The following is a 54,915-nucleotide window of genomic DNA, read 5'->3' on the forward strand; positions in this document are numbered from 1 at the left end:
CATCACCTCTTCACAAACCAAAACGACAACGCCGCGCTGATACCCTCAGCGCGGCGTTGGCGTTTGTGGTGGTCGTTGGCCGCCCTCGTTTGTCACGATCATTCGTTCGCCTTGCGACCGCGGCCGCACAACCGTGTGATCGTGCTGCGCGGAACCGATTCAGGCGCGGTTCATTCCCCAGAACGTACGCAATGCTGCGCTGTCTATCGTTGCAGTCTATTGTCCCACAGGAGATCCTCATGCGCATGTTCGTCCGGACCACTTTCGTCGCGCTGGCCCTTGCGGGCTCAGGCGCCGCGATGACGGCCCTCGCAACGCTTCCGGCCCTTGCGCAGGCCGCCAAGGATTCGCCGGCTGCGCCGGCGGGCCCTACGATCAGCCAGCCGCCGCAACTCAAGCAGATCGCGCTGACCGACAAGCAGATCGAGAACGTGCTCGCATCGCAGAAGGACATGGACGCCCTCACCGACAAGCTGCCGGAGAACGCGCCGCCGGACCAGAAGGTGGTCACGCAGCTCGACGGCATCGCCAAGAAATACGGCTTCGCGAGCTATGACGACTTCAACGTCGTCGTCGACAATATCAGCCTGGTGATGGGCGGCATCGATCCCAAGACCAAGAAATATGTCGGTCCGGAAGCCGTGATCAAAGACCAGATCGAGCAGGTCCAGGCCGACAAGAAGATGAAGCCCGATGACAAGAAGAATGTGCTCAACGACCTCAACGCCGCGCTGAAGGCCAAGCCGCCGGAGGTCGAGAACAAGGGCAATATCGATCTCGTCGTCAAATATTACGACAAGCTCGCCGCGGCGTTCGGCGAGGATGACAACTGAGGACTGAGCCGGAGTCTTGCCCTCGAGCTAAAAAGCCCCGACCGCCGGTCGGGGCTTTTTTTATTGCGGCTCCTGGCGCAGGGCGCATGCGTCCTCAGTGGGCGAACGTCATCTCCATTTGCTTGCGCACCTTCACGATCTCGTCCGCGGCGTCGATCGCGACATCGCCCCAACGCACGACGGCGCCGCGCGCGACGTTGTTCACGAGCTTCACGCGGTGAGCCAATCCGATCGGCAGCGCGCCGTGTTGTAGGCTGGTGCTCGCCGGCAGCACCTTGCCCCACACCGTGTAGCCGCCTTCGCCGTCGAGCATCTCGCCGGCGCGCAGATCCCTCTTCGCAACCGACACGACATCGCCGCGGAAGCCGTGCGGCTGGCCGGTCGGCTCCTTGCGCAGCGCCGCTGACAGCACCGAGACGTTCAACTCCAGCCCGATCAGATGATAGGGCTTGTACATCGCGGCGTAGCGGCCGCTGGCGTCGGTCTTCAGACCGTACTGGCGGAAGCAGTCGGCGGCGTAGTCGTTCGGCGCTTCCAGCACGACATAGACGCCCCAGCGCAGATCACGAAATACCGGACGCCCGTCGCGCTCCAGCGATGACACCACCTCGACCATGCCCGATCGCTCCAGTACGCCGCCGCGCTCGCGCGGTCGCAGCACATGCGGCAGATCGTCGACGCCGCAGGGCGGAAACGAGAGGCCGTCCGACGGCACGTCGAGCCCGGTCGCGTTGGCGATCGCGGCCATCTCGATCGCCGACTTGGTGCCGTCGAGGAAGGAGTTGAACATCTGCGGGTTCATGCCGGCGGACTGAGCTTCGCCCCCGGTCAGCCCGTAATGCTGCCAGACGCCGTCGGGCGTCACATCGTGATAGGCCGGCAGATACTTCGTGCCCTTGCCGGCCGCCACAACGTGAAAGCCGGTCGCACGCGCCCAGTCGACCAGCTCCGCCGTCAGCGCCGGCTGGTCGCCATAGGCGAGCGAATAGACCACGCCGGCCTCGCGCGCCTCGTCGGCCAGCAACGGTCCCGCCAGCACGTCGGCTTCGACATTGACCATCACGATGTGCTTGCCGGCCTTGATCGCGGCCCGCGCGTGGCGGATGCCGGCGGCCGGACTGCCGGTGGCTTCGACGACGACATCGATGGTGTCAGCGAGCGCTTTTGCGCCGTCGGCGCTGAAGGTCGTGCGTTCGATCAACTCGGCGGTCCAGCCAACGGTGCGGCAGGCGTCGCGAGCTCGCTCGGGATCGAGATCGATGATGACGGGCACTTCCAGGCCCGAAACATGCGGCACCTGCGACAGGAACATCGAGCCGAACTTGCCGGCACCGATGAGTGCGACGCGCACAGGTTTGCCGGCGGCGGCGCGGGCTTGGAGGAGTGCGTGGAGGTTCATTCTGTTATCCCGGTTCAAAGGCTATCGCGTGATGCGCAACTCCCCACCAAGTCGTCATGGCCGGGCTTGACCCGGCCATCCATCTCTATGCGAGAGAGTCGTCCTGTTGATGGATGCCCGGGTCAAGCCCGGGCATGACGACCTTTCTTGTTGTGGGCTCCGCGTTTCACTCCGCCGCCTCGCGATGCGCGCGAGCCAGCTGCAGCAACGCATCGTCCGGCAGCGTCTCGATCGGCGTGAAGTCGCGATGCGCGATGTACTCCGGCCGTGTCGGAGTGCGGATGTAATTTGAGACCGCATTCAGCGTCAGGTACACGATCTTGCGCGGATAGGGTGTGATGTTGCCGGCCGAGCCGTGCACGAGATTGCCGTGGAACATCAGCATGCCGCCGGGCTTGCCGGTCGGCGCGACGATGCCGCCCTCGGCAACCAGCCGCGTCACCGTCGCCTCGTCGAGCGTCCACAGCGGGTACGATGTCGTAGCAAGATCGTGCGACGCTTCGAGGTCGCCGGCGTGCTGGCTCCGCGGCACCAGCATCAAGGGGCCGTTGATCGGCATGACTTCGTCGAGGAAGATCGCGATGTTCATCGCGCGCGGCTCGGGCATACCGTCGTCGCGCTTCCAGGTGCCGTAGTCCTGGTGCCATTGCCAGACGTCGCCAGTGAAGGCCGATTTGGCGTTGATCTTGAACTGATGCATGTAGAGCTTCTCGCCGAAGATCTGCTCGATCGGCTCGATCATGCGCGGATGCGCCGCCAGCATGCGGAACGCGTCGTTGTAGAGATGCGCCGCAAACGCCGTGCGCGGCGCGCCGCTCTTCTCGCGCCAGACCTCCGGCCTGTTCGCGGCATAGATCGACTCGGCCTCGCGGGCGAGGAAGGCGGTCTCCTCCGGGTTGAACAATTCGGGCAGGAACAACCAGCCCTCACGGTTGAAGAATGCGATCTGCTCCGGCGTCAGATTCATGGCGTTCTCCTGGCTTGTTTCCTCGACGGAGGCGCCCGGTCTTCGCCGGGCTGCCTCTGCTCTGCGCGCCACCTGTCGACCTGCCGATCAGGCGTCGCGCAGCTTCCGCTGTCGACATTGGCAGAATCCGGGTGGATCGCAACATTCTCCAAGCCTAATCTGACCTGCAGATGATACGGGGCAGATCGAGGATGGAGCCTGCCATGTCAGACCACAGCTTTACCCTGTTCGAGACCGCGATCGGCACCTGTGCGATCGCATGGGGCCCGCGCGGCATCAACGCGGTGCAGCTGCCGATGGGCGGTGCGCCGCAGATCCGCACCCGGATGCGGCAGCGCTGTCCTGATCTCGCCGAGGCCGAGCCGCCGCAGCATGTGCGCCGCGTCATCGACCGCATCAAGGCGTTGCTTGCCGGACAGTGCGATGATCTCGCGGATATCGAGCTCGATCTCGACGGCGTCAGCGCGTTTCAGCGCGGCGTCTACGACATCGCGCGCCGGATCCCGCCGGGACAGACCCTGACCTATGGCGATATCGCCAAGCAGCTCGGCGGGGTCGAATTGTCGCGCGAGGTCGGCCAGGCGCTGGGGCGCAATCCGTGTCCGGTCGTGGTGCCGTGCCATCGCGTGCTCGCCGCCGGCAACAAACCGGGCGGGTTCTCCGCCAATGGCGGTGTCGACACCAAGCTGAAGATGCTGGCGATCGAGGGCGCGGCGGTGAACTACACGCCGAGCCTGTTCGATTGACGGGGCGCCGCGGCAGGGGCGGATTGATCTCCGGCGCGCGGCGCTCTATGCCATGGCGCAGCTTCGATTCCGCCCCATGTTCCGCACAGAGCCCGCGATGAAGATTCCGACGCTGCCCTTCACCGTGACCGACTGGTCCGCCGTGCCGGCGACCGAGCATCCGGGCGAGCAGGGCAAGGCGTATTGGCGGACGCTGATGATCGGCGACATCCGTGTAAGGCAGGTCGAATATACGCCCGGCTATCTCGCCGATCATTGGTGCGACCGCGGCCACATCCTGCTGGTGCTGGAAGGCGAGCTCGAAAGCGAGCTGAAGGACGGCCGCAAGTTCACGCTGTCGGCGGGAATGAGCTACCAGGTCTCGGATTTCGGCGATGCCGCACACCGGTCGTTCACCGCGACCGGCGCAAAGCTGTTCATCGTCGACTGAGGCTAGACCGCCTCGCAGGCAAAGCCGGTGCCCTTGCGCTTGATGCGGCCGACCGAGGGCGACGGGAAATGTGCCGTGCAGCACAGCGTCGGCGTGTCGCAATAGCGATCGAGGAACTCGCGCCGCGTCACGGCGGCCTGCGCCGCATCGACGTCGAATTTCGGCGACAGTTCGGGATAGCAAAGCTGCAGCGGCGAGTGGATCAGATCGCCCGAGAACACCGCATCGTCCCTGCCTCTGCCGATGGCGACCGCAACATGGCCGGGCGTGTGGCCAGGTGTCGGCAGCAGCCGGACGTGATCGCCGATCGCGAACTGGTCGCTGACGATGTCGGCGCGATTGGCATCGACCACCGGCAGCACGCTGTCGGCGAAGGCGGGCACCTCGGCCTTGGCGTTCTGCGCGACCCAATAGTCATACTCGTGCTGCGCGATGACGTAGCGCGCATTGGGGAAGGTCGGCACCCAGCGGTCATTGTCGAGCCGCGTGTTCCAGCCGACATGATCGGTGTGCAGATGCGTGCACATCACGACGTCGATGTCGTCGACCGACAGGCCCGCGGCCGCGAGCGCCCGCATGTAGCTGTCGTCGGTCTTCATGTTCCAGACCGGCCGCGCGCGTGGCTTGTCGTTGCCGATGCAGCTGTCGATCAGGATGGTGTGGTGAGGCGTCTTCACGACATAGGACTGGAAGCACAGGATCAGCGTGTCCTGTGCGTCGAGCGCCTGGGCGGCACGCAACGCGCTCCGCTCGGCCGCCAGCACCTCCGGCGGCAGCTCTGGAAACATCTCGAGCGCCGGCAGGAAGGTGGTTTCCTGCTCGATGATGCGATGGATCGTGAGATCGGCAACCGAAAACGTCAGCGTCACGGCAATCCTCTCGAATTGTCAGGCCGCCGGCGGCACCGAGATCTTCACGGACTCGCGCTCCAGCATCTTCTGATGGAAGGCGTCGAGCGCCGGATAGGCCTTGCGCCAGCCGCAATCGGCGAAGCGGAAGTCGGCATAGCCGAGCACGCAGACGAGGCCGATGGAGACGATGTCGAACGGGCGCGTCATCAGGTCGCTCTGCGCATTGAAGCGCGCCATGCCCATCCAGGCCCTGTTCCAATGGTCGTCGGACCAGGCCTGCCAGCGCATGCCCTCGGGTCGCACCATCGCCTCGTAGCGGCACAGCAGCATGGAATCGAGCATGCCCTGCAGCATCGAATGCTCGCTCTTCACCTTCCAGCGCGACGGGCCGGAGGCGGGGATCAGCTTGTTGCCGCCGGCGAGCTCGTCGAGATATTCGACGATGACGTAGGAATCCAGGATGACGTCGCCATTGTCGAGGATCAGCACCGGCAGCTTCTTGAGCGGCGTGATCTTCATGTACTCGTCGTTGGCCTGGCCCGGCATGACAGCGGCGGGCGTGAACTCGATCTTGTCGATCAGGCCGAGCTCGATGGCGGCGATGCGCACCTTGCGGGCGAACGGCGAGGCGGGCGAGAAGGTGAGTTTCATCGAGGCATTCCTGTTGGCTCGCTGTAGATGGTTTGTCCGTCATTGCGAGGAGCGTAGCGACGAAGCAATCCAGAGTCGCACGTGACGCCCTGGATTGCTTCGCTGCGCTCGCAATGACGGAGAGTGACGTTTAAGCCTCGATGATCTCCTGGCGCTGCTCGCCGAGGCGCTCGATGCCCAGCGTCACGACATCACCGACGTTGAGGAAGGTCGGCGGCTTCATGCCCATGCCGACGCCGGGAGGAGTGCCGGTGGTGACGATGTCGCCCGGCAGCAAGGTCATGAACTGCGAGACGTAGGAGATGCACTTGGCCATCGAGAAGATCATCGTCGCGGTGGTGCCGGTCTGGCGGCGCTGGCCGTTGACGTCGAGCCACATCGACAGGTTCTGCACGTCCGGAATCTCGTCCTTGGTGACGAGCCACGGACCCACGGGCCCGAACGTGTCGTGCGACTTGCCCTTGGTCCACTGGCCGAGGCGCTCGATCTGGAAATTGCGCTCGGAGACGTCGTTGCAGATCGCGTAGCCGGCGACGTGGTTCAGCGCATCCGCCTCGGACACATACTTGGCGCGGGTGCCGATGATGGCGGCGATCTCGACCTCCCAGTCGAGCTTGGTCGAGCCGCGCGGCTTCTCGACCTGGTCATAGGGCCCGCACAGCGCAGTATTGGCCTTGAGGAAGAAGATCGGCTCGGCCGGAATCGGGTTGCCGGTTTCCTTGGCATGATCGGAGTAGTTGAGGCCGATGGCCACGAACTTGGAAATGCCGGTGACGGGTGCGCCGAAGCGCGGCTTGCCGGAGACGGCGGGCAGGGAGGCCGGGTCGAGCGCGGCGAGCTTCTTTAGCGACTCCGGCGCATAGGCGGCGCCATCGAGGTCCTTCACATGGGCCGACAGGTCGCGCAGCTGGCCGGATGCATCGATCAGGCCCGGCTTTTCCGCGCCTTTGTCGCCGTAGCGAACGAGCTTCATTTGTTTCTCTCCCTTAAAGCCTTGGTATTCCAGAGCCCTGTCATGAAGCATGGCGGGACGAAATTCAACCTCGCGGGCTATGCGCTGCCGCCGCCCGGCACTGCTTCGAAGCGAAAGGCGGCCCCGTCGCGGCGGATGTGGCCGGCGTCGAAATGGCCGCCGATCACCAGCGTGCCGGTGTCGGCGAAACGGGAGAACAGCGCCCCGCGCGTAGCCGCCGCCTGCGCCGGATCGGAATCGACGGTCGAGCTCCAATCCAGGTGCGCCATCTGGCAGGGATGATGCGCGACGTCGCCGCTCAGGAGTGCCTGCGCACCATCGGAACGGATGTGCAGGCTGACGTGACCGGGGCTGTGGCCGGGCGTCGCGATCAGCGTGATCTCGTCTGTGATCGCGGCATCGCTGGCCACGAGTTCGGCCCTGTCGGCGTCCATGATCGGCTGCACGGAATCGGCGAAGGTCGCGGTCTCGTCGGCGGCCTCGCTGTGGTCGCGCCAGTGCTCATACTCGGTGCGGCCGAAGACGTAGCGCGCGTTCGGAAAGGTGGGGACCCAGCGGCCGTCGACGAGCCGCGTATTCCAGCCGACATGATCGACGTGGAGATGCGTGCAGATCACCATGTCGATGCTGTCAGGCGGGAAGCCGCCGGCGCTCATCGTCTCCAGGAAGGGCGTCGAGCGGGCATTCCACACCGGCACGCTGCGCCCCTGCTTGTCGTTGCCGAGGCCGGTGTCGACGACGATGCGCCTGGTCGGGGTCTCCAGCACCAGGGAATGGATCGACATTTTCAGCTTGCCCTCGCCGGTGGCGAAATCGGGGGCCGGCCAGGACAGCGCGCGGATGGCTTCCGGCGTTGCCTGCGGCAGGATGAAGCGGGTGCCGCCGATCGTTTCCAGCTCGGTGAATCTGGTGATCCTGACCCGGCCGACCGTCCATTGCATGCGCGCTTCCTCGCTTGTTCTTGCTGAGCGTGACGATGCCGCGTCATGCGTTCCAGCGCAATGGATCGACTCCCGGGAACAGGCGTTGTCGTGGCCAGTCCAACAGGAGAGTGTCATGCCAGAGCTGACGATTTCACCCGAGAAGGTCACCTTCCTGATCGAGAAGGCCCGCGAGTTCGACGTCAAGGAGCAGGCGACGGATGATGATTCCGGCTCGAATGCCGTCGATGACGACATGATCGATGTGCTGCAGGACAGCGGTGACGATCCGGTCGTGCGCGAGATCACCGGCTTCATCAACGCCATGACCGAAGACGAGCAGACCGATCTGGTCGCCCTGATGCGGCTCGGCCGCGGCGACGGCGACATCGACGAATGGGACGATCTGCGCCGCGAGGCCGCCGGCCAGCGCGACCGCCACACCGCGCGCTATCTGCTGGGCGAGCCGATGCTCGGGGATTTGCTTGCCGAGGGGCTGGATGCGTTCGGGATCGATTGGACGGAGGGCCGGACCACGGCGGACTCATCAAGCCCGAGCCAGCGCGACGAGGACGAGATCACGAAGCAGTAGTTGTCAGTTCGAGCCCGGCCGATTTCCGCGCGGTCGGTGTGCTCCCTCTCCCCGTTATTCACGGGGAGAGGGTCGGGGTGAGGGGCAGCCGCACGGGAAGTGTGAGAAGGGCATACGCGCCGGGAGTGTTTGCCGTTGGACCTGTACCCCCTCACCCGGATTGCATCTTCGATGCAATCCGACCTCTCCCCGCAAGCGGGGCGAGGTAGACTCGCAGCGATCGCCGCGCCCAAAAGCCTCGACAGCAGGAGCTGCGCTCACAGCGTGCCGGGGAACGCACCACCATCCAGCAGGATGTTCTGTCCCGTGATGTAGCCGGACTTGGCGGCGCAGAGGAAGGCGCAGGCCACGCCGAACTCTTCGGGATCGCCGAAGCGACCGGCAGGGTTGGTCTTGGCGCGGTCGGCCAGAATCTGCTCCGGCGTAACACCGCGCTTCTCGGCTTCGCCCTTGGCCGTGGAGCGCAGCCGGTCGGTCTCGAACGGGCCCGGCAGCAGCGCGTTGATGGTCACGTTGTTGATCACCGTCTTGCGCGAGAGGCCGGCGACGAAGCCGGTGAGGCCGGCGCGGGCGCCGTTGGACAGGCCGAGAATGTCGATCGGCGCCTTCACGGCGGCCGAGGTGATGTTGACGATGCGGCCGAACTTGCGCGCCATCATGCCGTCGACGGTCGCCTTGATCAGTTCGATCGGCGTCAGCATGTTGGCGTCGATCGCCTTGATCCAGTCGTCGCGGGTCCAGTTGCGGAAATCGCCGGGCGGCGGGCCGCCGGCATTGTTGATCAGGATGTCCGGATCCGGGCAGGCCTGGAGCACGGCGGCGCGGCCTTCCGGCGTGGTGATGTCGCCGGCCACTTCGGTGACGGTGATGCCGGGATTGGCGGCGCGGATCTCGGCTGCGGTCTTGGCCAGCGCCTCGGCGCCGCGCGCGGCAATCGTGACATGCACGCCCTCATTGGCCAGCGCGATCGCGCAGGCGCGGCCCAATCCCTTGCTGGAGGCGCAGACGATGGCGCGGCGGCCCTTGATCCCGAGATCCACGATTGATCACTCCGATATGTCAGTGAGGCTGGAACATTGATGCGGCATTCTAGCCAAGGCCGCCGCCGCTGATAAGGGCAGCCGGCCTGTGCGCAATTGCATGGCTCGCAATCAGATGCGGCGCTCTTGCTTGAGACGATCGATCAGGCTCGCCACCTCCGGCGGGAGCGAGCGAAAGCCTTTTGCGCCTGCGAGCGAGAGAATGGGCCGCAGGCGCGAGCCGTCGAGGAAGCGCGGCTGGCGCTCGGGCGGGACGATCTTGTCGAACACCAGCACCAGCGTGGTCGCGACCATGCCGACGCGGACAGCTCCCAGCAGGGCGCCGCCGAGCCTGTCGCCAAAACCAGCTTCGGGACCGACCGCCTCGTCGAGCAGCATCCGGCCGATCTTGCCCAGGGCGACGCCGATGACGACGAAGGCCGCGAAGAACTGCAGCCAGTTCTGCGCCAGGGGGGTGCCGTGCACGTCCTGCAGCTGCGGGCTCATGGCCGCCACCGCGCCCATCGCCAACGGCATCGCCAGAAGATAGGCCAGAATGGTGATGGCGCTGCGCAGCAGCCCGGTCGCAAAGCCGCTGTAGACGGCGACCATCAGGGCGGCACAAGCGGCGAGGTCGAAAGTATTCATGACTGATATGCTGCGGTTGTAGGCCTGTCCGGTAAACAAATCCGGTTTGCGCTGCTTCAAATCGTCTGTATCAATGCGCCGCAACAAACCGGGGAAACGCAAGGTGGTGCCATGTCGGGCCTGTTCGATGTCAGCCGCGAGGTGATTCTGATCACGGGCGCGAGCCAAGGGTTGGGCCGCCAATTCGCGCGCGTGCTGTCCGCGCATGGTGCTGCCGTCGCGCTCGCTGCCCGCCAGACCGGCAAGCTCAAGGCTCTGGAGGACGAGATCAAGGCCAAGGGCGGCCGCGCCGTCGCCGTCGAAATGGACGTGACCAGCAATGCCTCAATTGCGAGAGGTCTCGATGCCGCGGAGGTCGCCCTCGGTCCGGTCACGGTGCTGATCAACAACGCCGGCATCGCGGTCGAGAAGCTCGCGGTGGAACAGAGCGAGGCCGATTGGGACGCCGTGATCGGCGCCAACCTGAAGGGCGCCTATTTCGCCGCGACTGAAGTCGCGCGCCGCATGATCGCGCGGAAAGCGCCTGGCAACATCATCAACATCGCCTCGGTGCTCGGCTTCAGCGTCGTGAAGTTCATATCGCCCTATGCGATCTCGAAGGCCGGCGTCGTGCAGACCACCAAGGCGCTGGCCCTGGAGCTTGCCGCCAACAACATTCGTGTCAATGCGCTGGCGCCAGGCTATATCGACACCGACATCAATCACGACGTCTGGCAGACGCCGGCCGGCGAGAAGCTCATCAAGCGCATCCCGCAGCGGCGCGTCGGCCATGAGAGCGATCTCGACGGCGCCATCATGCTGCTGGCCTCGAATGCTTCGCGCTACATGACGGGCAGCGTGGTCACGGTCGACGGCGGTTTCCTGCTGACGTAGTTCTTTCGCGTCAGCCGGACATTGCGCGCCCGAGACGTCGGATGAGTTCGGCTTCGATCACTGCGGCTGTCATTCCGGGACAAGGCTGCTGGCCTTGACCCCCGGAAATGTCGTGCGCTCATTCCGAACGATCTCGAGATTTCGCGGGCATCGTCATTGCTCGTCGCTCCGTGAGTTCGCCTGACGGCTGCCCGCAGCAAGATCAGTTGGCTCGCAGCTCCGCTCTGATCATGTCGGCGGCCTTCTCGCCGATCATGATGGTCGGCGCATTGGTGTTGCCGCCGATCAGGGTCGGCATGATCGAGGCATCGACCACGCGCAGACCGGACAGCCCATGCACCTTCAGCGTGGGATCGACCACCGCGAGCGGATCGTCCGTGCCCATCTTGCAGGTGCCGACGGGGTGATAGACCGTGTCGACGCGGGCGCGCAGGATGGCGCGAATATCGTCGTCGGTCCTGACGTCCGAGGTGAACAGGTCGCGTTTGCCGAGGTCGCGCATGGCCGGTGTCTCCATCAGCCGCCGCGTGGTCTTGTAGCCCGCGACCATGGTCTCGAGATCGTCGTCCTCGCCGAGGAAGTTCGGATCGATCAGCGGCGGCGCCAGCGGATCGGCGCTCCTCAGCGCCACCGTGCCGCGGCTCTTGGGCCGCAGCAGGCAGAAATGGCATGAGAAGCCGTTGCCGTGCCGCTTGCGGCCGTGATCATCGGTCACGGCCATGCCGAAATGCAGCTGGATGTCGGGGACGTCGAGGTTGGGATCCGTCTTCAGGAAGCCGCCGCATTCGGCGAAGTTCGAGGTCAGGACGCCGCGACGCTCGCGGCGATACTGGCCGATGCCGGCCAGCAGCCGGCGCAGGCCTTTCGGTGACAGCGATGAGAAGTTCGGATTATCGGAGGTATAGGCAAAGATGAAGTCGGGATGGTCCTGCAGGTTCCGGCCGACTCCCGGCAGGTGGTGAACGCCGGCGATGCCGAGCCTTGCCAGCGCGGCTGCATCGCCGATGCCGGAGAGCATCAGCAGCTGCGGTGTCTGAAATGCGCCGGAAGCCAGGATCACCTCGCGCCGGCAGCGGATCTCCTTGACCTCCTTGCCCTGGCGATACTTCACGCCGACGGCGCGATTGCCGTCGAACAGGATCAGCGAGGCGTGGGCCGAGGTCTCGACGCGCAGATTGCGGCGGCTGCCGAGATGCGGCTGGATGTAGGCGCGCGCAGCGCTCCAGCGCTCGCCATTGCTCTGCGTGACCTGGTAGAGCCCCAGGCCCTCCTGCGTCTCGGCATTGAAATCGTCGCGGATCGGAAACTGCGCCTCGCGCGCCGCTTGCAGGAAGATCTCGTGCACGGGATTGCCGGTCCGCAGCCGGTTGACCGGCAGCGGACCCGACTGGCCGTGATAGTCGCCGTCAAACTCGGCATTGTTCTCGGCGCGCTTGAAATAGGGCAGGACGTCCTCATACGACCAGCCGGAGTTGCCCAGCGCAGCCCAATGGTCGTAGTCGGCGCGGTGGCCGCGGATGTAGACCATCGCGTTGATCGCCGAGGAGCCGCCGAGCCCGCGTCCGCGCGGCTGATAGCCGGTGCGGCCGTTGAGGCCGCGCTGCGGCACCGTCGTGAACGACCAGTTGTTGACCGGACCCGCCACCATCAGGAACAGCATGTAGGGCGTGGTCACGATCCAGTTGTCGTTGCGCCCGCCGGCATCCAGCAGCATCACCGACGTGGCCGGATCCTCCGACAGCCGCCCCGCGACCGTCGCTCCACCGCTGCCGCCACCCACGACAATGAAATCGACCTCGTCCGCCACGCACGTCTCCCTGATGTGTTTGTTATTTGTCTGCGGTCATTCCGGGGTTCGCGCTCTGCGCGCCGCGCAATGACGATGTCTCTGGCGCTAGCTCAAAAACCGCAGCAGCTTCTCGATCCTGGCAATGCTCGCGCCATAGGGCGGATAGAGATCCTTCATGCGGTTGAACGGCGAGCGATAGAACACCGGCTTCAACTTGCTGAAGCTGTTGAAGCCCCATTCACCGTGATAGTGGCCGATGCCCGAGGCGCCGACGCCGCCCATTGGCTGATTGATCTGCGCGAAATGCAGCAGGCAGTCGTTGATCGTGACGCCGCCGGAGACGGTCCGCGCCAGCACCGCCTCGCGCGCGGCCTCGTCGCTGCCGAACCAGTACAGCGCCAGCGGCCGGTCGTGAGCGTTGACGTAGCGTATCGCCTCGTCGGCATGTCGATAGGTCATGACCGGCAGCAGCGGGCCGAAAATCTCCTCCTGCATGATCGCCATGTCGGGCGTCGCGCCGACCACGACGGTCGGCGGGAATTTTCGCAGCTTCTTCCACGCCGGATCCTCCGGGCTTGTCGTGCTCAGCGGCTTGGCACCGCGCGCGATTGCGTCCCGCAGCAGTCCTTCCAGCCGGGCATAGTGCCGGTCGGAAATGATCGACGTGTAGTCGCCATTGGTGGGATTGGTGCCGAACATCTCCTGCATGCTGCGATGGAGCTTGCCGGCGAACGCGTCACGCTGCGGCTCGGGCACGAACACATAGTCGGGCGCGATGCAGGTCTGACCGGCATTGAGCAGCTTGGCATAGGCGATGCGCTCGGCAGCTTGGTCGGCGTCGGCGGAGATATCGACGATGGTCGGCGACTTGCCTCCGAGCTCGAGCGTTACCGGCGTCAGATTTCGCCCCGCGGCCTCGGCGACGATGCGACCGACCCGGGTCGAGCCGGTGAAGACGAGATGATCGAAGGGCAGTCCTGCGAAGGCCTGGGCGATGCCGTCCTCGATGCCGGTGACGGACAGCTCGGTCGGATCGAATTGCGCGGCGATCAGCTCCTTGAGCAGCGCGGAGAAGCGCGGCGTCAGCTCGCTCGGCTTGATAAGCACGCGATTGCCGGCCGCGATGGCGCCGATCGCGGGGGCGAGCGTCAGCTGCAACGGATAGTTCCAGGGCGCGATGATGCCGACGACGCCCAGCGGCTGCGGGATCAGCCGGTTGCGGGCGGGCCAAAATTGCAGCGAGGTTGCAATGCGCCGTGCCGCCATCCACCGCGGCAACATCTTCAGCGTATGCTTGATCTCGGTCTGCAGAAACAGCGTCTCGGCGATCGTGGTCTCGACGGCGCAGCGATACCCGAAATCTGCCGAGATCGCCTGCTCCAGGCGTTTCTCATTAGCGGCGAGCAACGTCCGCAGCCGCGTCAGACGATCCAGCCGCGTCGCGAGCGGCGGCGGCAGTGCGCTGCGCGACGCCTCGATCATGGCGTGAAAGGCGTCGTCGAGCGCCGCTATCGGGGGGCTCTTCAGGGAGTGGTCCATGGACGTCTCCTCACGTATGCTGCGGCCGCGTGTCGGGCCGTCGTTCTGGTTTGCCCGAAGCTGCCGCGTTGCGGAACCATTGGCAAGCGTGTGCGGCCGCTGTTTCACACGGGGATCGCGGAGGTGCTGCGGAGCCTGCTTGGCCAAAGCAGGGCAGTGGCACCATCCGCGCCTTCGAGGACGTCCGCGCGGGCGCCGGGCCGCTTCGGGGTTCGCGCTGGGTGAAACGGAACACAATCTACAAGCGTATGATTCTTAATGATAATTTTAGATGCGCCGGGCGCCATTGCCGGTGTCACAATCCGGCAAAAAAACTTCCGAAAAGCTCTTTCCAAACCGGCCCTGCATTGGTACATACCGCCCGCACCCGATGGCCGGCCCGGCCGACGGGCTCAAGCCTTCTCAGGAAGCCTTTGGGATGTGATCGGCGGCGCTGGTGAGCGTCAGCCAGGAGCATCCGGCAATTCTCTGAAGGCCGTGCACAGATTAACGCGGGGTGGAGCAGCCCGGTAGCTCGTCAGGCTCATAACCTGAAGGTCATAGGTTCAAATCCTATCCCCGCAACCATCTCAACTTGCGAAACCCCGGTCCTCGTGGCCGGGGTTTTCGTTTTGAGGGAAATCGCTAGGATTCCGGCGAGGTCGCCCCGGACATCAATCTTCAGTTCACCGGCGTCCGGCGTCAGGATGATTTCCTTCACGAGGGAGCGCAGGAACTCGCCGGCCTTTAGGCGCGTTGCCTCGCTGTCGTCCCGTAACGCCTCGTGGAGAGCGTTGACCTGTTCGCGGTAGAACGTCGCCATTTCGGGATGGAGCAGGGGCGGAGGGCTTTCGGCATCGGCCAGCTCCCGCTCAAGTTCTGCCTTTCGACTCTCTAGCTGAACCATTTTAGCGTTGATCGTATCCGCCGCGCCGCCCTTGAGGATCAGATTGAGCAGCGTACCGAGTTCGCGCTCGATTCTCTTCACCTCCGCGCGCGCCGTTGCAAGCAATGCTGAACCTTCCATCCGAAGACGGTTCATTTCGCGCGTGAACTCATCGCAGAATTCCTTGAAGAGCGCCGGGTCCATTAAATGATGACGCAGAGCGTTCAGCACGCGGCCTTCCACCCGTTCGCGTTGGATACTCTTTCGGTTCTCGCACGTGCCCTTGTTCCTGGCTGTCGAGCAACCGATCAGATCCGCCGAGATCATGGCGTAGCCGCCGCCGCACCATGCGCACTTTATCAAACCCGAGAATATGTACCTTGGGCGCCGACGGTCTCTGAAGCTGTTCGGTTCATCTCGGCCATCTTCTCCGCGCTTCAAATTGATGGCAACTTGCCGCGCTTTTGCGGCGTTCCAGAGTTCATCATTGACAATGCGCAATTCCGGCACTTCTTGCACGATCCACTCAGCTGCCGGATTTGGTCGCGCCTGTCGTTTGCCCGTTTCTGGGTCCTTGATAAATCGTTGCCGATTCCAGACGATTCGACCGACATACAATTCGTTGTTCAAGATGCCATTGCCGCGCTTGGCATTGCCATTGATTGTACTGAAACCCCAATCGCCGCCATTAGGCGCCGAAATGCCGTCCCTATTTAGCTCTGCAGCAATCCGCTTTGCGGATTTCCCAACGACATAGTCGCGAAAGATGCGACGCACCACCGCGGCCTCCGTCGCGTTGATCGTGCGATCTCCGCGGATCTGCTCGCCATCAGACTTGAATTGTTTGACGACGTCGTAGCCATAGGAGTTGCCGCCTCCCGATTTGCCAAGCTCGACACGGCCTCGCAGCCCACGGCGCGTCTTGTCGGCAAGATCTTTAAGGAAAAGCGCGTTCATTGTCCCCTTGAGGCCGACATGTAGATGTGTGACCTCGCCTTCAGAGAGTGTAACGATCTTCACGTTGGCGTAAGCCATTCGCTTGAATAGGCCGGCTATGTCTTCTTGATCGCGCGAAAGCCGATCCATGGCTTCGGCGAGCACGACCTGGAATCGACCACGCAGGGCATCGGCAATAAGCGACTGAACGCCTGAGCGCAGCAGCGACGCGCCTGAGATCGCATGATCCGAATACTCCTCGACGATCTGCCAGCCATGCTTTTCAGCATGGGCCCGGCAGACGCGAAATTGATCCGCGATCGAAGCGTCACGCTGATTGTCAGTGGAGTAGCGAGCATAGAGCGCGACTTTCATGCCACGATCTCCTGCAAGATCAGGAGCGCTTTGCGCGACTCTCCTCGGCGATTTTTTGGTACCATTCCAGCGCCGCCCGGCGAGCCAGTAGGCGCACGAACTCCATCAAGTACGGATTGAGAGTATTGGCGTTCTGTGGCGCCAGCACCAACTCCGGCTCGCTGATGCGCGCGGCATCTTTGCTCTCCTGAGCAACGGTCTCCTTCATCGTAGTGCCACGTAGTGCCTCTTGACCGACAATGGTCTGAGGCAACATCGGCGCTACGATCGAGGGCGGCAATGGTGATCGTGCCCGTGGATTTGGATAAAGGCGGGACCTTTCTTCGCATGGCATTTCGTCCTGGCGTGCCAAATCGCATTCGATCGTCGTGGAAAAACTTGCGGACGTCGGTCGCCGTGGAAGCGGATGGAAATCCTGTCATCTTCCGTCCTTTCCAAGAGCGCCGATTTTGGTTTGGCAGCCCATCCCTGCGTTGGGTCCCGGTACTCGACCTTTGCCGTCGCATTCTGTACAGCGCGGAGGGTAAATTCTATAGCCAGGCCTTGCAGGCTGCTTCATCTTCGCAAAGCCCGTGCCATCACAATCAGGACATTTTCGCTCCCAAGGAGACGTCTTTCTCATCTGCATGCTTCAGCTTTTCAGTACAGAGCGAGGTCCTAGGAGCTGTCACGTTGCGGCGCGGACTGTTTGGCACGTCGACTTAGGTCTTCTGTCTCGGAATGAAGCGGGCCGCCCAAGTGTGTATGGCACCTGAGCGACGATATCCGTCGGCTCTTACGTCCGAAAGGGCAAGCGCATACCCGTGAAACTGCAGATTGCCTCGATCAGGAGGCGGATGGTCCGTGCATCCCAATCGAGTTGCTCGACAGGCGCTTCCCAGTACTCAGACACTACGTAGGCCGCGTGACGTGCTTTTACACCGAGATCGGCTGTTGTGCTCGCGGGCGTTGCCAAGATCGATAGCTCAACAGGATAGAGCCGCGCCAGGACAGCCTCCGTTTTACTGATACCGGCCTCGGTATTCTCTCCCGGCTCGGTCGTCGGTTGCGAGCCGCGTTGGAGTGCATTGATTGACCCGTCGGTTGGGTCTTGAACGGCGGATAGTTCCGCAACAAGCGTATCAAATTGCTCGGCTAGCGCTAGCAATGCGCTCTCATTTCCGTGGAGTTCATCTCTCCGACTTGCATCGGTGGGAGTTCGGGCCTGTTCAAGCTGCCGACCCCCTACCTCCCTGCGTTCGGACACCGCAACCTCCCTACCTGCAATGACCCGTCCAGTAGCGACCCCTTCGGTCATCTGCCGGCGAGTGACGCTTATGGAATTTATTCTATAGCAATTTCGCGCTCGCGGCCATCGCTTTTATGGAAAAGATTCCATGGTACGATTTTGAATCCGATGGCCTACCGTGCGGATGGCACGGAAGGACATTCAGGCGGCACGCCGCATCCTGGCGCATCACGTACGTCGGCTGCGAGTTGCGCGGCAAATGAGCCAGGAGGACTTGGCGGACGCCGCGGAGCTTTCCCAAGACCAGATCAGCGAAATCGAGAATGCAAAGCACAGCACCACGCTAGACAATATTCAACGGCTAGCATTTGCTCTCGGCGTCGCTGTAGCCGACCTTCTCCGTGAAGAGCGCAGTTGATCGAAGCGTTCACAGGGCGAGGCTGTCGCCATTCTCAAACAGGAAGATTATTGGTCGGCCTTCCTGCGGGGTCTGCATCATCCCACCGCGTACCAACTAACGTATTGGAATGATTGTGCATGAGCGCAGCGCCGCAGATATCTAATTGATATACCTTCGATTTTTGAAATCGTAGATTTGGTGGGGACGGGGAGTGGGAGCGGTAGCGGGTGACGAAACGTGATCATCATCCTTGATCAGACTCGGTCACGATCAGTCGTCTAGACGCTCGACACGCCACCATGTTTCGCTTGTCCCAGGCGTCGAGTTGATCAATCGGATAGAGGACCGCTTTGCCGATTTTGACGAAGGCCGGACCGACACGCATCGCTCGCCAATTCCGCAGCGTCCCTACGCTCACTGCTCCGCGATAGCGTTCCGAGACTTCCTCCGCAGTCAGATACTTTCGATCTCCCATGCTGTCACTCCAGATCAGAATGGGCCCGATCGAGCATTTATGATTCCGGTCAGACATAGAACCTGGATGGATCATGGGTAGTGCGAGGGACGGTAAACGGCGGCAAATAGGCGTCCAGAAGGTCGGCGCCGCTGACGTCGGTTATGCATCCGACAGTGATACTCGGTCTGACGAGTCTTGTTGTCAGGGCGGGCCGTAAGCTGCCGTCGATGCACCCGACCGAGAAGGTCCGATACGGGCGAATTCCGGACATGGCCCGGGGCGGTCAGATTGAGTCGTGAATGCGGTAGACCGACTCTGCCGTCATTCTGCCGGCCACGGCTGCGCCTGTCCAAAACAGACCACTGTTTCATTGAATCAAAATGCAGCTCTTGGTCGTGCGCTCAGGGCTCGCGTTTTCCACGGAGAGCTTTGTTCCGCTCTCTGGCTAGAGCGATGCGGCTCGGCCCGCGTGGAAGACTACAGGAGTCCTCGAAGAAATCGGGAGAGTAGGCACACATTCGAGCGAACAAGAGCTTGTTCCTGCATTGAGCGAGTGAGAACAGGATACTGAACAGCAATCCAAGAGTGCTCGCTATTGTTTCGCCATTCCAGAATGAAACGTGTCCGCTGATGAGCCACCACAGACCGAATGTCAGTGCCGCGAAGACAATCGACTGCACAAACGCTACGGTAGCGCCGATGACGTTGTTTGATTTTTTCACATGCGAAAAGGATAAGCCGCTGGCATACGTAAGTGAGATGGCGAGGGAGAGGGCGACCTGGATAAGAAATTGGCCCACGAGCAGTCCGCAAAATAGACCAGCAACAATGTTCATGAGTTCCCCCTCCGACGTACAGCGAGTGGCTTCTCGAAGCCAAGCGTCTCTCCGCTCATTTCCCATTTGCCAAAGAATCCATGCGGCCCCTTCCACCCCTTGCCAAAAAGTTCAGTAAGTCGTCTTCCGTATGCGTGCATTAAGCGTTCGTACCCTCCCCACAAGGAGAGATGTAGCTCTCGCTCTTGTTCCGTGTCTTCGATCGTCAACCCGCACGGATATCGAAACCACGAGTCCAGGCCGGTCTCGAAGGAGCGCAGCACCCATAGATATTGCTTCTTGTACGGGATTAGGCTCGACTGGGCTTGCAGCTTGATCAAGCTATGAGATTTTAAATTTGCCGACAATCGGCCGTTGGAAATCCAATGTGGGTGCTCATAGACAAGAAATGCCTTTATCGTATTTTCCAATGCGAAGCCGCCTAGCAGAAAGACTACCTTATCAAGGCCCCTTGTCTGTTGAAGTACCGCGTTGTTCGGATCCACCTTGAACACAATGCTTGACCGGTCTCGAGTCCGGTAGAGCGCGGTAGCCTGCTCGTGCAGCGACTCAGCCATCAAGAGCCAGGAATGGGGGTTGGCAAAGTCGTCGACAAATCTTCTATTTTCGTCGGCCATTTCAATCCCCTACAACACGTCTCCAGAATCGGGTATCGCTAAACTCAATTAACGATCGTAGCTTTTATATACACCGGCTATGCCACACCTGACCGGCTGAAGCTCCCTTGACCCGCAGTCCATGTCCGAAATGGGCTGACAGCGTACGGGACCCGCGTGCTCTGACCACGTCCGTTCGAGGCGATTTCCGGACATGACGAGGCGGTCGGAATAAGTCGTGAATGAATTGCAACGGACAGCGATTGCTGGGCTCTTTGGGATTTTCAAGTTGTACGCTGCAAACGAATTGGTTGACAAAGGCGATGGCATCGCCGCCAGGATGGCGCCACACAGCTCGCATTCCGCCTTGCCCCGCCGCTGGGCCAGTCTTCGGTGGCGCTCTTTCGATCTCGACGAGGTCGCCCGCCGTGCTCGGTGCGCCGGCAGCTGGCGGCGAAGCGTATATCATGATTTGAGCGCACGACGGCCGACTGACTCCTCGGCCGAGAAAGGGACGTTGATCGTGGTTCGCACTGTAAAGGCAATCGCCCTTTTCACAGTCATCGTTCTCCTCCCATTTGTGGTCGCGGGCACGCTCATCAAGTTTGGAATCTTGAGCCCATTCCAGCCTGGAACGGCTCGCACACTGTTGTTTGGAGCTATTACAATCGCCTTTACGATCGCTGCGAGTATCGTTGCGGACGGGATCTCCCCCTCGAAGCCCATACAGCCCTTCGAGGCTACCAAGGGGCTTGTCGATCGATTTCTTTTGCCATCTGAAGACATATACCTTCCCGCTGTCACTCTGAGCCGTTCTATTTCGAAGGGATTCTTCGACCTAATCAGAAATCTTGCGGTTATCGGCGCCCTCAAATATTTCGCTGATAAGACCGGTAACGCCTACTTGGAATTGGCCGTTCAGCTTTGCTTTTGCGTGATGATTGTTTGGGTCTATAGCTATCTAATTATTTGGAAGGTTCGTTTGTTCGGACACTTGACGTGGGGAGGATTTGGAGACCTCATCGATGCGCTTCTTACGTGGGCACTTTCGACAGCGGCAGCCCTGTTCATTTTTCGGACGATCGGTTCGATCGTCGATGCCATTGTCAAGGGCCAGATCAAGGTATGAGGTGCCAGTGGTGGCTTCCAACATCAGAGGGCAATCATCGCGTCGACTCCATCGGCACGCTTGAGACATGTGCTCGAACTTTTCTTTTCCCAGAAGCAGGAGAGTTGGGTGAGCAACGGATCCAGACCTTGGACCACCGAAGACGAAAAAATGCTCCGCTTATTGGCGTCGACCAAATTGCCGTCCGAGATCGCTCGCAAACTGAACCGGAGTGAAGCAGCAGTTCTTCATCGGAGCCAAAAGCTTGGTCTAAAGTTGAAGCAGCTACCGCAATCGGGGGGGCAGGACTCACCTTCAAAACAGGGAGCGTCGATTGGCAAGATATGCGCCGCCATCGCCACAGCTCTGGGGCTTGCTCTGAGCTATTTCGGAGTAACAGGCCGGCCGCCGTGGCCAACAGAGCCGATTTTTTCGGTCAATTCACCTTCCTTCGGTTCGCCATTCGACGTGTCCTTCAACGCGACGAATAAAAGCGCGTTCTTCGACCATTCAAACTTGAAAGTAGGATGCTCGGTCCTTTGCTCCGAGACCAAAACTCCGGCGGGCGGTCGAATTACAACAAATGGAACATTCATCGTTCCGGCTACGGGCCCCGCCGCACTAGAAGCCGGCCAGACTCAGCAGTTTATGTGCAATTTGCGAGGCACCTTTATGCTCGGAGATCGAGATATCGTCGACCGCCTTCCTGATTCCGCAATCGCTTTCGTTACCGAATACGATCAGCTCTGGGGCTGGTGGCACAAAAAAGTTCGTAGCGATCCTTTTAGCCTGAACAAGAGGGCTGTTCCCCCGCAGTGGGTTCAAGGCCGTCTTCCAGGAAGCTGTAAATTCTGACTGGCGCAGCGAACTAGCGTCCGTAATGGGCTGACAACGTACGTCACCTGACTGACCCCGGGGCGTCGGTTCGGGGCGACTTCCGGACATGACCGGGCGGTCAGATTGAGTCGTGAATGGTGTGAGACCGGCTGTGGCATCAACCTACCGGCCACGGCTCCCCCGACCCAAACCAGACGATCTGCTGTCCATCATTGCTTATTGCGCACTGTCAATTGCCGGTTCCGTGCACCACGCAGCCCAGAGGCTAGATCACATCTGAACGATTTTCGCGGACGCCGACCATAGGATGAAATGGGCTGGCACGGATTGAAGGCAGCCCAGCCGCACAACCGTCGTATGCTAGGCTGACCCAGCGATCATGGATGTTCCGGGTGTAACGACTTCGCAGTTGAAGCGAAGGTTGCAGCTAAGGCAAGATACCCTTGAACGGGGGGGCACGTCACGTGGTTCAGGATCGAGGCGGCTGTTTGGGTGCTTTGCTGGGCGTGCTGGCTATCATGGGCCTAGCTTGGCTATTCGCTCCAAAGACGGAAAGAGAACTAATGGACCACGCGCGCAGAACCTGTGAGAGCCGTGGCGGCATCTTCTACGACAAGGATTTAGGTAACGGCGTACACCAGCTGTGCCATGATATTCGATGAATCCGTTTTTAGGGGATTGTGCTGACTCGCGTTCGGGTTGAAATTCAAAAATAAACGGGGGGTCTCTCATGCTTTGGGAAGCAGCTATCCATCAGGTGCGTCCGCACGTCGTCCGCATTCAAACGCCTAACGCCCAGGGCACGGGCTTTCTTGCTCTCTACAACTATGACTCATCTTGGTGCGGAATAGCAACGGCAGCCCACGTAGTTGAATATGCTGACACCTGGCAACTGCCAATCAAGATCGATACCGAGAACGACTCACGATTTTTGAATTCTAATGAACGCGTGGTCTTTCTAGACCACCAAACTGATTCTGCAGTTGTTCTGTTTTTGAAAGGCAACCTTCGACTTCCCGAGACGCCGATAACACTCATTCCAATGGACGATACAGTCAGCATCGGTTCAGAGGCGGGATGGCTGGGATATCCGAACACTTATTCCGACATGATGTGCTTCTTCGCCGGTACGGTTAGCGGTCGGAATGTTGCTCAGAGGTTTTACCTCATTGACGGTGTTGCTATCCACGGAGTGAGTGGAGGACCTGTCTTTCGTTGGTCAAGCCAAGGAGAAGTTCAGATCATCGGAGTGATGGTTGCCTATCATGCCAACTTGGCGACAGGTGCGCCACTTCCTGGCATGTCGCGCGCCCAAGATGTTTCACATTTTCACGGGGTCATCAATCACATCAAATCGATTGACGATGCCAACGTGCGGAAGAAGGAATTTGAGGAGCAGTCCCGAGGCCAGGCGGGAACAGCTATTGCCACAATGGGAGGCCAGCCAGCGGCCTCACCACGCCCAGACGATAATCCATTTACCAGGGACTCGGCAGCGGTGGATATTCCTGCCGCTGATTGAGCCAGCCATCACCATTCACGCGCTGCCCGTAGCTGGCTCGGCGCCATGAGCCGTTATGCGTTTCGAGGGGCGCCGATCTGCCGACGTTCTGCCCCTATCCCCAACCACTAACAGAGTCAGGGCGCCGTTCATTTTGCTCGAGCTCCATGGGGCGCCCGGTTACCGTTGCGTCCGGTGTATGACGACAAGAGGGTTTGGCACGGAACACCACAGCCGCCCGTCGTTTGGGCCTTTCAATAAGCCCGACATGCGGGCAAAGGCTTGTGTCCGTAATGGGCTGATTGCGGACGTCGGTCACCTGATCGCGACGGTTCGCAATGGGGCACTCGCGTTACGTTCGGTGCCTCGGATCATTTCCGGTCATCAACTAGAAAGCTGACTCCAAGGGGGCTCCGCCTCTTCAGTCGAGTGCCTGTGCTCACAAGAATCAATAAGCGTATGGAGGCCAAGAGCCGGGCCACAGAAGCCCAGTCAAGGCCGTGAGCCGGCTCCGAGGGCCGCGCGCAGCGCGAGCCTGGACGGAGCTCCGTTGGTTGGTCCGGCAGCGGCCTTCCGAGCGCTCATGGCTAGGACTGTCCCAATCTGCGAACCAGTTCGCCAGGCTGCGAATGGTGCCGTTCGGGACGTTGATTGTCCTCGCCTTTCATCTTCGAGCAACTCTACGAGGTCTGCTTTAGTGCCATGCTCCTCTGAGTGAACGCAAAGACATGCGACCGCCGATTCTACGCCGCGGAGAGGCGCTTTTATCTTGCCGTTGAACCCGCTCTACGCTCGCTCCTCTCGAATCCCAGGCTGAACTGCGCTCAGACACCGCGCGGTGGCTACACGAGTGGTGAGTCTCAGGCTGCATCTTTGCTGCGGCTCCGGTCGGACCATTGGCATCCGAGCGCAGGGTCTTAGCGATCTATCGAGACAAACCAGAGTGATCGAACTGCATCGGCGATGCTGTTCGTCCGCAGATCCGAGATGGGCAGTCGGACTGCCCTCCAGCATCAATTCAACACGCATCGGTGCAGCATCGAGGAAAGCTGGTGTTAAAATCGCCGATATGGCCGGCTCAGATCGAGTGTCGATCGGCGGCAGGTCGGCAGCAACAGCGCATCGTGGCCGTTAAGGGGAGGGCTGTAGCGTGCGACGTCGCGCGATTCGGCCGTTCCGCTCTGGCTTCGGACATGCCACCTTTGCAGGACACCTACGCGCAGGCCATGGCTCGCGAGGCTTGGTCCGCTTTCGCCAAGCAGCGGTCAGAATCGCCCACCATCTGGCACCACTACGCCCAGGGCCTCTCTGTATTTCTCTCCACGGGGGCGAGCAGGAGGGATGACCGATCCCGGGCTGGGCAGGCAGCTCCCCGTTCCGGCCACTTTGGTCAGCGTCATCGCTTTTCAGCAGCCGGCCTTTCGCGTGCCTCCGATGGCGCGGGGCCGAGACGCAAGGAGTAGCATCTGATCATGACCGAGTCCGTTCCGCCCCATCCATTCGATGACATGGAGGCGCTGGCCTGGCTGCGCTCCCAGCCCAAGGGATACGTGACGTTCAGCGCCGCTGAGCTTGGGCGCCAATGGGGCTGGAATAGGATGCGGACCAGTCGTCGCCTGAAAGCCTGGGAGCGCGGCGGCCTGATCAGTCGTAACGCTGAAGCGATCATTGTAACGGGGACCGTAACACCGACCGTTACAGATGGTACCGCTGGCGTTACGGACGCCGCCGGCGTCACAGGGACATCCGGAGCGGAGGAAGCCCATCGTTCCCCGATACGCGTCAAGCTCGCTGCTTTGATTGTCGCTCTGGCGCTGGCTTGTGTATCGGCTGCCTTTTCCATCGACGGCCTGACCGCGATCTTTGCCGGAGCCTTCTGGCCTGTCATCATCATGGGCGGGGTGCTGGAGGCCGGAAAGCTCGTGGCGGCGGCTTGGCTGACGGAGCATTGGACGTCTGCGCCGTCCCTCCTGAGGTTCGTCCTCGTCCTGATGATTGGCGTGTTGATGGGCCTGAACGCCGTTGGCGTATTCGGCTTCCTCACCCGCGCTCACCTCGACCATATGGCGTCCATAGATCTCACCCTTGCCGACAGGACCGCAGACGTTGAGGCCCGCCTCGGAATGCAGAGCCGAGTGGTCACCGACATTGACCGGCGCATTGCCCAGATCGACGCGGCCATCGACGAGGCGACGCGCCTTGGCCGGCCCGTCGGAGCGATGACGATTGCTGACCAGAGGCGCCGCGAACGTGCCGACATCGCGGCAGAACGCCGTCGTGAGTCCCAGGCTCTCGCTAATCTACAGATCGAAAAAGCCAAGATTGACGCGCAACGCAGGCGTGCCGAGGCCGAGGTCGGACCAATACGATATCTCGCCGAGCTGATTGGCATACCCGCCACCGACTTCGAGCGAGCGGTCCGGTTGCTCACGCTGGCGCTTGTTGCCGTCCTTGACCCGATGGCAGTGGCGCTGTTGCTCGCTGCCGGAGTTCACGCCAGGCGCGCGGGTTCATTCTGACCGTTGCTGCTTCGTCTCGGAGCAAGCCCTTCGTGCGATCCGGGTCTTGACCAAATCGGCGAGCAGCAGACCTTCTTCCGCGCAAACGTACAGCCGAAGGCCAGAAGAACGAAGCAAGGAGTTTCTCACACCCTATGCACCTCGGGTGCTGACGTTTCGCGGGCCTCACGCGGCTATCTCATTGGGGTGAGTTAAGGAATTCCTGTTGGTCGGTGTTCACATGAGCAGATCCGAGTGAGTACGGCGGTCTCTCGGCATTAAATTTCGCGAGGTGGGACAGCTCTCCCACACCCCGCCGGGAGACGGTTAGTAGTGCTTCATCCCGGGATGGCACCAAGAGATGTCGGTGTGGCGTCCCGACCGCGAAGGTTCAGCCGCCGAGGGGCGATCCATCGACGCTTCGGCTCTACGCCAGAATCGATTAGCGCCTGCTTCATTGAACTTTGCCATGCCAGCATCTGTGGCGAAACAAAGTTGTAGAGGGCATAAAACTTGGTGATAGCACGCCAGATGATCACTGGCGGTTCGCTATTATTGATAGCCACTATCTCGCGGCGCTCGCCATCTACGTTGCCGTGCTTGAGCCAGTTGATTACCGCGTTCGGGTCGTTCGTAAAGCCTTCCATTTCGGGCGCGCGGCCGGCAAACTCTTTCACCCTCTGCCGGAAGTGAGGTTCATCTGTGTTGGGCAGCATGCCCTCAGCCGCAGCGGCGAGCGTAATGGCGCATTCCCAATGTTGCTGCCGATAGCATTCGATAGCGACATGTATTTGCCGCATCGCGGCGTACTCAATTTTGGTTTCCACGTGAGACGGACCAAGCACTGCTAGAACTCCCCCCGATCAAAGGTGGCAAGCTAGCGAAATTCTCGTACGGCGTGAATGCACGGAGTGCTCAAGAGCCCACAAAAAGAGAAAGGAAGAGTGGGTATCATGTACCGCCTCAAAGAGCTTGAGGCAGAAGAGCTGAACCTCATTGCGATCGCGCTAGGGGACTTGCCGTTCAAATCGGTTGCGCCCCTTGTCGCCCAGTTGAGGCGCAGGTGGAGGCCATTGAGGCGGAGAATGCCAGCATTAAGGCTGTTATGACGCTGCCGTCACCGAAACGCGGCGCGTGTCGCCTCCGTCGCCTCGAGTGCGATCTCGTCCGCAAGCACGGGCGAGAACGCAGCAACCGCAGGAGTGCAGCGCACCTCATCGCGCTCGCAGTGTTCGCGGCTGGTATTTTGGCATTACTACTCTTGCGACGATCTGCAGGGATTGCGCCGGGGGTAGCGCCGTCTCACTGAATGCTCTTGCCGCCCAGTAAGCCAACGATCGCGCCGAAGCCAGCGACCGCGAGCGTTCGGGTCGTCTCCATCGCGGCGGTTTGTCCTGCCGTTGGGTCTTTGACGAAAACGGCGAGCGCGACGAAAGCGACGCTTACCAGCAAGGTCAGCACCAACACGGACCAGAAGACCAGCTTGAAATGAGCTGCAACCGGTATAGTCGCTGGCTCGGCGGTTACCGGCTTCACAGGTTCGGGCGCAGCACGGTCAGCCTTGCGAGCTGCGCGCGGCTTGGCGGGAGCAGCAATGGCTTTGCTGGCGGGCTTGTTTCCTGGGGCTTTGAGAGAAGTGAACTCAGAAATCGTATCTGCTACGATATTCTTCAGATGCGGAGCGACCTTGACGACAAGCGTGGACGTCTTTGGATCTGAGATGGTTGTTGATAGCGTTGCCGCCGCATTGGCCAGCCATCCGCCGGATGAGGTTACGATGCCGTCGTCGGATCTTTTGCCCATGGTCGCGGCCGCTTCAATCTGGACAACTTTCGTAATTGCAATGCAGTCAGCATCACACAGCGGGTTGCGGATGTCCACTCGATTTCGTCATCGATAGGGCTCCGAAGAGCAACAGCCCAAAGCACGATATGGTGCCCAATCGCTGCGGAAGCGTAGGGGCCTAGAGACGCAGAAGTAAGATATGATCAGAGCTGATTATCGCGATCAGCCAGAGTACCAAGAGGATAGCCGCGCCATGGATGCCGCCATTGAGCGCTTCGACAGGATCGCAGCGGAGCTTCAAAAGAAGTCGAAAGACGGAGCGAGCGCCGATCGGAATGACAGCCAACTTAGAGCAGCGTGTCCGAGTTTTATGGTGGGCAACATCACGATGTCCAGTGGCGACGGCATGCTCGTTATCGCTTCCTATATGGGCTAACAATTTTGGATGACTGATCGCGGCTCTCGTTATCGCGAATGGTCGGCTCCGTACCGTCCGCTGCTGTGACGCCAAGGTCCGTAAGGCCTTTCAATGAGCCCGGTCGATAACCGTCGCAAAGGCAAGCGTATCGATCCCATGGACTGGCGGCATCTTCAGAAAGAGCATCCCAATCGGGATCATCATTGGCGTGTTGATGCAGACCGGCGCCATCGTCTGGTGGGCAGCGAAAGCCGAAACCCGGCTCAACGAGGTCGAGGCCCGGTCAACGCTATGGCGTCTCAGGCGATCCAGATCGGGCGCGTCGAGGAGCGGGTCAACAGCATCGCCGATGCCACCAAGGACATCAAAGAAGCGCGGAGGGCCAGAACGAGAGCCCCGTAGAAGATTTTCGGATTCAGCCAGCTCAGGCTGTTAAGACCTTTGCAGGATCGAACGGAATCTTCGCGGCCAGAAGCTCACGGGCAAGCGTTGTCTTCCAGTTGGAATCATACGGGATGTAGGCGATGCCGTCGAAATCCGACGGCTTTTCGATTTCGCCTTTGACCAAGGCGGCGACATGGGTAGGGCCTAGCTTGCCGATGAAATAGCCAAGTTCGAAGACCACGTTTTGGCGCGCGCGCCGTTGGCTAGCGCCAGATCCCGCGATGCCGCCTTCATCGTCCGGCGTCATCAAAACCACGGCGAAATCGGCTCCGCCAGATTCCTCCTTGAACTTAGTCAAGAGGCTGCGCCCTTTGTTGGGTCGCAAGTGCAAAATGATAGGGTCAAGGTCGATCGCTTTTAGAAATAGGTGAACTTCGTTTTTCGAAGCCTCATCTCGCCCATGGACAAGGAACACTTTGTTGCTCGGGGGCTGCTTGAAAGACATGGTGTGGATATGAGCGTCCGCTGGCATCATTTTTTCAATGTCCTCCTGAGCGAATTTCACCTGAAATGCACGGTGCTCCGTGTCGTTTATCCATGTGCTGAAAGACCCAGCCTGCCAATCTTGGGTCATCGCCTCGCGGCCATCAGCCCACCAAAACACATTAGGGATCGGGAAATCATCCCGGGCGCCGTTGCCGATCATGTATCTGCGTGCCCGCGCTCGGACCAGCTCCCCATTTGCATGCTCGCAGATGGCGCATTGAGCCATGCGGGCTGATGACCGATATATTGGTTTGAGGAGATTGATGGCGGCGGCGGCACTGATCCACTGAATTTCGACGTCATCTTGAGCCGCCTTCGCTCTTTCAATTGCCTTAGCTAAGTCGGATGGATTGATGCGAAAGCCTGACATTTCCCCTCATAATGTGATTTGGCGCAATCTAAGCTCTGCCACGGGCTTGCGGAACGGGCGGGAGCACCTGTGAACAGGGGTATTGCGCCTTGTTTTCCGGACTAGACTTTATGTTCTGGTTATGTTCTAGCGCTCGCTTCAATTCAGATGAGGCGAACAATGCTGGACATTGCGTCTATTCGGGCAGAGATCGAGCACGCGCGTAAGAATGTCGCCCGGATGCGCCGGGACCTTCTCACGCTGCAACGGGCCGGGAGGTCGACCACGGTCGCCGAGTGCGACCTTCAGGTCATGCTTAACCGAGTGGACACGCTCATAGGCGAGCGCAAGCGTCTGAACACCTTGGAGCTACGCGAACGGTTGCCCAAACGCGTGCTCGGAGGCCGTTCATGGTGAGCCCGGCACCTCGATTTTAGTGAGGGGCGAGAAGACGCGCCGCCTTTCATAAAGAGTTTGGCGGAAGCGCGTAGGATCGGCGTGCATGAAGGCTGGTACTATCACCACGTCCAAGCAATCTTGATTGCTATCGACCATTACGCGGAAGCCGCGATGGGCAACGCGAGTACTTCTGGAACAAGCCACCCTTATTGATGGGATCATCAAGGCAGAATTCTTGAACAAAAATCCTTTTGCCGCAATCGAGCTCTCGTTAGGATCGAGGTTCGTCAATGTAACGCGGGAGGATTGAATGCTAAGCGTCGTCGCCCACGGGCGCGCCATGGAGTTCTCGGGGCTCTCGCAGGGAACCTGGTTCCTTCAGGAGCGAAATGGCAAGCGTACATTCGGGCTCGCGATCAAGGGGCCAACCGGCAGGATGGATGCGCTGGTCTTTCCGGAAGGAGAGCCGCCGCAGGTTCAGCTCGCCGGTCATCCCTACGCCGTCTTCGGTTTTGACGACGCGATAATGCGCCCCGATCTGGACAGCCTTCACTTTGGGCCATCGCAGCTTGGGGACCTGATAAGTGCCGACAAATCTTTCCACCTAACGGTGGCCTCCCCTGACGGCGACCGATACACGGCGAACCTGACTGCTGGTGAGCAAAGAGCTCGCCGAGAGGGACCTTATGCGAGCTTTTCTAGCTGGAGCGTTGGTGTCCTCCGTGGACAAGAATGGATTCCGCTGTACACGCACGGAGTGCCGCCTTCTCATGCAAGCTAAAAGGCAGGGCATGACGCGGCGGCTCGTTATGACGAACGTGAATGCGCCATACAGGCACCAGATGGAGGTACAGGAGCTCGTCAATTGCCTGTAGGACCCAGCAGTGGCTAATCAATTGCCGGGGCACATGTCGTCTTTTTTCGGAGACGTACAGCCCGAGTTGCAAGCGCAGTTTGCCCGCGAGGACGGCATATCCGCTGACCGGTTGGCAGGTGCGGCGAAGGCCTTTGCGGATTACTCCGGCGGTGCATCCGATCTGCTGTTGAAGAAGACCCAGATTGACACCATCAAGATTGACGAGAAATATCGTAGAGTCGATTGAAAATGGAAGAGTGGCGGGACTGGAATCCTAAGAATTGGCAAACCCATCGAAATCGGAGGATTTTCACCGTCTCTCTAGGGGCGCCAACGTCCCCACCGTGTGCGTCTGACCTTGCGCTCTAGGCCACGGCTTGAAAAAGCAATTTGAGATGGTTGCAGGTCCCCGCAACCAAGACAACCGAAACTCCCGTAGCCGGCCAGGCTGCGGGAGTTTTTGGTTTTGGCGCTTCGGCCCATTGAGCTGCACTCCGGCCCAGGACGTTCCAAGTCCCGATAAGCGCGACATCGGTGCCTTGTACGGCCTCTACCGGCCAGGCTTGGCGGGCCTCGATCATTGCTTCGACAATCCCCTGGATTCGCGACGTGATCCTGTTAGGCAGCTCGGCGAGGAGGATTCTCGCTCGCGTCAGACCGAGCACGAGGCGGAGCCTGGTGGAGCGCGGAGGGCACGCGAGAGGCGATACGCCGGTCAGGCTCCGTCGTTCATCACGGGTGCATGCGCAGCAGGTTCAGGAGCGCGGGCCGCCATTCGCCGGTCATCGTGTATTCGAGCCCAAGGCGCGCGCCGCAGGTGATTGCGAGCATGGTCAGTGGCGCCGATAGCGCGAGGGTCGAGAATGCGGACAGGCCCTGGCCGATGGTGCAGCCCATCGACATGATGCCGCCGGTGCCCATCAGCAGCGCGCCGACCATGTGACGCTTCAGCTCGCGAGCGTCGTCGCAGGCTTCCCAGCGAAAAACGCGCGAGAACGTTGCCGCGACGAAGGACCCCAGGATGACCCCCGCGACCGAGCCGATCGCAAAGTCGGCGTGGCTGCCGGAAAGTGTGGCGATGTACAGCACCGTGTTGCCGAGCGGGGCGACGAAGGTGAGCGAGGTTACCCGCTCCGGGTCGAAATCATCGTTGCCCAGCCATCCGGTTGCGAACCAGCCAAAGGCGACAGCGCCGCCGACGGCAACTCCCGACAACATCAGCCGCGGCGATTTCACCAGCCGGCCATCGGCCAGCGCCCAGGCCGCAAGCGCCACCGCCGTGACGGACACGATCGCGGGCCGGGCATACGACCCGAGCGCAAGGGACAGCAGCGAGTCCATGCCCTGATTCATCGCCTCCGGCAGATGCACGGACAGCGGCTCGATCAGACCCACGCGCATGAATCCGATGAGACCGCGCATCGCCGCCAGGGCGGACACGCCGAGTACGAGAAAGACGACGATGGCGCGCAGATCACCGCCGCCAATGCGAACCAGGGTCCCGAAGCCGCAGGTGCCGACCAGCGCCATGCCGATCCCGAACAACAATCCGCCCAGGATGGCGCCGCCGAGCGGAATGGTGGAGGTCAGATAGATCGAACGCGAGAGATCGACGAGGCCGAAGCTGGCGAGCAGCTGGGTCGCGACCAGCGCGATGGCCGCAGCCAAGGCAAAGGATTTGAGGCGCCGCGTGTCGGCGCCGAAGAAGGCGTCCTCGAGCATCGCGAGCGTGCAGAATCGACCTGCGCGGCCGGCGACCCCGAGCACGGCGCCTGCCAACAGCCCGCACATGAACGTCAATGCTGACGGACTGAGCATTCCTCCCGACGTCCCTGTTCGTGTCCGGGCACTCTGCGCCAGGATCGTCGGCGAAGCTAGGCCCTCTTGCCACGCCCGCTGTCGGCGTTCGAGCCCGATTGCCGGATGCGGCCGTCAATCTTAGCAGCGCAGAGCGTCGTTCAGCGGCGGCGCTTGCGGACCGGTTCGCAGAATACGTCATAGATCGCGGTCAGGATCTTGCGAACGTCCTCGCTCGCCAGACTGTAATAGATCGTCTTGCCGTCGCGCCGCGTCGTGACCAGCCGGTCGAGCCGGAGACGGGCGAGCTGCTGCGAGACCGTCGACTGCCGTTCGCCGAGGAACTGCTCGAGTTCGGTGACGGATTTTTCGCCTTCGGAGAGGATGCAGAGCAGCAGCAGCCTGGACTCGTGGGACAGCGCCTTGAGCATCTCGCTGGCCTCGCGCGCCTTCTCGATCATCTGCTCGAGCTCGGCGGAGGTCTCGATGTCCTTCAGATTCGGCAGCGGCATGGATTCTGGATCCCTCGATTGTCCGTCAGGAGCGGGTTTGAGCCCCGCTTGTAACATTCACGATGCGGCCGAGCAGCCCAAAGAAGAACGCATCGCCCGGATAGCCGCGGATCCGCCCGACCTCGCGGCCCTGATCGACCACCACGAAGGTCGGCGTGAATGCGCCGGGGTCGATGCCGGCGAGATCTGCCGGCAGCGGCTGGGTCAGGTCGACCCGCCGCAGGGGAAGGCTGCGCCCTTCGTCGGTCTTGGCATAGATCGGCGCGATTTCGGCGTTGAACCGGGCGCACCAGCCGCAGCCCGGACGCTCGAACATCACGAGTTCGGAAGCGAGGAGAGGCGACGACTGGCACAGAACGGCGATCGCGACCGATGCCATTATTGCCAATCTGCGAGCTGTGATTTTGCTGGACATGCCGCCATCCTCTCTGGACTTGCCCGTCAATCTATCATTAAATTCGAATATGTACTAGTGCGCGATTTCCGAAGCCTGCGCTGCAGCTCGGGCACGCAGCGGGGGGAAAGATGGATCTCGACGTCACGCTCGGCGCAGCGCTCGCCGCCGGCCTCCTGTCCTTCCTGTCGCCCTGCATTCTGCCGCTCGTCCCGCCGTTCCTGTGCTACATGGCCGGCGTCTCGGCGGCCGACACGATCACCGAAACCAGCATGGCGCAGCGGCGGCGGACGGTGCTGACCGCGCTGTGCTTCGTCGGCGGCTTTTCGCTGGTGTTCGTCGGTCTGGGTGCGACGGCGTCCGTCTTCGGTCGCTTCATCGCCGGCCATCTCGGCCAGCTCGGCATCGTTGCCGGTCTCGTCATCATCACGATGGGACTGCATTTCCTCGGGGTGCTCAGGATTCCCTTGCTGTACCGAAGCGCGACGATCGACGTCGGCCGCAAGCCGGCCGGCCTGCTCGGCGCGTTCGTGATGGGACTGGCCTTTGCGTTTGGCTGGACGCCCTGCGCAGGGCCGGTGCTCGCCGCCGTGCTGATGATGGCCGGTGCGGAGGCCACCGTGGGAAAGGGCGCGCTGCTGCTCGCGGCCTATTCGGTCGGAACCGGCATCCCGTTTCTGATCGCGGCGGCCTTCACGGGACAGTTCATGACCATGCTGAAGGGGATCAAGCCGCATCTGCCGCTGGTCGAGAAGACCATGGGCGGCTTTCTCGTCCTGACCGGTGTCGCCTTTCTCGCCGGCGTGATCCCGCTTCTGTCGGAATGGATCTTCGAACGCTTTCCCTCGCTCGCTACGATCGGCTGATCAGCCGAAGCGGAAATCCAGCAGGTTGACGAAGGACTGCAGCTCGATCTCGTAACGATGCACGAGGCCGGTGTCACCCTCGTGCGCGGCGCGACCGATGTTCTGCGCGCTTGTGGCGGCGCCGTCGATCAGGCGGCGGAACTCGGCCTGGCCGGCAATGTCGGGCGCGGCGAGGCCGTTGCAGCGCTGCAGTTGCGCGCGCAATGCTTCGCCGGCCCGGTTGACCTCGGCGGCCGTCGCCCTGGCTGCTGCAAAGTCGGCCGCGAAATGGTGCAGATCGTCCATGGCAGGCCGTAGCTCGAAGACGCAATCGCCGAGCTCGACGACGCCTGCCTGTTGCCGCAGCACATGCAGCGCCTGCCGGACCGCTGCAATGTCCGCCGTCGCCGTTGCGCCATCGCCCGCCGCCAGCGAGGCGTCGGCCTTGCGGAGCCGGTCGTCACCTTCTGTGAGCAGATCCTTCAAGGACTTGGCAGAGTAGGGCGCTGGCTGGTCCTTGATCCGGCCGAGCGCGGCCCAGGCGCGGCGCGCATCGTCGAGCTCGATCTGCGCCAGAGCGATGTTGCCGGTTCGCCCATAGCTCGCCGCGGTCCGAAGGCTGGCCATGGCCGACTGCATGACGGCCGCCATCCCCGCGCTCTCACCGGCCGTTGCATGAACGGCGCAGCCGACACTTGCAAGGACGACGGACAGCAGGATGGCGCGGCGCAGCATCGAATGTCCTTTTTCACATTCTGTTATTCGAATATCATGTATCGAACTTTCACCGACTTGGCAAAGCGCGCGGGCAGGCTCATGACTTCGAACAGAACGATGTCGCGTCGCGACCTGGTTGTGATGCTGCCTGCCGCGGCGGTGCTCGGCGCCGTGCCGACGTCGGTGCGAGCGGACGCGGTGCTCGGCGACGACGGGCTCTATCATCAGGCGTGGTTTCTCAACAGCTTCCTCGATCTCCGTGAAGATCTCGAAAGCGCGGCGTCGGGAGGCAAGCGGCTCGCGGTGATGTGGGAGCTGCGCGGCTGTCCCTATTGCCGAGAGACCCATCTGGTGAATTTCGCCGATCCCGTCATCACCGAGTACATCCGGGCGAACTTCGAGATTCTTCAACTCAATCTGCTCGGCGCCCGCAAGGTGACCGACTTCGACGGCAAGGAGCTCACCGAGAAGGAGCTCGCCGAGCGCTACGCAATCCGTTTCACGCCGACTTTCCAGTTCTTTCCGCCCTCTGCCGACGGCGTCGCAGCCAAGGAGCCGCTCGCGCGCGAGGTGGCGCGGGCCCCGGGCTATCTGAAGCCGCCGCACTTCCTCGCGATGTTCCGCTTCGTGCGCGACAAGGCCTATGAACGCGGCACGTTCCGCGACTATCTCGCCTCGTCCAAAGGTTGAGTGCGCTGCCGCATCGAATTCGTCTTGACACCAATCACATTATCAAATCATAATTTGTGAATATGATGGACCGTAAGTCCTTATCATCAGCAGGCGAGGGGAAGCCTCGTCGTCAGGGTGGAAACATGCGCCGTTTGATTCCGGCTGCCTTGTTCTGCGCGTTGCTCTCGGCAACAGCGCGAGGCGACGAACCGATCAGGCTCGATGTCGTCGACTACGCCATTCCGAAATCGCTGACGGGCGCACCCGGCAATGCCGACGCCGGCAAGAAGGTGTTCCTGACGCGGACGTTGGGCAATTGTCTTGCCTGCCACCAGGTCACGGCGCTGAAGTCCGAGGATTTTCATGGCGAGTTCGGTCCTTCGCTCGACGGCGTCGCCGGTCGCTACAACACGGCGCAGCTGCGCCTCATCGTCGCCGATCCCAAGCGCATCTTCGCCGATACGGTGATGCCAGCGTTCTACAAGAACGACGGACTCAATCGGGTGAGGCCGGAGTTCGTCGGCAAGCCCGTTCTCACGGCCGCGCAGGTCGAGGACGTCGTGGCCTTTCTCGAAACATTGAAATAACCGCCTCTGGAGGATGATGCATGGGCGCAATCAACAGACGACAGGCGTTCCTTCTCGGCGGCGGTTTCGTCGCCCTGACGGTGCTGCCGATGGCCGCCAACGCCGAGCCGGGCAATGACGCGGCCGAGATGATCAAGAAGTTCACCGGCGGCAAGGAGGCGACCAAGGGCAAGATCACGCTCGATCTTCCCGAGATCGCCGAAAACGGCAACACCGTGCCGCTCGCGCTCACGGTCGAAAGCCCGATGACCGCCGAGAGCTACGTCAAGGAGGTGCTGTTCGTGGCCGACGGCAATCCGAATGCCGGCGTCGCGACGCTGATGTTCACGCCGATGTCCGGCAAGGCCGAAGCGTCGATCCGCATCCGTCTGGCGCAGACCCAGAACGTGATCGCGGTGGCGAAGATGAGCGACGGCTCGCTGTTCACCGAGCGCAAGACCGTCAAGGTCACCATCGGCGGCTGCGGCGGCTGAGACAGGGAGAGACGAACATGGCAGACAAGCCGCGGATCAAGCTTCCGAAGGAAGCCAAGAAGGGCGAGATCATCCAGATCAAGACGCTGGTCTCGCATCTGATGGAATCGGGCCAGCGCAAGGATGCGCAGGGCAAGCCGATTCCGCGCAAGATCATCAACAAGTTCACCTGCGAGTTCAACGGCAAGCCGGTGTTCTCCTGCGTGCTGGAGCCGGCGATCTCGGCCAATCCGTACATCCAGTTCGATGCCAGGGTCGACGAGGAAGGCACGTTCAAGTTCGCCTGGACCGATGACGACGGTTCGGTGCTGACGGCCGAGGAAAAGATCGCGTTGAAGGCCTGATCGGCAGCGTGCCATCGCTAGGAGGAGTGACGGATGTCCATTCGCTACGGTTCTCTCGCCGTCCTGGCTTCGGCCGCGCTGGCCCTGTCGGCAGTTGCGACGTTCGGCCAGGAGGCGGAACGGAAGGGCATTCCGGCGCCTCCCGGCCACGTCTTCAAGACCATCATCTCGGGCTATCAGTTCCGTACCAAGGAAACGCGCGCGCTCCAGGATGACGACCTGGAGAATCCGGGCTTCCTCGCGGTCGAGCGGGCCGCCGACGTCTGGAAGACGGTCGACGGCGGCGAAGGCAAGTCGTGCATGAGCTGTCACGGCGAGGCCGAGAAGACCATGAAGGGCGTGGGCGCGGCGATGCCCAAATGGAGCGAGAAGCTCAACAAGCCGGTCAATCTCGAGCAGCAGATCAACATCTGTCGCACCGAGCACATGAAGGCGCAGCCCTGGGCATTCAAGTCCAAGGAGCTGACGGACATGACGACCTTCGTCCGTTTCCAGTCGCGCGGCATGCCGGTGGCCGTAAAGACCGACGGTCCGATGTCGCCGTGGTTCGAGAAGGGCAAGGAGATCTACTACACCAGGGTCGGCCAGCTCGATCTCGCCTGCGCGTCTTGCCACGAGAAGAACAACGGCAAGTTCATGCGCGCTGACTTTCTCAGCCAGGGCCAGACCAACGGCTTCCCGACCTACCGGCTGCGCGATCAGCGCCTGGTCCCGCTGCACGAGCGCTTCGAGGGCTGCATGTTCGACGTACGCGGCGTGCCCTACAAGCCGCTGTCGGACGAGTTTCTCGCGCTCGAACTCTACGTCGCCTGGCGCGGCATCGGCCTGCCCGTCGAGACACCGTCGGTCCGCAACTAGCCGCGGACACAAGGAAGACACATCATGATATCGCGTCGCGAATTCGTTCAGGTCGCATTGGCGGCGGCTGCCTTGACGGGCGGCTCCGGTCTTGCGGGTACGACCCGCGCCTTTGCGCAGCAGAAGCTGACCGAAAAGGAGCTGCTGGCGTTCGATCCGGTCGGCAATGTCACGCTCGTGCATGTCACCGACATTCACGGCCAGCTGATGCCGCTGTATTTCCGCGAGCCGTCGACCAATCTCGGCGTCGGCGACGCCAAGGGCCAGCCGCCGCACGTCACCGGCAAGGACTTCCTCACCCGGTTCGGCGTCGCGCCGGGCTCGTCGTCGGCCTATGCGCTGACGTCGGAGGATTTCGAGGCGCTCGCCAAGACCTATGGGCGCATCGGGGGGCTCGACCGCGCGGCGACCATCATCAAGGCGATCCGCGCGGAGCGCGGCGACAAGGTCTTGCTGCTCGATGGCGGTGACACCTGGCAGGGATCATGGTCGTCGCTGAAGACCCGCGGCCAGGACATGATCGACTGCATGGCGCTGCTCAAGCCGGATGCGATGACGGGGCATTGGGAGTTCACCTACGGCACCGAGCGCGTCAAGCAGGCGGTCGATGGTCTCGGCTTCCCCTTCCTTGGCCTCAACATCCGCGACACCGAATGGAACGAGCCGGCGTTCGAGGCCTCGACGATGATCGAGCGCGGCGGCGTCAAGATCGCGGTGCTCGGCCAGGCCTTCCCGTATACGCCGGTCGCCAATCCCCGCTGGATGATTCCGAACTGGTCGTTCGGCGTGCGCGAGGAGGATGTTCAGACCCAGGTCGACAAGGCGCGCAAGGACGGCGCCGGCCTCGTGGTGCTGCTGTCGCACAATGGCTTCGACGTCGACCGCAAGCTGGCAAGCCGCGTCAAGGGTCTCGATGTCATTCTCACGGGTCACACCCATGATGCGCTGCCCGAGGCCGTGAAGGTCGGCAAGACGCTGCTGATCGCGTCGGGCTCCTCCGGCAAGTTCGTCTCGCGGCTCGATCTCGACGTCAAGGACGGCGAGGTGAAGGGCTATCGTTACAAGCTGATCCCGCTGTTCTCCGACGTGATCACGCCGGATCCGGCGATGGCGGCCAAGATCGCCGAGGTGCGCAAACCGTTTGCCGCCTATCTCGCCCGTCCTCTGGGGCGCACCGAAACGCTGCTGTATCGCCGCGGCAATTTCAACGGCACGTTTGACGACCTCATCTGCCAGGCGCTGCTGCAGGAGCGCGATGCGGAGATCGCGCTGTCGCCGGGCTTCCGCTGGGGCACAAGCGTGATGCCGGGCCAGGACATTACTTTCGAGGACGTCACCAACGCCACCGCGATCACCTATCCGGCCGTCTATCGCATGGGCATGACCGGCACGCGGCTGAAGGAGATCATCGAGGACGTCGCCGACAACCTGTTCAACGTCGACCCCTACTACCAGCAGGGCGGCGACATGGTCCGCATCGGCGGCATGTCCTACGCGATCGACGTCAACAAGCCCCAGGGGCAGCGCATCTCCGACATGCGCCTGATCAAGACCGGCGCCGCGATCGACCCGTCGCGCGAATATCAGGTCGCGGGCTGGGCCAGCGTCAATGAAGGCACGCAGGGGCCGCCGATCTGGGAGGTCGTGTCGAGCTATCTGCAGCGCCAGAAAACCGTTCGTCTCGAGCCCAACCGGGCCGTCAAAGTCTCCGGAGTGTGACGACGATGTCCAAGGACAAACTACTTCCCTCAGCCCCACGCGCGTCGCGCCGTGGTTTCCTGACTGCAGCCGGCGGTCTTGCCGCCACGGCGCTGGCCTCGCAGGCGCGTGCCGGCGCCGGTAACTCCGCCAACCAGCCGCCGAACGTGCCGGAATGGACGCGCACCCTCGGCGAGGGCGTGGCCGTGCGTCCCTACGGCAAGCCGTCGAAGTTCGAGAAGGACGTCGTCCGCCGCGACGTCGAATGGCTGACGGCCTCGCGTGAATCCTCGGTCAGCTTCACGCCGCTGCATGAGCTCGAAGGCATCATCACGCCGAACGGGTTGTGCTTCGAGCGCCATCATGGCGGCGTCGCCGAGGTCGATCCGGCCGACCACCGGCTGATGATCCACGGCCTGGTCGAGCGGCCGCTGCTGCTGTCGCTCGACGAGCTCAAGCGCTACCCGCGCGTCAACCGCATCCACTTCATGGAATGCGCGGCCAATTCCGGCATGGAGTGGCGCGGCGCGCAGCTCAACGGCTGCCAGTTCACGCATGGCATGATCCACTGTGTGCAGTACACCGGCGTCTCGCTGCGTACTCTGCTGGAAGAGACGGGCGTCAAGCCCAACGGCAAATGGCTGCTGGTCGAGGGCGCGGATTCCGCGTCGATGGATCGCAGCCTGCCGATCGAGAAGGCGCTGGACGACTGCATCATCGCCTACAAGATGAACGGCGAGGCGCTCTATCCCGAGCAGGGCTATCCGATGCGGCTCGTCGTGCCGGGCTGGCAGGGCAATCTCTGGGTCAAGTGGCTGCGCCGCATCGAGGTGGGGGATCAGCCCTGGCACACCCGCGAGGAGACGTCGAAGTACACGGACCTGCTGCCGAACGGCAAGGCGCGCCGCTTCACCTGGTCGATGGATGCGAAGTCGGTGATCACGAGCCCGAGCCCGCAGGCGCCGATCAAGCACGGCAAGGGCTTTACGATCGTGTCGGGCCTGGCATGGTCGGGCAACGGCAAGGTCAAGCGCGTGGACGTGTCGCTGGATGGCGGCCGCAACTGGTGGCCGGCGCGGATCGACGGCCCGGTGCTGGATAAGGCGCTGACGCGCTTCTACTACGAGTTCGACTGGAACGGTGAGCCGCTGCTGCTGCAGTCCCGCGTGCAGGACGAGACCGGCTACGTCCAGCCCTCCAAGGCCGAGTTGCGCAAGGTCCGCGGCTACAACTCCATCTATCACAACAATGGCATCCAGACCTGGCACGTGCAGGCAAATGGTGAGGTCGAGAATGTCGAGGTCGCCTAAGCTGATCATTGCAGCCGCGCTCGCCACCATTGCGGGCTCGGTCGCGCTCGCCGGTGGCCCGACCGAGAAGATCGCGGCCAAGACCGAGGCCAAGTCCGAGGCAAAGACCGTCGCGAAGACTGAGACCAATGCGCCGCAGCGCTTCAACATCGGTCGCGCGCCGACGGTCGAGGAAATCCGCGGCTGGGACATCGACGTGCGGCCGGACGGACAGGGTTTGCCGGCCGGCAAGGGCACCGTTGCCCAGGGCGAGAAGCTGTTCATGGACAATTGCGCCAGCTGTCATGGCGAGTTCGGCGAGGGCGCCGGTCGCTGGCCGGTGCTCGCCGGTGGCAAGGGCTCGCTGACCTCGGACAACCCGGTCAAGACGGTCGGCTCCTACTGGCCCTACGCCTCCACGTTGTTCGATTACGTCCGCCACGCGATGCCGTTCGGCAGCCCGCAGTCGCTGAAGGTCGACGAGTACTACGCGCTGGTCGCCTATGTGCTCTATCTGAACGACGTCATCACCGATCAGAATTTCGAGCTGAACGACAAGAATCTCGCCACGATCAAGATGCCGAACGAAAGCGGGTTCATCATGGACGACCGGGCTGCCAGCGAGAAGGCGTTCTGGCAGAAGGACCCGTGCATGAAGAACTGCATCGCGCCGGTCAAGATCACCGGACGTGCGACCGCCGTCGACGTCACGCCTGAGGACAAGGACGGCAAGCCGCGGGGCGTCGAGTGACGATGGCCGGATGCAGCCGCCGCCAGATGCTGTTGGTGGCCGCATCCGTCGCGCTCGCCGCAAGCGGGGGCGCTTCGATCGCCGCCGCGGCAGAGCCGCACCGGCTTGCGCTGCAGATCAGCGATGAGGATCCGGCCAAGATGCGCGCGGTGCTCGACGTTGCCGCCAACGTCTCCCGGCACTATTCCGGCGAGGGCGACGAGGTCGAGATCGTGATCGTGGCGTTCAATGGCGGCCTCGACATGTTGCTGGCCGACCGCTCGCCGGTGAAGGAACGTGTGCTCGGCTTCGCCAAGTCGATGCCCAATGTGAGCTTCATCGCCTGCGGCAACACATTGGAGACGCTCACGAGCAAGGAGGGTCGGCAGCCGCCGCTGCTCGACGGCGTCACCGTCGTCAAGACCGGTGTCGCGACCCTGCTGGAGCTCTCCGAGAAGCACTGGACGCTCGTGCGTCCCTGAAGGATCTTGCGATGCGATGGTTGATCGCTCTGATCGTGACTCTCATGGCCTCGTCCGCGCTCGCCGCGGAAGAACCGCGTGAGCTGGCCATTGGCGGCCGCGTTGCACTCGGTACGCTCAGGCTGCCGGCGCAATCGGGGCCTGATGTTCCACTGGTGCTGATGACGCACGGCACGCTCGCGCACAAGGACATGGAGACCATCCAGGGCCTGTCCAAGGCGCTCGCCGAGCGCGGCATCGCCACGCTCGCGCACAACCTGGTGCTCGGCCTCGACCGCCGCACCGGCATGTACGACTGCGCCAAGCCGCATGATTATGCTCCGGATGATGCGATCGACGAGATCGCGGCCTGGCTGAGCGAGGCCCGCAAGACATCGTCACGGATCTTCGTGCTCGGGCATTCGCGCGGCGCCAATCAGGTCGCGCGCTACCTGGTCGCCAATCCGAAAGCCGCCATTGAAGGCGCGATCCTGCTGGCGCCCGCCACCGCGGGCATCGAGACCGGCCTGCGAGCCGCCTATGCGGAAACCTACGGCCAGCCACTGACGCCGCTGCTCGAGAACGCCGAGGCCGCTGTGTCCGGGGGGCGTGGCGCTGACTGGATGTCGGCGCCGGGCTTCATTTATTGCCGTGATGCCAAGGTGACGATGCGCGCTTTCGCTGCCTTCTATCACGCCGACCGGCGCCAGGACACGGCGGCGCTGATCGCCGATGTGAGTTTGCCCGTCCTGGTGCTTGCGGCCGCGCAAGACAAGACCGTCCCGGACGTGGCAGCGTCGTTTGCGCCGCTGGTCTCTCGCGTCGGCAGCCGTGTCCGGCTGGAGAGCATCGATGATGCCGATCACTTCTTTCGCGATCTCGCCGCCGAGGATGCCGCGGATCGCATCGCAGGATTCATCGCAGAGGCGCGTTAGGAGTAGCCCATGGAACGACGATCTTTGATGCAAGCCGGTCTTGCCAGCCTGTTCGGAATGATAGGTGTCGGCGGCGCTCAGGCCGCGACCGAGTCTCCGCGTCAGCGCGTCGCCTATCATCTCGCTGATCAGGATCGCGCGCTGTTCGTTCTGGGCAATCTCCAGAACCACGTCGATGGCACCGGTGGGCCGGGGCGCGCCGACATCCGGCTGGTGATCCATGGGCCGGGTCTGCGCGCCTTTCACGCGATCTCGGCCGACCAGACCATATCGGCTCTGGCTGAGCGGCTGATGAAGGCTGGCGTCGGCTTCGAGGCCTGTGCCAACACCATGAAGGCGCAGGGGGTGAAGCTCGACGATCTCTTGCCCGGCTTTGCAGTGGCGGAGAAGGGCGGCGTGGTGCGCCTCACCGAGCTGCAGCAGAGCGGCTATGCCTATCTGCGCCCATGACGGGCGCGTGCGTCCTTGCCGATGCCGCCGGTGCGTTGAGCGGCGGACCTGAACCCCGAGAGCGCCCGTGCTCACCGCATTGATCGACCTTCTGGGTGAGGAGCTGGTGTCGCTGCTGGGCGGGCTCGCGGTCGGCTGCGCGTTCGGCTTCTTCGCCCAGCGCAGCCGATTTTGTCTGCGCGCAGCTACCGTCGAGTTCGCGCGCGGGCAAGGCGGTCCGCGGCTGGCGGTGTGGCTCCTCACCTTCGCGTCGGCGCTGCTTGGCACCCAGGCGCTGGTAGCGATGGGCCTGCTCGACGTTTCGGAAGCGCGTCAACTGGCGCAGCAGGGCAGCATTTCCGGCGCGATGATCGGCGGCATCCTGTTCGGCTGCGGCATGATCCTGGCGCGTGGCTGCGCGAGCCGACTCCTGGTGCTCTCCGCCAACGGCAATCTGCGGGCGCTGCTCTCAGGCCTGATCTTCGCGGTGACGGCGCAGTCCGCCTATCACGGCCTGCTCTCCCCGCTGCGGGAGTGGCTCACCAATCTCTGGCTCGTCGACGGCGGGCCGTCGCGCGACATCATGAGCGTGTTCGGCGGCGGCACGCCGGAGAAGCTCGGCTTCGGCATGCTCTGGTTCCTGGCCGGTCTCGCCGCGGTGTCGAAGTTTCAGGTCGGTGCGAAGATCCTGCGCTCGGCTGTCGGCGCGGGCGTAGCAGTCGCCGTCGGCTGGCTGCTGACTTATCAGCTCGGGCAGGCCTCGTTCGCGCCGGTGCCCCTGAAAAGTCTGACCTTCAGCGGTCCTTCCGCCGAGCTCCTGATGCAGATGCTCGCCAGCCCGCAGCTGAAGCCGGGTTTCGACCTCGGCATCATCCCGGGCGTGTTTATCGGCTCCTTCGTCGCCGCCGCGGTCGCCGGCGAGCTCAACCTCGAAGGCTTTTCGGACGGCCGGGGTATGCGACGCTATCTGATCGGCGCCGTTCTCATGGGCTTCGGAGCGATGCTGGCCGGCGGCTGCGCCGTGGGAGCCGGCGTGACCGGGGCATCGGTGTTCGCGCTGACAGCCTGGATCGTGCTCGGCGGCATGTGGCTGGGTGCGGGCGTGACCGATCTCGTCGTCGACCGCTGGCTGTTCGCGGCCAAGCCAGTGCAGAGTCCGGTTCAGTCGCCCTCCGTCATGCCTTCGTGAGGCTTCGTGCGGAAGCGGGACTGCTTCTGCCAGGCGGCGTCGGGAATGCTGCGTCCGAAGACCCCGTCTTTGCGCCGTTCACGCAGGATCGTCCATCGCATCGTCCGCAGCTCGCGCCGAGCAGTGCATGCGGATCAACTATCACCGGGACAATGACGTTGATAGATCGCAGTCTGGAGATCCTCGCCGTTAACCAAATTTGCGAAGGTCGGGTGTTACCGTCGCGAGTGGGACGGCGCAATTGTGCGGCGGACCGATACGAAGCGCCGGACGACGAAAGGCACGCGAGATGTCGCAACTCTCCATTCGAGCAAAAATGGCGGCCGTCATTGCGCTGCTGTTGGTGGCGATGACCATCGTCGGACTGCTGGCGGTCCGCGGCATGCAGACGATCAACACGCATACCGAACAGATCGCCAAGAACTGGCTGCCGAGCGTGCGTGTGCTCGGCGAGCTGCGTTCCGCGATCAACCTCAATCGGGCCCAGCTCCGGGCCTACATGACGGCTGATACGATTGAGGAGAGGGACAATCTCGACCGCAACATGAAGGCAACCCTCGCCGTGATCGCAACGGCGCGCCGCTCCTATGAGGCGATGATCTCGTCGGCCGAGGAGCGCGGCCTGTTCGAGAGCTGGTCGCGGGGCTGGGAGCAATATGTCAAGACTGCCGATGGCGTGCTCGAGGTGCTGCGCGCAGGGAACGGCAACGCGACCAAGCAGGCGAGCGACCTGTTCAACAAGACGGTCCGGAGCGTCGCCAATCAGTCGGACGAGTATCTTCGTAAGCTGATTGATCTCAACAATCGTGGCGCCGACGCCGAGACGAAGATCGCCGCGGATGGATATGCCGAGGCATTTGCATTGATGTCGGCGGTCATCGTCCTTGCCGTTCTCGCCGGCATCGGGGTCGGAAGCTGGTTCATTCGCGACATTTCCCGGTGCATCGCTTCGATCATCCGGCCGATGCAGGCCCTCGGTGAGGGCAACCTGACGACGGAGATCCCGTATCGGGGCCAGAAGACCGAAGTGGGCATGATGGCCGACGCGCTGGAGGTCTTCAAGACCGCCTTGATCGCGAAGAAGCGGGCCGACGATATCGCTTCGAAAGAGGCAGAGGTGAAACTGGAGCGCAGCCGGCGGCTCGACGAGATCACTGGTCGCTTCGAGGCCGTGGTCGGTGAGATCGTCGAGACCGTCTCCACGGCATCGAGCGCGTTGGAAGGTCACGCCAGCGGGCTCACCAATACGGCGGGCCGCGCGCAGAACCTGGCCACGTCCGTCACCGCGGCCAGCGAAGAAGCCTGCACCAATGTGCAGTCGGTGGCATCTGCGACCGAGGAGCTGTCCGCATCCGTCAACGAGATCAGCAGGCAAGTCCAGGATTCGGCCCGGATGGCCAATGAGGCGGTTGCGCAGGCTCGAAAGACCAATGAGCAGGTCAGCGAACTCTCGAAGTCTGCTGCCCGTATTGGCGACGTCGTCGAACTCATCAATACGATTGCGGGACAGACCAATCTGCTCGCGCTGAATGCGACGATCGAGGCCGCGCGCGCTGGGGAAGCCGGCCGCGGATTTGCGGTGGTCGCATCCGAGGTCAAGGCGCTCGCCGAGCAGACGGCGAGGGCCACGGGCGAGATCGGCCAGCAGATATCCGGCATCCAGTCCGCTACCCAGCAATCCGTCGGTGCGATCCGCGACATCAGCATCACGATCGAGAAATTGCAGGAGATTTCGTCCACGATCGCATCGGCCGTGGAGCAGCAGGGTGCTGCCACGCAGGAGATCTCGCGTAACGTCCAGCATGCGGCTTCAGGAACACAGCAGGTCTCGGCCAACGTTGCAGACGTGCAGCGCGGCGCCGTGGATACCGGAACCGCCGCTTCCCAGGTGCTGTCCGCCGCGAAATCACTGGCCGACGACAGTGCCAGATTGAGCATGGAAGTGAAGCGATTCATCGCCGGAGTGAGAGCTGCCTAGGACTCGCAGCGACTGCGTGCGGCGCAGATCAGATCTCACCGCCATTTGCCGTCCTGCGTCCGGCGACTGCGGGACAGGGGCGCACGCCCGTTCAGCGCTCAACGGCCATCGCCTCTGCGCTGGCCGTTGAGCCCATTCACGATGCGGCAAGCTGCGCGACCGGGGCGCGCGAGACGATGGGCTTGCGAGGCCCCCGCGCCGACGTCAACAGAGCGTGGGCCGTGGTGGATCATGCCCCGCCGCGACTTGCTCCGGGGCCACGGTCCCCGAATTCGCAATGCCGCCTTTTCCATGCAGTCAGGCTGCCGGAGAGCCTCGCCTCTTCATGTCTCGGCCCGGCCCGAATAATAATTGCGTAAATTCGAATATATGTATATGTTGGCGCAAGTCGTTCGCGGCGCAGGGCCGCGTCAGCAGGAGGACCCGTCGTGGCAATGATGAATGACGTCATGGTCAAGGATCTGGGCAAGTCCGGTCGCATCGACTGGTCGCCTTATCTGGTCGGCGCCGGCATCGGCATCCTCAGCTGGGTGGCGTTTGCCGGGTTCGGCGACCCGCTCGGCGTGACGACCGCGTTTTCGCGCATCGCGTCGCTGTTCGCCGCGCCGGTGATCGGATCCGAGGCCGTCACCGCCAACAGCTACTGGAAATCGATGCCACTGAAATGGGACTATGGCGTCTGGTTCCTGGTCGGCATTCCGCTTGGCGCGTTCCTGTCGGCGGTCATCTCGGGGACGTGGCGCCTCGAACTGGTGCCGGAGGTCTGGAAGGAGCGCTTTGGTCCGTCGGTGCTCAAGCGCTTCGTCGCCGCGTTTCTCGGCGGCATCGTCATCATGTATGGCGCGCGGCTGGCCGGCGGCTGCACCAGCGGGCACGGCATTTCCGGCGGGCTGCAACTGGCGCTGTCGAGCTGGCTGTTCCTCGCGGTGATGTTCGCGACCGGCCTGATCGTGTCGCGCCTGATGTTCCGGAAGACTTGAGAGGGAGACAGGTCATGACGTCATTGATGAGCATCGCCGGACCGATCCTGATGGGCGCCGTGTTCGGCTATCTGCTGCAGCAGGGCAAGGTCACGAGCTGCAACGTGATCGAGAACCAGTTCCGGCTGCGCGACTTCACCGTCCTGAAGGTGATGGGCACCGCGATCGTCGTCGGGGGCATCGGCGTGCTGCTGCTGGTCGATACCGGCAACACCAAATACTACGTCAAGGACGCCAACATGCTGGCGGTGGCGCTCGGCGCAGCGCTGTTCGGCATCGGCATGGTCGTCTACGGCTACTGCCCGGGCACCGCGCTCGGCGCCATCGCCAGCGGCAGCGTGCATGCCGCCGTCGGCGCGTTCGGCATGATTGCCGGCGCGATCCTCTATGCGCTGAGCTTCGATTGGGTGAAGGCCCACATCCTCAATGTCTGGTCGCTCGGCAAGGTGCGGCTGCCCGACATCACCGGCGTGCCGGATGGCGTCTGGTTTGCCGCGCTCGCGATCGGCGCAGGGGCGTTCTTTTTCTGGGTTGAAGCGTCCGAGGCCAAGGCGAAGCGGGCACAGGGCTAGGCATTCATTCGACCGCCCTATCGTCAACAGTTGAGAGGTTCTTCCAATGCTTGCAGGTTTGTTCAACAAGCTGACCGGATCGACCAGCGTGCCGGCCATCGAGCATGACGAACTGGTACGCGCGCATCAGCAGCGTAGCTGCGTGATCGTCGACGTCCGGGAGCCGCACGAGTTCAAGAGCGGCCACATTCCGGGCGCCGTCAATCATCCGCTGTCGCGCTTCAACCCGGACAACCTCGTGCACGACAAGCCGGTGGTCCTGATTTGCCAGGCCGGTGGTCGTTCGGCGACCGCGCTGCGGCGGGCGCTGTCGGCAGGACGGCAGGATATCCGCCATTATGCTGGCGGCATGAGCCGCTGGCGTGCGCATGGCGGTCCTGTCGCCTAGGCTTTGTCCAATCCGTCAGACACTCGGCTCCGTCAGGGGGCCGAGTGCAGATCTTTTGAAGTTGAGTCGATGAAGACCTACAACCAAGAAAGTTGCGGCAGGAGAACGGAGCAGGGGCGGGAGTGTCGACGGTCGCCTGCCGCCTCGCTGCGCACCTTTATCTTGTTAGTTCGAAATATTGGCTGACTCATTCAGGATTAATTAGTTGCAGCGCTGCAATACTTGAGCACCGGTCAGAGCTCGAGGATTGCATGTTGAAGTTTGTTGGCTTGAGAACCCGGATCACCTTTTCTCTGGTGATCGGCGCCGCTGTGACGGCCTTGTTCGTGCTGCTGGTCGCCATGTGGATCATCGGCGGCATCATCGACCGGGCCAATGAGCGCGAGCTCCACGCCCAATATGATGCGTTCAATTCGCGTTTGCAGCTGGAGTCGACCCGCGCGGAGGCCATGAGCGCGGTGGTCGCCAAGATTCCCGCCGTCCAGGATGCCATGGCGCAGAACGACCGCGACGCCTTGATGCGGCTGTTCGGTGCGGGCATGGCGAGCCTGAAGTCCGATTATGGCGTCGACCAGTTTCAGTTTCATACCCCGCCGGCGATGTCGTTCCTCCGTGTGCACCAGCCGGCCAAGTTCGGCGACGATCTGTCGGGCTTTCGCAAGACGGTGGTGGCCGCCAACACTGACCGCAAGCCGATCGTCGGGCTCGAGGGTGGCGTTGCGGGCCTCGGGCTCCGCGGCGTGGTGCCGATCGTCTCTGCCGGCAAGCACCTCGGTTCGGTCGAGTTCGGCCTGACCTTCGGGCAAGGCTTCTTTGACGAATTCAAGCGCAGCCGAAATGTCGACGTCGCGTTCCGCTTGGCCGGCGATGCGGCTTTCAAGCTGTTTGCAACGACGATCGGGGAGACGTCCTTCTTCGCGAACGGCGACTATCGGCAGGCTGCGGCCGGCAGCTTCCTGTCGCGCCAGGGGGAGCTCAAGGGCGTGCCCGTTGTCGCGCTGCTGGGCCCGATCAAGGACTTCTCCGGCAAGCCGATCGGCGCGGTCGAGATCATCATGGACAACAGCGAGTTCATCGAGGCCCGCAATCGCGCCGGCGCCATCATGATCGGAATGACGCTCGCCGGTCTCGTCCTGATCGCCCTCGCGGGCCTGTTGATCGCCCGCGGCATCTCTCGACCCATCGTTCAGATGACGAGCGCCATGCGCGAGCTCGCCGACGGCAACCTGGATGTCCGCGTTCCAGCCGCCCAGCGCGCGGACGAGGTCGGACAGATGGCGCGCGCCGTTTCGGTGTTCAGGGATAACGCCATTCGGATGAGGGATCTGCAGGGGGAGCAGGAGAAGGCGCAGGCCCGTGCCGAAGAGGACCGGCGCCGTGTGATGATGGAGGTGGCCGACAGGTTCGAGGCCAGCGTGCGGGGCGTCGTCGACGCCGTGTCGGCTGCGGCCATCGAGATGGAGGCGACAGCGCGCTCGATGTCGAGCACGATCGACCAGTCGAAGCAGCAGGCCTTGACCGTGTCGCAGGCGTGCGGCTCCGCGTCCGACAACGTGAACACCGTGGCCTCGGCCGCCGAGGAGCTGTCATCGTCGATGAACGAGATCAGCAAGACTCTCGAGCGGGCGTCGACGGTGGTTCGCAAGGCAGCGGACGAGGGACAGCAGTCCAACGACAAGGTGCAGCGGCTCAACATCGCCGCCAGCAAGATCAGCGAGGTGGTTGCGCTCATCAACCAGATCGCCAGCCAGACGAATCTGCTGGCGCTGAATGCAACCATCGAGGCGGCGCGCGCCGGCGAGTCCGGCAGGGGATTCGCCGTCGTCGCCAGCGAGGTGAAGACGCTGGCAACCCAGACCGCCAGGGCGACCGAGGAGATCGGCGCCCAGATCGCCGCGGTGCAGGCCGAAACCGCGGCCGCCGTTCAGAGTATCGGCCTGATCTGCGCCACGATCCAGGAGGTCGACGAGATCTCGACCATCATCGCCTCATCCGTCGCGCAACAGGATGCGGCGACCCGCGAGATTGCCGGCAACGTGAACCTCGTCGCCGGCAAGACCCAGGACGTCACGCGCAACATCGCCGGCGTCACGTCGGGCGTCGTGCAGACCGGCCATGCCGCCAACGAGGTGTTGTCGGCGGCCGGTGAACTGGCCCAGCAGTCGACGCGGCTGCGCGGCGAGGTCGACCAGTTCCTGGCTCACATCCGGGCGGCGTGAGTCCGGTAAGCCGGCTCATTTGGTGGACGCCGCCGCCTTCCGCGCATCTGCGATGGCTTGCTTGAAGGCTTGGGCGTTGGGGGCGCCGGGCACGCGGAAGCGGCCGATGATGAAGGCCGGGGTGCCTTGGAAGCCGAGGCCCATGGCCTGCTCGTGGTTGCGGGCAAGCACGGCGTCGATCTCGCCGCCCTTGGCGGTGAGATCGGCCTTGGCGCGCGCGAGATCGATCCCGGCTGCAGAGAGCGCCGCGTCGACCTTGGCCTCGGAGAGCCTTTCGTTGAGCGAGATCAGCGCCTCGTGGGCTTCGGCGAACTTGTCCTGGTACTTCGCCGCCAGCGTCAGGCGGGCGGCGTAGATCGAGGGGCCGCCGAAGATCGGCCAGTCCTTGAAGACGAGACGGACGTGACCGTCGTCGCGCACGACCTTGGCGAGGTCCGGGCTGATCTTGCGGCAATACGGACATTGATAGTCGAAATACTCGACGATCGTGATGTCGCCATCGGCGTTGCCGAGGACGGGGATGGCGGGATCGCGCAGGATGCGCGCCTCGCTCAGAATGTCGCCGTCGTCGTCCTCGGCGCGGGCCTGGAGCGGCAGCATGGCGCCCGCGAGCAGCAGCAGCGTCGCGAGCGACGCGGCGAATGTTGCCCTGGTCATGTCTTGTGGTTCTCCGGTTGAGGAACGGTCGATGCGGTGTCGATGGCGTCGAGCACGATTTGCGGCGTCAACAGTTCGGGGAGCAGAATGCCGCCGGGGGCACCGGGGCCGAACACGACGTTGAACGGCAGGCCGTAGCGGCCGAAGGATCGGAGATAGCTCGCGATCGAATCGCTGGAGGAGGTCCAGTCGGCCCTGAGGGCGAGGACACCCGAGGCGAGGCGCGCGCGGACCGCCGCGCTGTCGAGCACGAGCTTCTCATTGACCTTGCAGGTGAGGCACCAGCTGGCGCCGATGTCGACGAACACGGTGCGGCCGGCCTGCACCTGCGCCGCGACGTCAGCGGGCACCAGCGGCTGCCAGGCGATGCCGGCCGGCTGGCCCACGGCGTTCGGCTGCTGCACACCCGTTGCAGCGATCAGCGCGAGCCCGATGCCGACGGCGAGACCGGCTCCAGCCAGCGTCTGCCGCAACCGAGCACGGCGCCCCGTCATGACGAGCGCAGGCAGCAGCAGCGCTGCGGCGACGATCATCGCTGTCGTCGGGCCACTGATGTCGGCGAGCACGATCAGCAGCCATAGCGCCGTTGCCGCCATCGCCAGCGCTGCAAGGGTACGCAGCTTCAGCATCCAGCGCCCCGGCCGCGGGAACAGCGCGGCGAGACGCGGCGCCGCTGCCAGGCCGAGATAAGGTGCCGCCATTCCGAGGCCGAGCGCAGCGAACACCAACAGGATCTGCGGGGCTGCCTGCGACAGCGCGAACGCGACCGCGGTGCCGACGAACGGTGCCGAGCACGGCGTTGCCAGCAGCGTCATGACGAAGCCGTTGAGGGCGTGACCGGCCATGGTCGTGCGGCCGGAGGCGCTGCCGAGACGGCCGGAGATCCACCAGGGCAGGTTGATCTCGAACAGGCCGAGCAGGTTGGCGCCGAACGCAGCGAGCACGACGATCATCGCGATCAGGAAGGCGGGCTGTTGGAATTGTAGTCCCCAGCCGACTTGGGCCCCGGCTGCCTTGAGCACCGAGAGGACGGCAGCGAGGCTCACGAAGGAGGCAATGATGCCGGCCGCCGTTGCCAGGAAGGCCGGGCGCGGCGAAGGCGCGTGGGCCGGATCGTGATCGACCAGCGAGACGAGCTTCAGCGACAGCACCGGAAACACGCAGGGCATGAAGTTGAGGATGAAGCCGCCGAGCAGGGCCACACCGAGGATCGTCCAGATCGAGGCCGGGGGCGCTGCCGCGCCCGCCGTCTTTGCGGCAGGTGGCGCGCCCGCACGTGCATTCACGGGGAGCCCGGCTTCGATCGAACGGTCCCCGTCGACCAGCGTGACCCGCAGCGGGTGCGCCGGGTTCGCCTGATCGAGCCCTTGCACCTGCACCATGATGCGCACGCCGCCATCCGCCGTCGGACTCACCTGCACGCGACCGCCGGACACTGCGTCGTCGCCGTCGACGAACACGTCGGGCGCGGTCAGCGGCGGCGTCGCCTGCGCTTCGATCAGCAATTGCGGCTTGGGCTGGCGCACGATGCGCAACGCCGTGATCGAAAGGCCGGGTGCGGTCTCGCGAGGGACGCTCTGCCGCCATGCGTCGATCAGCGCCTGATCGTTCGGCCGGTGCGAGGCGGCGGCGATGTCGGCCTCGAGCTTCACTTCCTGCTGGGTGCAGATGGTGGAGCAGACGAACAGGACGGCCTTCAGCGTGAGATGCGCGGGCGCCGTTCCGTCCTGCAGCCGCACCTGCAGCGGGAACAGAACGTGTTCGTCGTAGCCGAACGTGTCGATGTCCTGCTCGCTGAAGCGGCGCGGCGCCGGCCATTCGACGGTGACGTCGGCGACGTTGCGCGATCCATTCCAGTCGAACTGCGGCGGGGCGCCGGCCTCTCCCGGCGAGCGCCAATAGGTGTGCCAGCCGGCGCCGAGCCGGACGTCGAGCCCAGCCCACGCGGTGACGGCACCGTCGTCAGCGCGTGCGGCCTCGCCGACCAGCAGGCGCGTGTCGAGGTTCGGCTGCGGCCTCGACGGAGCCGCGTCTGCGGCCGTCGCTGCAGGATGGAGCAGGCCGAGCAGCAGAGCGAGCCGGCCAAGATGACGGATGGACATGATGATCTCCCGCTTACGGATCGCGCGTTTGCGGCGGCCATGGCGCTGCGGCGCTCGGCGAGCCCCGTGGCAGGGCGCCTCGCGGCGATTTGCGTCATGCGCGATCGATATGGAGTATTCGTCGGTTGAAGCCGTCGCGTTACGCCAAGGGGCGAGGCGCGAGCGGCTGGCTCATCACCAGCGGCGACAGGGCGGGCGGTAGGGTGAGGAGGCTTGGCACTGCGTTGCCAACGCCTCATCATAGGACCGCCACGCCAGCGTCCGGGACGCCGCCACGGGCTGCGCCGTCGCATCCTCTGCTGCGGGGATCGCGGTGAGGCCGGCTCCGGCAAAGGGACAAGAGTTGATGGTGCCGGGCAGGACGGCCTTTCGGCACGGCTTTGGAGCGCTCGTCGCCGGGCGCGACCAGTTCTGCGCAACGGCGTTGACGGTTGCGGCGGCGGCCGCGTCGAATGTTCCGAGCAGGGGAGCCAGGCTCATGACGAGCGCGAGCAGCGCCGCTACCAGGCGGCGCGTCATCGCGGGCATCTTGAGACCAAATCGCCTCATCTCGGATCTCTTTTCCAGAGCGGACAGGTCGCGCGGGACCGCCATGGTTGGCAACTGACATCTTCGTGACGCTGCGATCGTGGAACTGACGATGATGCCGTCCGCCGGATCAGAGCACGTTGATCGGCACCTTCAGGAAGGTCTTGCCGCTCTCGTCGGCGGGAGGAAGATGTCCGGCGCGGATGTTGACCTGCAGCGACGGAATGATCAGCCGCGGCATGCCGAGTGTCTTGTCACGGGCCTCGCGCAGCGCGACGAACGCGTCCTCGGTCATGCCGTCGCGTGCGTGAATGTTGTGGAGTCGCTCCTCGCCGACGGTCGTTTCCCAGCGCACCTCGCGGCCATCGGGGCCGTAGTCGTGACACATGAACAGCCGGGTCTCGCGCGGCAGCGTCTTGAGGATCCTGCGGATCGAACGAAACAGCGTGCGCGCATCGCCGCCGGGAAAGTCCGCGCGCGCCGTGCCGCCATCGGGCATGAACAGCGTGTCGCCGACGAACGCTGCATCGCCCATCACATGGGTTGCGCAGGCCGGCGTGTGACCGGGCGTGTGCATCACGAATGCAGTCATCTCCCCGACTTGATAGGTGTCGCCGTCCTTGAAAAGCCGGTCGAACTGGCTGCCGTCGCGGCGAAATTCGGTGCCCTCGTTGAACACTTTGCCGAATGTCTCCTGCACCGTCAGGATGTGCTCGCCGATGCCGATCCTACCGCCGAGCTTGTCCTGGATGTAGGGCGCGGCCGAGAGATGATCGGCGTGCGCGTGGGTCTCGATCAGCCATTCCGGCTGCAAACCGTTCATCCTGACATAGTCGATCAGCGTGTCGGCGGAGCGGGTGCTGATGCGGCCGGCGGCATAGTCGATATCGAGAACGGGATCGACGATCGCGCAGGACGGCGATGCTGGATCCTTCACCACATAGCTGATCGTGCTGG

General features: G+C 62.9%; 59 protein-coding genes, 1 tRNA gene and 1 pseudogene (1 of these 61 only partly in view). 34 read left to right on the plus strand and 27 right to left on the minus strand.

Annotated features, from left to right (window positions below):
* The first annotated feature begins 239 nt into the window (after positions 1-239).
* Positions 240-833 carry a hypothetical protein gene (locus HL666_RS08965; protein ID WP_172181003.1) on the plus strand — a complete coding sequence of 198 codons (594 nt, stop codon included), beginning with the start codon at positions 240-242 and terminating at the stop codon, positions 831-833.
* 94 nt (positions 834-927) lie between these two features.
* On the opposite strand, the gene HL666_RS08970 is transcribed toward HL666_RS08965, so the two are convergent.
* On the minus strand, positions 928-2,232 hold the full coding sequence (locus HL666_RS08970) for an NAD(P)H-dependent oxidoreductase (RefSeq protein ID WP_172181004.1): 1,305 nt from the start codon (positions 2,230-2,232) through the stop codon (positions 928-930).
* Positions 2,233-2,398: 166 nt separating this feature from the next.
* Entirely contained in the window at positions 2,399-3,199 is an 801-nt protein-coding gene (locus HL666_RS08975; protein WP_172181005.1) for a phytanoyl-CoA dioxygenase family protein, read from the minus strand.
* A gap of 203 nt (positions 3,200-3,402) precedes the next feature.
* On the opposite strand from HL666_RS08975, the gene HL666_RS08980 reads away from it, so the two are divergent.
* Positions 3,403-3,945: a methylated-DNA--[protein]-cysteine S-methyltransferase gene (locus HL666_RS08980; RefSeq protein ID WP_172181006.1), complete on the plus strand. Its 543-nt coding sequence runs from the start codon at positions 3,403-3,405 to the stop codon at positions 3,943-3,945.
* A gap of 97 nt (positions 3,946-4,042) precedes the next feature.
* A complete protein-coding gene (locus HL666_RS08985) occupies positions 4,043-4,375 on the plus strand; it encodes a DHCW motif cupin fold protein (protein ID WP_172113088.1) in 333 nt (110 codons plus the stop codon).
* A gap of 2 nt (positions 4,376-4,377) precedes the next feature.
* On the opposite strand, the gene HL666_RS08990 is transcribed toward HL666_RS08985, so the two are convergent.
* The 4 genes from HL666_RS08990 to HL666_RS09005 all read right to left on the minus strand — a co-directional run bounded on the left by HL666_RS08990 (position 4,378) and on the right by HL666_RS09005 (position 7,791).
* Positions 4,378-5,244, minus strand: coding sequence for an MBL fold metallo-hydrolase (locus HL666_RS08990; RefSeq protein WP_172181007.1), 867 nt, complete (start codon positions 5,242-5,244; stop codon positions 4,378-4,380).
* Positions 5,245-5,262: 18 nt separating this feature from the next.
* Positions 5,263-5,877: a glutathione S-transferase family protein gene (locus HL666_RS08995; RefSeq protein WP_172181008.1), complete on the minus strand. Its 615-nt coding sequence runs from the start codon at positions 5,875-5,877 to the stop codon at positions 5,263-5,265.
* A 130-nt stretch (positions 5,878-6,007) separates the two neighbouring features.
* Positions 6,008-6,850, minus strand: a complete 843-nt coding sequence (locus tag HL666_RS09000; protein ID WP_172181009.1) for a fumarylacetoacetate hydrolase family protein — start codon at positions 6,848-6,850, stop codon at positions 6,008-6,010.
* Positions 6,851-6,927: 77 nt separating this feature from the next.
* Positions 6,928-7,791: an MBL fold metallo-hydrolase gene (locus HL666_RS09005; protein WP_172113092.1), complete on the minus strand. Its 864-nt coding sequence runs from the start codon at positions 7,789-7,791 to the stop codon at positions 6,928-6,930.
* Between the two features lie 115 nt (positions 7,792-7,906).
* Between HL666_RS09005 and HL666_RS09010 the strand changes: the two genes are divergently transcribed.
* Complete coding sequence (locus tag HL666_RS09010) at positions 7,907-8,362, plus strand: DUF3775 domain-containing protein (protein ID WP_172181010.1); 456 nt, start codon at positions 7,907-7,909, stop codon at positions 8,360-8,362.
* 257 nt (positions 8,363-8,619) lie between these two features.
* On the opposite strand, the gene HL666_RS09015 is transcribed toward HL666_RS09010, so the two are convergent.
* Together HL666_RS09015 and HL666_RS09020 are read right to left on the minus strand one after the other, a co-directional pair.
* Positions 8,620-9,402: an SDR family oxidoreductase gene (locus HL666_RS09015; protein WP_172181011.1), complete on the minus strand. Its 783-nt coding sequence runs from the start codon at positions 9,400-9,402 to the stop codon at positions 8,620-8,622.
* Positions 9,403-9,513: 111 nt separating this feature from the next.
* The gene (locus tag HL666_RS09020) at positions 9,514-10,029 is read right to left on the minus strand and encodes a CvpA family protein (RefSeq protein WP_172113095.1); all 516 of its coding nucleotides are present in this window, start codon (positions 10,027-10,029) and stop codon (positions 9,514-9,516) included.
* 111 nt (positions 10,030-10,140) lie between these two features.
* Here HL666_RS09020 and HL666_RS09025 point away from each other — a divergent pair, with 111 nt between their 5' ends.
* Complete coding sequence (locus tag HL666_RS09025; RefSeq protein ID WP_172132133.1) at positions 10,141-10,902, plus strand: SDR family NAD(P)-dependent oxidoreductase; 762 nt, start codon at positions 10,141-10,143, stop codon at positions 10,900-10,902.
* Between the two features lie 202 nt (positions 10,903-11,104).
* Here HL666_RS09025 and HL666_RS09030 read toward each other — a convergent pair whose 3' ends face one another.
* Entirely contained in the window at positions 11,105-12,709 is a 1,605-nt protein-coding gene (locus tag HL666_RS09030) for a GMC family oxidoreductase (protein ID WP_172181013.1), read from the minus strand.
* A gap of 87 nt (positions 12,710-12,796) precedes the next feature.
* Positions 12,797-14,230 carry a coniferyl aldehyde dehydrogenase gene (locus tag HL666_RS09035; RefSeq protein ID WP_172181015.1) on the minus strand — a complete coding sequence of 478 codons (1,434 nt, stop codon included), beginning with the start codon at positions 14,228-14,230 and terminating at the stop codon, positions 12,797-12,799.
* Positions 14,231-14,720: 490 nt separating this feature from the next.
* Here HL666_RS09035 and HL666_RS09040 point away from each other — a divergent pair.
* A tRNA-Met gene (locus tag HL666_RS09040) sits at positions 14,721-14,797 on the plus strand.
* On the opposite strand, the gene HL666_RS34735 is transcribed toward HL666_RS09040, so the two are convergent.
* From HL666_RS34735 to HL666_RS09050, 3 genes and pseudogenes are all read right to left on the minus strand, one after another.
* Entirely contained in the window at positions 14,754-15,422 is a 669-nt protein-coding gene (locus tag HL666_RS34735) for a hypothetical protein (protein ID WP_512699041.1), read from the minus strand. The genes HL666_RS09040 and HL666_RS34735 overlap by 44 nt on opposite strands.
* Before the next feature lie 189 nt (positions 15,423-15,611).
* Positions 15,612-16,406, minus strand: a pseudogene (locus HL666_RS34740) (recombinase family protein); the annotation flags it as partial.
* A gap of 19 nt (positions 16,407-16,425) precedes the next feature.
* Positions 16,426-16,614 (minus strand): hypothetical protein, encoded by a 189-nt coding sequence (locus HL666_RS09050; RefSeq protein ID WP_172181017.1) that lies wholly within the window; start codon positions 16,612-16,614, stop codon positions 16,426-16,428.
* A 1,204-nt stretch (positions 16,615-17,818) separates the two neighbouring features.
* Between HL666_RS09050 and HL666_RS34565 the strand changes: the two genes are divergently transcribed.
* Positions 17,819-18,052: a helix-turn-helix domain-containing protein gene (locus tag HL666_RS34565; RefSeq protein ID WP_172181019.1), complete on the plus strand. Its 234-nt coding sequence runs from the start codon at positions 17,819-17,821 to the stop codon at positions 18,050-18,052.
* A 226-nt stretch (positions 18,053-18,278) separates the two neighbouring features.
* On the opposite strand, the gene HL666_RS34135 is transcribed toward HL666_RS34565, so the two are convergent.
* The 3 genes from HL666_RS34135 to HL666_RS09065 form a co-directional block, all read right to left on the minus strand.
* Positions 18,279-18,509, minus strand: a complete 231-nt coding sequence (locus HL666_RS34135) for a helix-turn-helix domain-containing protein (protein ID WP_172181407.1) — start codon at positions 18,507-18,509, stop codon at positions 18,279-18,281.
* A gap of 383 nt (positions 18,510-18,892) precedes the next feature.
* Positions 18,893-19,327, minus strand: a complete 435-nt coding sequence (locus HL666_RS09060) for a hypothetical protein (RefSeq protein ID WP_172181021.1) — start codon at positions 19,325-19,327, stop codon at positions 18,893-18,895.
* Complete coding sequence (locus HL666_RS09065; protein ID WP_172181023.1) at positions 19,324-19,944, minus strand: hypothetical protein; 621 nt, start codon at positions 19,942-19,944, stop codon at positions 19,324-19,326. Before HL666_RS09065 ends, HL666_RS09060 begins: the two co-directional genes overlap by 4 nt.
* A gap of 217 nt (positions 19,945-20,161) precedes the next feature.
* Between HL666_RS09065 and HL666_RS09070 the strand changes: the two genes are divergently transcribed.
* The 4 genes from HL666_RS09070 to HL666_RS09085 all read left to right on the plus strand — a co-directional run bounded on the left by HL666_RS09070 (position 20,162) and on the right by HL666_RS09085 (position 25,888).
* Positions 20,162-21,052: a hypothetical protein gene (locus tag HL666_RS09070; protein ID WP_172181025.1), complete on the plus strand. Its 891-nt coding sequence runs from the start codon at positions 20,162-20,164 to the stop codon at positions 21,050-21,052.
* Positions 21,053-21,160: 108 nt separating this feature from the next.
* A complete protein-coding gene (locus tag HL666_RS09075; RefSeq protein ID WP_172181027.1) occupies positions 21,161-21,886 on the plus strand; it encodes a hypothetical protein in 726 nt (241 codons plus the stop codon).
* A 712-nt stretch (positions 21,887-22,598) separates the two neighbouring features.
* Positions 22,599-23,390, plus strand: coding sequence for a S1 family peptidase (locus HL666_RS09080; protein WP_172181029.1), 792 nt, complete (start codon positions 22,599-22,601; stop codon positions 23,388-23,390).
* A gap of 1,451 nt (positions 23,391-24,841) precedes the next feature.
* Complete coding sequence (locus tag HL666_RS09085) at positions 24,842-25,888, plus strand: hypothetical protein (protein WP_172181031.1); 1,047 nt, start codon at positions 24,842-24,844, stop codon at positions 25,886-25,888.
* 317 nt (positions 25,889-26,205) lie between these two features.
* Here the strand turns inward: HL666_RS09085 and HL666_RS09090 are convergent, their stop codons facing one another.
* Together HL666_RS09090 and HL666_RS09095 are read right to left on the minus strand one after the other, a co-directional pair.
* Positions 26,206-26,694: a hypothetical protein gene (locus HL666_RS09090; protein WP_172181033.1), complete on the minus strand. Its 489-nt coding sequence runs from the start codon at positions 26,692-26,694 to the stop codon at positions 26,206-26,208.
* Positions 26,695-27,169: 475 nt separating this feature from the next.
* Positions 27,170-27,748, minus strand: coding sequence for a hypothetical protein (locus HL666_RS09095; RefSeq protein WP_172181035.1), 579 nt, complete (start codon positions 27,746-27,748; stop codon positions 27,170-27,172).
* Between the two features lie 103 nt (positions 27,749-27,851).
* Here HL666_RS09095 and HL666_RS09100 point away from each other — a divergent pair, with 103 nt between their 5' ends.
* Entirely contained in the window at positions 27,852-28,088 is a 237-nt protein-coding gene (locus HL666_RS09100) for a hypothetical protein (protein ID WP_172181037.1), read from the plus strand.
* A gap of 93 nt (positions 28,089-28,181) precedes the next feature.
* Positions 28,182-28,472: a hypothetical protein gene (locus HL666_RS09105; RefSeq protein ID WP_172181039.1), complete on the plus strand. Its 291-nt coding sequence runs from the start codon at positions 28,182-28,184 to the stop codon at positions 28,470-28,472.
* Between the two features lie 22 nt (positions 28,473-28,494).
* On the opposite strand, the gene HL666_RS09110 is transcribed toward HL666_RS09105, so the two are convergent.
* Positions 28,495-29,370, minus strand: a complete 876-nt coding sequence (locus HL666_RS09110) for a TIR domain-containing protein (RefSeq protein ID WP_172181041.1) — start codon at positions 29,368-29,370, stop codon at positions 28,495-28,497.
* Between the two features lie 159 nt (positions 29,371-29,529).
* Here HL666_RS09110 and HL666_RS09115 point away from each other — a divergent pair, with 159 nt between their 5' ends.
* The 3 genes from HL666_RS09115 to HL666_RS33970 all read left to right on the plus strand — a co-directional run bounded on the left by HL666_RS09115 (position 29,530) and on the right by HL666_RS33970 (position 30,851).
* The gene (locus tag HL666_RS09115; protein WP_172181043.1) at positions 29,530-29,766 is read left to right on the plus strand and encodes a hypothetical protein; all 237 of its coding nucleotides are present in this window, start codon (positions 29,530-29,532) and stop codon (positions 29,764-29,766) included.
* Between the two features lie 292 nt (positions 29,767-30,058).
* The gene (locus HL666_RS09120) at positions 30,059-30,529 is read left to right on the plus strand and encodes a hypothetical protein (protein WP_172181045.1); all 471 of its coding nucleotides are present in this window, start codon (positions 30,059-30,061) and stop codon (positions 30,527-30,529) included.
* A 103-nt stretch (positions 30,530-30,632) separates the two neighbouring features.
* A complete protein-coding gene (locus HL666_RS33970) occupies positions 30,633-30,851 on the plus strand; it encodes a hypothetical protein (RefSeq protein ID WP_210261839.1) in 219 nt (72 codons plus the stop codon).
* Between the two features lie 485 nt (positions 30,852-31,336).
* Here HL666_RS33970 and HL666_RS09130 read toward each other — a convergent pair whose 3' ends face one another.
* From HL666_RS09130 to HL666_RS09140, 3 genes are all read right to left on the minus strand, one after another.
* Complete coding sequence (locus tag HL666_RS09130; RefSeq protein WP_172113099.1) at positions 31,337-32,422, minus strand: YeeE/YedE family protein; 1,086 nt, start codon at positions 32,420-32,422, stop codon at positions 31,337-31,339.
* Positions 32,423-32,562: 140 nt separating this feature from the next.
* Positions 32,563-32,913 (minus strand): ArsR/SmtB family transcription factor, encoded by a 351-nt coding sequence (locus HL666_RS09135; RefSeq protein ID WP_172113100.1) that lies wholly within the window; start codon positions 32,911-32,913, stop codon positions 32,563-32,565.
* Positions 32,914-32,938: 25 nt separating this feature from the next.
* Positions 32,939-33,328 carry a thioredoxin domain-containing protein gene (locus HL666_RS09140; protein ID WP_172113101.1) on the minus strand — a complete coding sequence of 130 codons (390 nt, stop codon included), beginning with the start codon at positions 33,326-33,328 and terminating at the stop codon, positions 32,939-32,941.
* Between the two features lie 110 nt (positions 33,329-33,438).
* Between HL666_RS09140 and HL666_RS09145 the strand changes: the two genes are divergently transcribed.
* Positions 33,439-34,173, plus strand: a complete 735-nt coding sequence (locus HL666_RS09145) for a cytochrome c biogenesis CcdA family protein (protein WP_172181047.1) — start codon at positions 33,439-33,441, stop codon at positions 34,171-34,173.
* Here HL666_RS09145 and HL666_RS09150 read toward each other — a convergent pair whose 3' ends face one another.
* The gene (locus tag HL666_RS09150) at positions 34,174-34,887 is read right to left on the minus strand and encodes a hypothetical protein (protein WP_172181049.1); all 714 of its coding nucleotides are present in this window, start codon (positions 34,885-34,887) and stop codon (positions 34,174-34,176) included.
* Positions 34,888-35,010: 123 nt separating this feature from the next.
* On the opposite strand from HL666_RS09150, the gene HL666_RS09155 reads away from it, so the two are divergent.
* The 17 genes from HL666_RS09155 to HL666_RS09235 all read left to right on the plus strand — a co-directional run bounded on the left by HL666_RS09155 (position 35,011) and on the right by HL666_RS09235 (position 50,671).
* Complete coding sequence (locus HL666_RS09155) at positions 35,011-35,559, plus strand: SoxW family protein (protein WP_172181741.1); 549 nt, start codon at positions 35,011-35,013, stop codon at positions 35,557-35,559.
* Between the two features lie 125 nt (positions 35,560-35,684).
* Positions 35,685-36,128 (plus strand): sulfur oxidation c-type cytochrome SoxX, encoded by a 444-nt coding sequence (gene soxX, locus HL666_RS09160; protein WP_172113104.1) that lies wholly within the window; start codon positions 35,685-35,687, stop codon positions 36,126-36,128.
* 20 nt (positions 36,129-36,148) lie between these two features.
* Entirely contained in the window at positions 36,149-36,601 is a 453-nt protein-coding gene (soxY, locus tag HL666_RS09165; RefSeq protein WP_172132137.1) for a thiosulfate oxidation carrier protein SoxY, read from the plus strand.
* A 17-nt stretch (positions 36,602-36,618) separates the two neighbouring features.
* Entirely contained in the window at positions 36,619-36,945 is a 327-nt protein-coding gene (gene soxZ, locus HL666_RS09170) for a thiosulfate oxidation carrier complex protein SoxZ (RefSeq protein ID WP_172113106.1), read from the plus strand.
* Between the two features lie 33 nt (positions 36,946-36,978).
* The gene (gene soxA, locus HL666_RS09175) at positions 36,979-37,803 is read left to right on the plus strand and encodes a sulfur oxidation c-type cytochrome SoxA (protein WP_172113107.1); all 825 of its coding nucleotides are present in this window, start codon (positions 36,979-36,981) and stop codon (positions 37,801-37,803) included.
* Between the two features lie 24 nt (positions 37,804-37,827).
* Positions 37,828-39,522, plus strand: a complete 1,695-nt coding sequence (gene soxB / locus HL666_RS09180) for a thiosulfohydrolase SoxB (RefSeq protein ID WP_172181051.1) — start codon at positions 37,828-37,830, stop codon at positions 39,520-39,522.
* A gap of 5 nt (positions 39,523-39,527) precedes the next feature.
* The gene (gene soxC, locus HL666_RS09185) at positions 39,528-40,811 is read left to right on the plus strand and encodes a sulfite dehydrogenase (RefSeq protein ID WP_172181053.1); all 1,284 of its coding nucleotides are present in this window, start codon (positions 39,528-39,530) and stop codon (positions 40,809-40,811) included.
* Entirely contained in the window at positions 40,750-41,541 is a 792-nt protein-coding gene (locus HL666_RS09190; RefSeq protein WP_172132140.1) for a c-type cytochrome, read from the plus strand. The genes soxC and HL666_RS09190 overlap by 62 nt, the downstream gene beginning before the upstream one ends.
* Positions 41,542-41,567: 26 nt before the next feature.
* Entirely contained in the window at positions 41,568-42,002 is a 435-nt protein-coding gene (locus HL666_RS09195) for a DsrE family protein (protein ID WP_172113289.1), read from the plus strand.
* 11 nt (positions 42,003-42,013) lie between these two features.
* Positions 42,014-42,916: an alpha/beta hydrolase gene (locus tag HL666_RS09200; RefSeq protein WP_172181055.1), complete on the plus strand. Its 903-nt coding sequence runs from the start codon at positions 42,014-42,016 to the stop codon at positions 42,914-42,916.
* Positions 42,917-42,925: 9 nt separating this feature from the next.
* Positions 42,926-43,366, plus strand: a complete 441-nt coding sequence (locus tag HL666_RS09205; RefSeq protein WP_172113112.1) for a DsrE family protein — start codon at positions 42,926-42,928, stop codon at positions 43,364-43,366.
* A gap of 67 nt (positions 43,367-43,433) precedes the next feature.
* Positions 43,434-44,534: a YeeE/YedE family protein gene (locus tag HL666_RS09210; protein WP_172181057.1), complete on the plus strand. Its 1,101-nt coding sequence runs from the start codon at positions 43,434-43,436 to the stop codon at positions 44,532-44,534.
* Between the two features lie 289 nt (positions 44,535-44,823).
* Positions 44,824-46,512, plus strand: coding sequence for a methyl-accepting chemotaxis protein (locus HL666_RS09215; protein ID WP_172113114.1), 1,689 nt, complete (start codon positions 44,824-44,826; stop codon positions 46,510-46,512).
* A gap of 437 nt (positions 46,513-46,949) precedes the next feature.
* On the plus strand, positions 46,950-47,492 hold the full coding sequence (locus tag HL666_RS09220) for a YeeE/YedE thiosulfate transporter family protein (RefSeq protein ID WP_172181742.1): 543 nt from the start codon (positions 46,950-46,952) through the stop codon (positions 47,490-47,492).
* 14 nt (positions 47,493-47,506) lie between these two features.
* On the plus strand, positions 47,507-48,064 hold the full coding sequence (locus tag HL666_RS09225; RefSeq protein ID WP_172113115.1) for a YeeE/YedE thiosulfate transporter family protein: 558 nt from the start codon (positions 47,507-47,509) through the stop codon (positions 48,062-48,064).
* Positions 48,065-48,110: 46 nt separating this feature from the next.
* Positions 48,111-48,452, plus strand: a complete 342-nt coding sequence (locus HL666_RS09230) for a rhodanese-like domain-containing protein (RefSeq protein ID WP_172132143.1) — start codon at positions 48,111-48,113, stop codon at positions 48,450-48,452.
* A 251-nt stretch (positions 48,453-48,703) separates the two neighbouring features.
* The gene (locus HL666_RS09235; protein ID WP_172113117.1) at positions 48,704-50,671 is read left to right on the plus strand and encodes a methyl-accepting chemotaxis protein; all 1,968 of its coding nucleotides are present in this window, start codon (positions 48,704-48,706) and stop codon (positions 50,669-50,671) included.
* 15 nt (positions 50,672-50,686) lie between these two features.
* On the opposite strand, the gene HL666_RS09240 is transcribed toward HL666_RS09235, so the two are convergent.
* From HL666_RS09240 to HL666_RS09255, 4 genes are all read right to left on the minus strand, one after another.
* On the minus strand, positions 50,687-51,328 hold the full coding sequence (locus tag HL666_RS09240) for a DsbA family protein (RefSeq protein ID WP_172181059.1): 642 nt from the start codon (positions 51,326-51,328) through the stop codon (positions 50,687-50,689).
* A complete protein-coding gene (locus HL666_RS09245; RefSeq protein WP_172181061.1) occupies positions 51,325-53,430 on the minus strand; it encodes a protein-disulfide reductase DsbD family protein in 2,106 nt (701 codons plus the stop codon). Before HL666_RS09245 ends, HL666_RS09240 begins: the two co-directional genes overlap by 4 nt.
* Positions 53,431-53,604: 174 nt before the next feature.
* Entirely contained in the window at positions 53,605-53,979 is a 375-nt protein-coding gene (locus HL666_RS09250; protein ID WP_172181063.1) for a hypothetical protein, read from the minus strand.
* Positions 53,980-54,088: 109 nt separating this feature from the next.
* Positions 54,089-54,915, minus strand: the 3' portion of a protein-coding gene (locus tag HL666_RS09255; protein WP_172181065.1) for an MBL fold metallo-hydrolase. The gene runs 61 nt beyond the window's last position; 827 of the gene's 888 nt are visible here — the last part of the coding sequence; its start codon lies off the right edge, out of view — the gene reads right to left on this strand; the stop codon is at positions 54,089-54,091.

It is taken from the genome of Bradyrhizobium aeschynomenes, from assembly GCF_013178945.1.
GTDB lineage: Bacteria > Pseudomonadota > Alphaproteobacteria > Rhizobiales > Xanthobacteraceae > Bradyrhizobium > Bradyrhizobium aeschynomenes.

Bases quoted from the DNA above. Each gene is read 5' to 3' on its own strand.
- HL666_RS08965 (WP_172181003.1), top strand. From the start codon at position 240: ATGCGCATGTTCGTCCGGACCACTTTCGTCGCGCTGGCCCTTGCGGGC.
- HL666_RS08970 (WP_172181004.1), bottom strand. From the start codon at position 2,232: ATGAACCTCCACGCACTCCTCCAAGCCCGCGCCGCCGCCGGCAAACCT.
- HL666_RS08975 (WP_172181005.1), bottom strand. From the start codon at position 3,199: ATGAATCTGACGCCGGAGCAGATCGCATTCTTCAACCGTGAGGGCTGG.
- HL666_RS08980 (WP_172181006.1), top strand. From the start codon at position 3,403: ATGTCAGACCACAGCTTTACCCTGTTCGAGACCGCGATCGGCACCTGT.
- HL666_RS08985 (WP_172113088.1), top strand. From the start codon at position 4,043: ATGAAGATTCCGACGCTGCCCTTCACCGTGACCGACTGGTCCGCCGTG.
- HL666_RS08995 (WP_172181008.1), bottom strand. From the start codon at position 5,877: ATGAAACTCACCTTCTCGCCCGCCTCGCCGTTCGCCCGCAAGGTGCGC.
- HL666_RS09000 (WP_172181009.1), bottom strand. From the start codon at position 6,850: ATGAAGCTCGTTCGCTACGGCGACAAAGGCGCGGAAAAGCCGGGCCTG.
- HL666_RS09005 (WP_172113092.1), bottom strand. From the start codon at position 7,791: ATGCAATGGACGGTCGGCCGGGTCAGGATCACCAGATTCACCGAGCTG.
- HL666_RS09010 (WP_172181010.1), top strand. From the start codon at position 7,907: ATGCCAGAGCTGACGATTTCACCCGAGAAGGTCACCTTCCTGATCGAG.
- HL666_RS09020 (WP_172113095.1), bottom strand. From the start codon at position 10,029: ATGAATACTTTCGACCTCGCCGCTTGTGCCGCCCTGATGGTCGCCGTC.
- HL666_RS09025 (WP_172132133.1), top strand. From the start codon at position 10,141: ATGTCGGGCCTGTTCGATGTCAGCCGCGAGGTGATTCTGATCACGGGC.
- HL666_RS09035 (WP_172181015.1), bottom strand. From the start codon at position 14,230: ATGGACCACTCCCTGAAGAGCCCCCCGATAGCGGCGCTCGACGACGCC.
- HL666_RS34735 (WP_512699041.1), bottom strand. From the start codon at position 15,422: ATGATCTCGGCGGATCTGATCGGTTGCTCGACAGCCAGGAACAAGGGC.
- HL666_RS09050 (WP_172181017.1), bottom strand. From the start codon at position 16,614: ATGAAGGAGACCGTTGCTCAGGAGAGCAAAGATGCCGCGCGCATCAGC.
- HL666_RS34565 (WP_172181019.1), top strand. From the start codon at position 17,819: ATGGCACGGAAGGACATTCAGGCGGCACGCCGCATCCTGGCGCATCAC.
- HL666_RS34135 (WP_172181407.1), bottom strand. From the start codon at position 18,509: ATGGGAGATCGAAAGTATCTGACTGCGGAGGAAGTCTCGGAACGCTAT.
- HL666_RS09060 (WP_172181021.1), bottom strand. From the start codon at position 19,327: ATGAACATTGTTGCTGGTCTATTTTGCGGACTGCTCGTGGGCCAATTT.
- HL666_RS09065 (WP_172181023.1), bottom strand. From the start codon at position 19,944: ATGGCCGACGAAAATAGAAGATTTGTCGACGACTTTGCCAACCCCCAT.
- HL666_RS09080 (WP_172181029.1), top strand. From the start codon at position 22,599: ATGCTTTGGGAAGCAGCTATCCATCAGGTGCGTCCGCACGTCGTCCGC.
- HL666_RS09085 (WP_172181031.1), top strand. From the start codon at position 24,842: ATGACCGAGTCCGTTCCGCCCCATCCATTCGATGACATGGAGGCGCTG.
- HL666_RS09100 (WP_172181037.1), top strand. From the start codon at position 27,852: ATGATCAGAGCTGATTATCGCGATCAGCCAGAGTACCAAGAGGATAGC.
- HL666_RS09105 (WP_172181039.1), top strand. From the start codon at position 28,182: ATGAGCCCGGTCGATAACCGTCGCAAAGGCAAGCGTATCGATCCCATG.
- HL666_RS09110 (WP_172181041.1), bottom strand. From the start codon at position 29,370: ATGTCAGGCTTTCGCATCAATCCATCCGACTTAGCTAAGGCAATTGAA.
- HL666_RS09115 (WP_172181043.1), top strand. From the start codon at position 29,530: ATGCTGGACATTGCGTCTATTCGGGCAGAGATCGAGCACGCGCGTAAG.
- HL666_RS09120 (WP_172181045.1), top strand. From the start codon at position 30,059: ATGCTAAGCGTCGTCGCCCACGGGCGCGCCATGGAGTTCTCGGGGCTC.
- HL666_RS09130 (WP_172113099.1), bottom strand. From the start codon at position 32,422: ATGCTCAGTCCGTCAGCATTGACGTTCATGTGCGGGCTGTTGGCAGGC.
- HL666_RS09135 (WP_172113100.1), bottom strand. From the start codon at position 32,913: ATGCCGCTGCCGAATCTGAAGGACATCGAGACCTCCGCCGAGCTCGAG.
- HL666_RS09140 (WP_172113101.1), bottom strand. From the start codon at position 33,328: ATGTCCAGCAAAATCACAGCTCGCAGATTGGCAATAATGGCATCGGTC.
- HL666_RS09145 (WP_172181047.1), top strand. From the start codon at position 33,439: ATGGATCTCGACGTCACGCTCGGCGCAGCGCTCGCCGCCGGCCTCCTG.
- HL666_RS09150 (WP_172181049.1), bottom strand. From the start codon at position 34,887: ATGCTGCGCCGCGCCATCCTGCTGTCCGTCGTCCTTGCAAGTGTCGGC.
- HL666_RS09155 (WP_172181741.1), top strand. From the start codon at position 35,011: ATGCTGCCTGCCGCGGCGGTGCTCGGCGCCGTGCCGACGTCGGTGCGA.
- soxX (WP_172113104.1), top strand. From the start codon at position 35,685: ATGCGCCGTTTGATTCCGGCTGCCTTGTTCTGCGCGTTGCTCTCGGCA.
- soxY (WP_172132137.1), top strand. From the start codon at position 36,149: ATGGGCGCAATCAACAGACGACAGGCGTTCCTTCTCGGCGGCGGTTTC.
- soxZ (WP_172113106.1), top strand. From the start codon at position 36,619: ATGGCAGACAAGCCGCGGATCAAGCTTCCGAAGGAAGCCAAGAAGGGC.
- soxA (WP_172113107.1), top strand. From the start codon at position 36,979: ATGTCCATTCGCTACGGTTCTCTCGCCGTCCTGGCTTCGGCCGCGCTG.
- soxB (WP_172181051.1), top strand. From the start codon at position 37,828: ATGATATCGCGTCGCGAATTCGTTCAGGTCGCATTGGCGGCGGCTGCC.
- soxC (WP_172181053.1), top strand. From the start codon at position 39,528: ATGTCCAAGGACAAACTACTTCCCTCAGCCCCACGCGCGTCGCGCCGT.
- HL666_RS09190 (WP_172132140.1), top strand. From the start codon at position 40,750: ATGGCATCCAGACCTGGCACGTGCAGGCAAATGGTGAGGTCGAGAATG.
- HL666_RS09195 (WP_172113289.1), top strand. From the start codon at position 41,568: ATGCTGTTGGTGGCCGCATCCGTCGCGCTCGCCGCAAGCGGGGGCGCT.
- HL666_RS09200 (WP_172181055.1), top strand. From the start codon at position 42,014: ATGCGATGGTTGATCGCTCTGATCGTGACTCTCATGGCCTCGTCCGCG.
- HL666_RS09205 (WP_172113112.1), top strand. From the start codon at position 42,926: ATGGAACGACGATCTTTGATGCAAGCCGGTCTTGCCAGCCTGTTCGGA.
- HL666_RS09215 (WP_172113114.1), top strand. From the start codon at position 44,824: ATGTCGCAACTCTCCATTCGAGCAAAAATGGCGGCCGTCATTGCGCTG.
- HL666_RS09220 (WP_172181742.1), top strand. From the start codon at position 46,950: ATGAATGACGTCATGGTCAAGGATCTGGGCAAGTCCGGTCGCATCGAC.
- HL666_RS09225 (WP_172113115.1), top strand. From the start codon at position 47,507: ATGACGTCATTGATGAGCATCGCCGGACCGATCCTGATGGGCGCCGTG.
- HL666_RS09230 (WP_172132143.1), top strand. From the start codon at position 48,111: ATGCTTGCAGGTTTGTTCAACAAGCTGACCGGATCGACCAGCGTGCCG.
- HL666_RS09235 (WP_172113117.1), top strand. From the start codon at position 48,704: ATGTTGAAGTTTGTTGGCTTGAGAACCCGGATCACCTTTTCTCTGGTG.
- HL666_RS09240 (WP_172181059.1), bottom strand. From the start codon at position 51,328: ATGACCAGGGCAACATTCGCCGCGTCGCTCGCGACGCTGCTGCTGCTC.
- HL666_RS09245 (WP_172181061.1), bottom strand. From the start codon at position 53,430: ATGTCCATCCGTCATCTTGGCCGGCTCGCTCTGCTGCTCGGCCTGCTC.
- HL666_RS09250 (WP_172181063.1), bottom strand. From the start codon at position 53,979: ATGAGGCGATTTGGTCTCAAGATGCCCGCGATGACGCGCCGCCTGGTA.